37 protein-coding genes, 1 tRNA gene and 1 pseudogene are annotated in these 48,771 nt (G+C 69.8%); 21 read left to right on the top strand and 18 right to left on the bottom strand.

Going from position 1 to position 48,771, the window contains the following annotated elements; translation table 11 throughout:
- Nucleotides 1-110 precede the first annotated feature (110 nt).
- Together H1D24_RS37675 and H1D24_RS37670 are read left to right on the top strand one after the other, a co-directional pair.
- Entirely contained in the window at nt 111-776 is a 666-nt protein-coding gene (locus H1D24_RS37675; RefSeq protein ID WP_181662249.1) for a DegT/DnrJ/EryC1/StrS family aminotransferase, read from the top strand.
- A gap of 84 nt (nt 777-860) precedes the next feature.
- A tRNA-Thr gene (locus tag H1D24_RS37670) sits at nt 861-936 on the top strand.
- A 55-nt stretch (nt 937-991) separates the two neighbouring features.
- Here the strand turns inward: H1D24_RS37670 and H1D24_RS37665 are convergent.
- The gene (locus tag H1D24_RS37665) at nt 992-3,661 is read right to left on the bottom strand and encodes a SpoIIE family protein phosphatase (protein ID WP_220137687.1); all 2,670 of its coding nucleotides are present in this window, start codon (nt 3,659-3,661) and stop codon (nt 992-994) included.
- 260 nt (nt 3,662-3,921) lie between these two features.
- Here H1D24_RS37665 and H1D24_RS37660 point away from each other — a divergent pair, with 260 nt between their 5' ends.
- The 10 genes from H1D24_RS37660 to H1D24_RS37615 all read left to right on the top strand — a co-directional run bounded on the left by H1D24_RS37660 (nt 3,922) and on the right by H1D24_RS37615 (nt 18,805).
- Nucleotides 3,922-9,423, top strand: a complete 5,502-nt coding sequence (locus H1D24_RS37660; protein ID WP_181662245.1) for a HAMP domain-containing protein — start codon at nt 3,922-3,924, stop codon at nt 9,421-9,423.
- 244 nt (nt 9,424-9,667) lie between these two features.
- Nucleotides 9,668-10,351 carry a response regulator gene (locus H1D24_RS37655; protein WP_181662244.1) on the top strand — a complete coding sequence of 228 codons (684 nt, stop codon included), beginning with the start codon at nt 9,668-9,670 and terminating at the stop codon, nt 10,349-10,351.
- A gap of 104 nt (nt 10,352-10,455) precedes the next feature.
- Nucleotides 10,456-13,239, top strand: coding sequence for a DNA translocase FtsK (locus H1D24_RS37650; protein WP_220137686.1), 2,784 nt, complete (start codon nt 10,456-10,458; stop codon nt 13,237-13,239).
- Nucleotides 13,240-13,451: 212 nt separating this feature from the next.
- A complete protein-coding gene (locus H1D24_RS37645) occupies nt 13,452-14,294 on the top strand; it encodes a helix-turn-helix domain-containing protein (protein ID WP_181662242.1) in 843 nt (280 codons plus the stop codon).
- Nucleotides 14,295-14,382: 88 nt separating this feature from the next.
- Entirely contained in the window at nt 14,383-15,873 is a 1,491-nt protein-coding gene (gene rimO, locus H1D24_RS37640; RefSeq protein WP_181662241.1) for a 30S ribosomal protein S12 methylthiotransferase RimO, read from the top strand.
- On the top strand, nt 15,870-16,709 hold the full coding sequence (pgsA, locus tag H1D24_RS37635; protein ID WP_181662240.1) for a CDP-diacylglycerol--glycerol-3-phosphate 3-phosphatidyltransferase: 840 nt from the start codon (nt 15,870-15,872) through the stop codon (nt 16,707-16,709). Before rimO ends, pgsA begins: the two co-directional genes overlap by 4 nt.
- A complete protein-coding gene (locus H1D24_RS37630; protein ID WP_181662239.1) occupies nt 16,706-17,230 on the top strand; it encodes a CinA family protein in 525 nt (174 codons plus the stop codon). The genes pgsA and H1D24_RS37630 overlap by 4 nt, the downstream gene beginning before the upstream one ends.
- A gap of 109 nt (nt 17,231-17,339) precedes the next feature.
- A complete protein-coding gene (locus H1D24_RS37625) occupies nt 17,340-17,714 on the top strand; it encodes a helix-turn-helix domain-containing protein (protein ID WP_181662238.1) in 375 nt (124 codons plus the stop codon).
- A gap of 236 nt (nt 17,715-17,950) precedes the next feature.
- Entirely contained in the window at nt 17,951-18,439 is a 489-nt protein-coding gene (locus H1D24_RS37620; RefSeq protein WP_181662237.1) for a Dps family protein, read from the top strand.
- A gap of 102 nt (nt 18,440-18,541) precedes the next feature.
- Nucleotides 18,542-18,805 carry a hypothetical protein gene (locus tag H1D24_RS37615; protein WP_258564642.1) on the top strand — a complete coding sequence of 88 codons (264 nt, stop codon included), beginning with the start codon at nt 18,542-18,544 and terminating at the stop codon, nt 18,803-18,805.
- 205 nt (nt 18,806-19,010) lie between these two features.
- Here H1D24_RS37615 and H1D24_RS37610 read toward each other — a convergent pair whose 3' ends face one another.
- From H1D24_RS37610 to H1D24_RS37600, 3 genes are all read right to left on the bottom strand, one after another.
- Entirely contained in the window at nt 19,011-19,775 is a 765-nt protein-coding gene (locus H1D24_RS37610) for an SDR family NAD(P)-dependent oxidoreductase (protein WP_181662236.1), read from the bottom strand.
- A gap of 96 nt (nt 19,776-19,871) precedes the next feature.
- Nucleotides 19,872-20,669, bottom strand: coding sequence for a DNA-formamidopyrimidine glycosylase family protein (locus tag H1D24_RS37605; RefSeq protein WP_181662235.1), 798 nt, complete (start codon nt 20,667-20,669; stop codon nt 19,872-19,874).
- A 285-nt stretch (nt 20,670-20,954) separates the two neighbouring features.
- Entirely contained in the window at nt 20,955-25,694 is a 4,740-nt protein-coding gene (locus H1D24_RS37600; RefSeq protein ID WP_181662234.1) for an ATP-dependent helicase, read from the bottom strand.
- Between the two features lie 145 nt (nt 25,695-25,839).
- Between H1D24_RS37600 and H1D24_RS37595 the strand changes: the two genes are divergently transcribed.
- From H1D24_RS37595 to H1D24_RS37585, 3 genes are all read left to right on the top strand, one after another.
- Nucleotides 25,840-26,739: an AraC family transcriptional regulator gene (locus tag H1D24_RS37595; protein WP_181662233.1), complete on the top strand. Its 900-nt coding sequence runs from the start codon at nt 25,840-25,842 to the stop codon at nt 26,737-26,739.
- A gap of 80 nt (nt 26,740-26,819) precedes the next feature.
- Nucleotides 26,820-27,599 carry an AzlC family ABC transporter permease gene (locus tag H1D24_RS37590; RefSeq protein ID WP_181662247.1) on the top strand — a complete coding sequence of 260 codons (780 nt, stop codon included), beginning with the start codon at nt 26,820-26,822 and terminating at the stop codon, nt 27,597-27,599.
- Complete coding sequence (locus H1D24_RS37585) at nt 27,596-27,904, top strand: AzlD domain-containing protein (RefSeq protein WP_181662232.1); 309 nt, start codon at nt 27,596-27,598, stop codon at nt 27,902-27,904. The genes H1D24_RS37590 and H1D24_RS37585 overlap by 4 nt, the downstream gene beginning before the upstream one ends.
- 200 nt (nt 27,905-28,104) lie before the next feature.
- Here H1D24_RS37585 and H1D24_RS37580 read toward each other — a convergent pair whose 3' ends face one another.
- Nucleotides 28,105-29,067 carry a hypothetical protein gene (locus H1D24_RS37580; RefSeq protein ID WP_181662231.1) on the bottom strand — a complete coding sequence of 321 codons (963 nt, stop codon included), beginning with the start codon at nt 29,065-29,067 and terminating at the stop codon, nt 28,105-28,107.
- A gap of 78 nt (nt 29,068-29,145) precedes the next feature.
- Between H1D24_RS37580 and H1D24_RS37575 the strand changes: the two genes are divergently transcribed.
- The 4 genes from H1D24_RS37575 (at nt 29,146) to recX (ending at nt 33,140) form a co-directional block, all read left to right on the top strand.
- Nucleotides 29,146-29,340 carry a DUF3046 domain-containing protein gene (locus H1D24_RS37575; RefSeq protein ID WP_181662230.1) on the top strand — a complete coding sequence of 65 codons (195 nt, stop codon included), beginning with the start codon at nt 29,146-29,148 and terminating at the stop codon, nt 29,338-29,340.
- A 101-nt stretch (nt 29,341-29,441) separates the two neighbouring features.
- Nucleotides 29,442-30,761, top strand: a complete 1,320-nt coding sequence (locus H1D24_RS37570; RefSeq protein ID WP_309484592.1) for an AI-2E family transporter — start codon at nt 29,442-29,444, stop codon at nt 30,759-30,761.
- A 519-nt stretch (nt 30,762-31,280) separates the two neighbouring features.
- The gene (recA, locus tag H1D24_RS37565; RefSeq protein WP_181662228.1) at nt 31,281-32,405 is read left to right on the top strand and encodes a recombinase RecA; all 1,125 of its coding nucleotides are present in this window, start codon (nt 31,281-31,283) and stop codon (nt 32,403-32,405) included.
- A gap of 3 nt (nt 32,406-32,408) precedes the next feature.
- Nucleotides 32,409-33,140 carry a recombination regulator RecX gene (recX, locus tag H1D24_RS37560; RefSeq protein WP_181662227.1) on the top strand — a complete coding sequence of 244 codons (732 nt, stop codon included), beginning with the start codon at nt 32,409-32,411 and terminating at the stop codon, nt 33,138-33,140.
- 274 nt (nt 33,141-33,414) lie between these two features.
- On the opposite strand, the gene H1D24_RS37555 is transcribed toward recX, so the two are convergent.
- The 8 genes from H1D24_RS37555 to H1D24_RS37525 form a co-directional block, all read right to left on the bottom strand.
- The gene (locus H1D24_RS37555; protein WP_181662226.1) at nt 33,415-33,816 is read right to left on the bottom strand and encodes a rhodanese-like domain-containing protein; all 402 of its coding nucleotides are present in this window, start codon (nt 33,814-33,816) and stop codon (nt 33,415-33,417) included.
- Complete coding sequence (locus tag H1D24_RS37550; RefSeq protein ID WP_220137685.1) at nt 33,813-34,355, bottom strand: cupin domain-containing protein; 543 nt, start codon at nt 34,353-34,355, stop codon at nt 33,813-33,815. Before H1D24_RS37550 ends, H1D24_RS37555 begins: the two co-directional genes overlap by 4 nt.
- 142 nt (nt 34,356-34,497) lie before the next feature.
- Nucleotides 34,498-34,848, bottom strand: coding sequence for a putative leader peptide (locus H1D24_RS43840; RefSeq protein ID WP_309484593.1), 351 nt, complete (start codon nt 34,846-34,848; stop codon nt 34,498-34,500).
- A gap of 425 nt (nt 34,849-35,273) precedes the next feature.
- The gene (locus tag H1D24_RS37545) at nt 35,274-36,869 is read right to left on the bottom strand and encodes an FAD-dependent monooxygenase (RefSeq protein ID WP_181662224.1); all 1,596 of its coding nucleotides are present in this window, start codon (nt 36,867-36,869) and stop codon (nt 35,274-35,276) included.
- Nucleotides 36,870-37,103: 234 nt separating this feature from the next.
- A complete protein-coding gene (locus H1D24_RS37540) occupies nt 37,104-38,174 on the bottom strand; it encodes an amino acid ABC transporter permease (RefSeq protein ID WP_181662223.1) in 1,071 nt (356 codons plus the stop codon).
- Nucleotides 38,171-38,818: an amino acid ABC transporter permease gene (locus tag H1D24_RS37535; protein WP_181662222.1), complete on the bottom strand. Its 648-nt coding sequence runs from the start codon at nt 38,816-38,818 to the stop codon at nt 38,171-38,173. Before H1D24_RS37535 ends, H1D24_RS37540 begins: the two co-directional genes overlap by 4 nt.
- Nucleotides 38,819-39,031: 213 nt before the next feature.
- Nucleotides 39,032-39,949 (bottom strand): glutamate ABC transporter substrate-binding protein, encoded by a 918-nt coding sequence (locus tag H1D24_RS37530; RefSeq protein WP_181662221.1) that lies wholly within the window; start codon nt 39,947-39,949, stop codon nt 39,032-39,034.
- Between the two features lie 55 nt (nt 39,950-40,004).
- Entirely contained in the window at nt 40,005-40,781 is a 777-nt protein-coding gene (locus H1D24_RS37525; protein WP_181662220.1) for an amino acid ABC transporter ATP-binding protein, read from the bottom strand.
- Nucleotides 40,782-41,055: 274 nt separating this feature from the next.
- Here H1D24_RS37525 and H1D24_RS37520 point away from each other — a divergent pair, with 274 nt between their 5' ends.
- Together H1D24_RS37520 and H1D24_RS37515 are read left to right on the top strand one after the other, a co-directional pair.
- Nucleotides 41,056-41,745, top strand: a complete 690-nt coding sequence (locus tag H1D24_RS37520; RefSeq protein WP_181662219.1) for a response regulator transcription factor — start codon at nt 41,056-41,058, stop codon at nt 41,743-41,745.
- Nucleotides 41,746-41,754: 9 nt separating this feature from the next.
- Nucleotides 41,755-43,164 carry a sensor histidine kinase gene (locus H1D24_RS37515; RefSeq protein ID WP_181662218.1) on the top strand — a complete coding sequence of 470 codons (1,410 nt, stop codon included), beginning with the start codon at nt 41,755-41,757 and terminating at the stop codon, nt 43,162-43,164.
- 582 nt (nt 43,165-43,746) lie between these two features.
- On the opposite strand, the gene H1D24_RS37510 is transcribed toward H1D24_RS37515, so the two are convergent.
- The 5 genes and pseudogenes from H1D24_RS37510 to lipB all read right to left on the bottom strand — a co-directional run bounded on the left by H1D24_RS37510 (nt 43,747) and on the right by lipB (nt 48,399).
- The gene (locus tag H1D24_RS37510) at nt 43,747-44,742 is read right to left on the bottom strand and encodes a TAXI family TRAP transporter solute-binding subunit (protein ID WP_181662217.1); all 996 of its coding nucleotides are present in this window, start codon (nt 44,740-44,742) and stop codon (nt 43,747-43,749) included.
- Between the two features lie 177 nt (nt 44,743-44,919).
- Nucleotides 44,920-45,057, bottom strand: a complete 138-nt coding sequence (locus tag H1D24_RS37505) for a hypothetical protein (protein ID WP_181662216.1) — start codon at nt 45,055-45,057, stop codon at nt 44,920-44,922.
- Nucleotides 45,058-45,326: 269 nt separating this feature from the next.
- Nucleotides 45,327-46,289: pseudogene (locus H1D24_RS37500) on the bottom strand (PDR/VanB family oxidoreductase).
- A gap of 54 nt (nt 46,290-46,343) precedes the next feature.
- Complete coding sequence (locus H1D24_RS37495; RefSeq protein WP_181662215.1) at nt 46,344-47,693, bottom strand: SCP2 sterol-binding domain-containing protein; 1,350 nt, start codon at nt 47,691-47,693, stop codon at nt 46,344-46,346.
- 19 nt (nt 47,694-47,712) lie between these two features.
- The gene (gene lipB / locus H1D24_RS37490; RefSeq protein ID WP_309484591.1) at nt 47,713-48,399 is read right to left on the bottom strand and encodes a lipoyl(octanoyl) transferase LipB; all 687 of its coding nucleotides are present in this window, start codon (nt 48,397-48,399) and stop codon (nt 47,713-47,715) included.
- Nucleotides 48,400-48,771: the final 372 nt, after the last annotated feature.

Below are 48,771 nucleotides of genomic sequence, written 5' to 3'. Positions count from 1 at the left end.
CTTTGATTGAGCTGGTCCCCCGACTTCGGTTGGGGGACCAGCTCTTTTTCGTTCTGCGTCATCTTGCGTTCACGTTGCGCGGTCAGCATCCCCCCATGGGGACAGTTGGAATCCTGAAGGCCGCTGGCATCGGCGCCGGCGACGAGGTCGTGGTGCCGGCGTTCGGGAACGTCGAAGTCGCAGAGGCTGTGGTCCTGGCTGGAGCAGTACCTGTCTTCGCCGACATAGACCCGGTGACGTACTGCCTTGATCCCGCGGCCGTTGCGGGTGCGATAACCCCGCGTACGGCGGCAGTCGTCGTCGTACACCGCTTCGGACGGCCGGCTGATGTCGATGCTCTGCGGAGCATTGGGCAGCGCCACGGCCTTCTCGTGCTGGAACACAGCGAGTTGGACGCGCCGCCGATCGACGGGGTGGCGCAGCGGCGAGCGCATGCCGCCTACCTCGACCAGCGGCTCGGCGGAGTGATAACGCCCATCGGTAGCGTGCGGCACACCTATCAGCAGTACGTCGTACGGGTTCCCGGAAACGGGAGGCCGGACCGGGACGCCTTTGTACGGGCCATACGTGCCAGGGGAGTTGACGGACGTGTGCCGGTCAAAACACCCCTGCACCGCATTCCCGGCTTCCGGCGCGACATCTGTCTGCCGGAGACAGAGCGGGCCGCCGACGAGACTCTGGCGCTGCCCGTCGATGCCTCACTTTCGCGGCGCGAGATACACCGGATCGTCTCGGCCTGCAACGCGCTCGGCGGGCTGCTGCAGCCTGCGTTCTGAGCCCGTGGCCGGCTGTTCGGAACACACGCGAGTTCGGGGTATGATTTATTCCGTTGCCGCGCGGGAAACCGCGTAAGGCGGCCGGCCCCTATAGCTCAGTCGGCAGAGCGTCTCCATGGTAAGGAGAAGGTCAACGGTTCGATTCCGTTTGGGGGCTCCACAGCACAAGGCCTCCGCCCATCGGGCGGAGGCCTTTTTGGTCTCCGGCCGAGGTCTCAGTCCTTCTGAAGACCGGGTACCCGCATCGCCAGAATCGCCATGTCGTCCGAGGGCGCGTCTGACGCGAAACGCTCCACAGCGCGCATGATGCGGGCGGCAACTGCGCCGGCCGTGAGGCCCGTGCAGGTGGTCAGAACATCCGTGAGGCCGTCGTCGCCGAGCATGCGCGTGCCCTCGCGGCGCTCCGTGACGCCGTCGGTGACGCAGAGCAGGACGTCGCCCGGGTCAAGGACGACCGTCTGCTCGTACAGCTCCAGATCGTCCATGACGCCAAGGAGCGGCTGCGGTTCAGCAGCCGGTTCCACCGTGCCGTCCTGGCGCAGGCGAAGCGGCAGGGGGTGGCCGGCGCAGACCACCTTCAGGACGGCCGAGCCGTCCTCCTGGGGCCACAACTCGCCGTAGAGCAGGGTCAGAAAGCGGCTGCGGGCTCCCTCGTCGAGGATCGCGGCGTTGAGGCGCTCCAGGACAGCGGGGCCGCCGAAGCCCTCGCGTGCCAGCAGCCGCAGGGCGTGCCGGGCCAGACCTGTGACGGCCGCCGCCTCCGGTCCCGTACCGCAGACGTCGCCGATCGCGAAGCCGTAGGCGCCGTCGCGGATGGGGAAGAGGTCGTAGAAGTCACCGCCGACCTCGTTGCCCTCGCCCGCCGCGCGATAGATGACCTCCACCTCGACGCCCGGCACATCGGGGAGTTCCGGAGGGAGCAGGCTGCGCTGGAGAGACTGGCTGATCGCCGTGCGCTCCGAGTACAGGCGGGCGTTGTCGAGGGCGAGGGCGGCCCTGCGGGAGAGGTCCTCGGCGAGTTCGAGGTCCTCCTGGCGGAAGTGTTCGTCGGAGGGCTTGCCGAGGGTGAGCATCCCGATGACGCGGTTGCGGGCCACCAGGGGGAGGACGACGGTCTCTCCGCCGACCGCCGATGAGGTCGCCAGAGTCGTACCGATGCCGGAGCTCACGCTGGCCGGCTCGCCGAGGCCCAGGCTGCGCATGGAGGTGCGCAGCGCCGCCTCGTGGGCGGCCTCGGAGGGGGTGTTCCACACGCGGGCGCCCGGCGTCGGGACCGGGTCGGGCGGGGCGATGCGCGCCAGCAGGGCCTTGAGACCGTCGATGCGCTCCTCGTCCTCGTGCAGCACGTACGAGAGGTAGGGCTCGGACGACTGGTCGGCGATCGTATAGACCGCGCACCACGTGGCCAGGGTCGGGACCGTCATCTGGGCCATGAGGGCCAGAGTCTGGTCGCGGTCCAGGGTGCCCGCGAGGAGGTCGGATGCCTCGACGAGGAAGGACAGCGAGCCCCGGCGGTGTCTCTCCAGCTCGCCGAGTCGGGCGGACTCCACGGCGAGGGCGATGCGGTCGGCGGCGAACTGGAGGCGCAGGGCCTCCTCGTTGGAGTACCGGTCGGGCGCCTCCGCCGCCACGCCGAGGGAGCCCGTGAGGCGCCCCTCGACCTTCAAGGGGACCGTGACGACGGAGCGCAGTCCCGTGCCGTTGAGCAGCGGCACGGCGCCGGGGACCTCAGAGAGATCTTCATGGACGGACGGCATGCGCGCCGAACCGTAACGGCCAGGCCCCGCTTCGACGGGGACGCGGGCGAAGCGCTGGCGGGCCGACGGCAGTCCGGTGGAGGCGCGGACCTCCAGCTCCGTCTCGTCGTCGGTTGCCAGCAGGAGGAACGCTGCGTCGCCGTCGAGCATGTCCCGGGCGCGCTCCACGGTGCGCTGCAGGAGCCCGTCCAGATCGTCCGGTGCCGGGGAGCCGATGAACACCTCGAAAGGGTCCGCGGCATGACCTTCGGTCAGGTTTGCGGGGTCCGGGTGGACCGGGCCGCGCAGCGGGGTCTGCAGGACGGCGCGCTCGTGGTCGCGTACGAGAAGGCAGACAGTGGACGGGTCCCCGTCGGCGTCGCGGACCCGTAGATGCGAGGCGTAGACGGGTGTGACGCGGCCGTCGGCGCCCCGGATGCCGTAACTGCCCTCCCAGCGCGAGAGTTGGAGGGCCTCGGCGATGCCGGTGCTGGTGCCGGGGGTGTGCGGCCAGGCCGCGAAGTCCGTGAGGGGCTTGCCGGTGACCTGGTCCGCCGCGTACCCGAAGAGCTCCTCGGCGTCCTCGTTCCAGGCCGTGACGGCGCCGGTCCGGTCGATCTGGATGACTGCGACCCGTACGCGGCCGTCGGCCAGCGGCAGCAGGTCGGTGGGGAGCGAGGGACCGGCTGTGCGGATCCCCACCGGCCGTTCCGGGAGGTCGAGTTGGAACCACACCTGTTTGTGCGTGGGGGTGTAGTCGACGCCCCAGCGGGAGGCCAGCGCGGCGCAGAGCTGCAGCCCCCTGCCGCCCTCGCGGTCGGGGCTGCCCATGGTCGCGAGGGACTGCTGGAGGGGGATCTCGCGCTCCGGGTAGCGGTCGGCGACCTCGATCCGTGCGCCGTCGCCTGTGCGAAGACAGAGGACTTCGGCGGCGGTGCCGGCGTGCACCACCGCGTTGGTGACGAGCTCGCTGGTGAGGACCACCGCGTCGTCGACGATGTCGGTGAATCCCCACCCCTGGAGGGTGTCGCGGACGAAGGAGCGGGCAGTAGCGACAGAACGCCCGACGGGGTCGAAGGTGGCAGCCGCGCGCGCGGTGATCACAGAACTCCTCGTACGAGTGTCGACGCCCAGGTCTCCCGTGGTCATACTGAGGCCGCCCCTCCGTTTGCCCGTTCGTTACGGCCACCAGCCCTGGCCGGGCGGACCGGGGCGGTTGGACAGCCGCATGCAAGGTTACTTACCTTCACCGTCCATGCGGATGCGGGTTCCCAGTGTTTCCGCCCGGAGGGTGTGCGGACGGTGTGCGAAGCTGCCGAACTGTTATGGCCTGGTTCCGCCATGGTGAAACACTGGGCAGGCTTGAAGAGACAGCCCGGCAAGAGGTCGACCCCTGCGGGAGGGACACAGTGGAGTCTGGCGCGGCGACGCGGAGCTCGAAGACGCGCGCGAAAGGCGGACAGTCCCTGAACAAGCAGCGCACATCACGCACCGGGACAACCGCGGTGGACACCGCGGCTCTCAACCGGCTGCTCGCGGCCCTGGTGTCGATGCGGGACGGTAACTTCCGCAAACGGCTCACGGTCTCGGGCGACGGCGTGATGTCCGAGATTGCGGCGGTATTCAATGAAGTCGCCGACCGGAATCTCCACCTGACGGGAGAGCTCTCCCGGGTGCGGCGCGTCGTCGGCCGTGAGGGAAAGCTCACGGAGCGGCTCGAGGTGGGAGCCTGCGAGGGTTCCTGGGCTGCGGCGATCGATGCGTCGAACGCGCTCGTGGACGACCTGGTACGCCCCGTCTCCGAGGTCGGCCGGGTGCTGTCCGCGGTGGCGGAGGGCGACCTCCAGCAGCGCATGGAGCTGCGCTCACAGGGGCCGGAGGGCGGCGGGCATCCGCTGCGCGGCGAGTTCCTGAAGGTCGGGCGCACCGTCAACAACCTCGTGGACCAGCTGTCCACGTTCACCGACGAGGTCACACGCGTGGCCAGCGAGGTCGGTACGGAAGGCAAGCTCGGGGGTCAGGCCCGGGTGCGCGGTATGTCCGGTTCGTGGAAGGATCTCACGGATTCGGTCAACACCATGGCGTACCGACTGACGGCGCAGGTGCGTGACATTGCTCTCGTGACGACTGCGGTCGCAAAGGGCGACCTGTCGCGGAAGGTGACCGTCCATGTCGCCGGCGAGATGCTCGAACTGAAGAACACCGTCAACACGATGGTCGACCAGCTCTCGTCCTTCTCCTCCGAGGTGACCCGTGTGGCGCGCGAGGTGGGTACCGAGGGCGAGCTCGGCGGTCAGGCGCAGGTGCCCGGTGTGGCGGGTGTGTGGAAGGACCTCACCGATTCGGTGAACCTCATGGCCGGCAATCTCACCGCGCAGGTGCGGGGGATCGCTCAGGTCACCACGGCTGTCGCCAGCGGCGACCTGTCGCAGAAGGTCACGGTCAGCGCACGCGGCGAGGTCGCACAACTGGCCGAGACCATCAACCAGATGACCGAGACCCTGCGCACGTTCGCCGACGAGGTCACGCGCGTGGCGAACGAGGTCGGTGCGGAGGGGCGGCTCGGCGGCCAGGCGAACGTGCCGGGCGCGGCGGGAACGTGGAAGGACCTCACCGATTCGGTGAACACGGTCTTCCGCAACCTCACCACTCAGGTGCGGGACATCGCCACGGTGACCACGGCGGTGGCCAACGGTGATCTCTCGCAGAAGGTCACCGTCGACGTCGCGGGCGAGATGCTCGAGATGAAGAACACCGTCAACACGATGGTCGACCAGCTCTCCAGGTTCGGTTCCGAGGTCACGCGCGTGGCGCGCGAGATCGGCGTCGAGGGCGAGCTCGGCGGGCAGGCGACTGTGCAGGGCGCGGCCGGTACGTGGAAGGACCTGACGGACTCCGTCAACACGGCGTTCGGCAACCTCACCGGGCAGGTCCGCAACATCGCCCAGGTGACGACGGCCGTGGCGAACGGCGACCTGTCGCAGAAGGTCACCGTCGACGTCTCCGGCGAGATGCTCCAGCTGAAGAACACCGTGAACACGATGGTGGACCAGCTGTCGAGCTTCGCGGACCAGGTCACGCGTATGGCCCGCGAGGTGGGCACCGAGGGCCGGCTGGGCGGTCAGGCGCAGGTGCCCGGTGTGGCGGGTGTGTGGAAGGACCTCACCGATTCGGTGAACCTCATGGCCGGCAATCTCACCTCCCAGGTGCGGGGGATCGCGCAGGTGACCACGGCGGTGGCCCGTGGTGATCTGTCGCAGAAGATCGACGTGGACGCGCGCGGCGAGATCCTGGAGCTGAAGAACACCATCAACACGATGGTCGACCAGCTGTCCGCGTTCGCCGACCAGGTGACCCGGGTGGCGCGCGAGGTGGGTACGGAGGGCCGGCTTGGCGGTCAGGCACAGGTGCCGGGCGTCGCAGGCGTGTGGCGCGATCTGACCGACTCCGTGAACGGCATGGCGGGCAACCTCACCGCGCAGGTCCGCAACATCGCGCAGGTCGCGACCGCGGTGGCCCGCGGTGATCTGTCGCAGAAGATCGACGTGGACGCGCGCGGCGAGATCCTGGAGCTGAAGAACACCCTCAACACCATGGTGGACCAGCTGTCGAACTTCGCCGAGCAGGTCACGCGCGTGGCGCGCGAGGTGGGTACGGAGGGCATCCTCGGCGGCCAGGCAGAGGTGAAGGGTGTCTCCGGCACCTGGAAGGACCTCACGCAGTCCGTGAACGGCATGGCGAACAACCTGACCATGCAGGTGCGGAACATCGCCGAGGTCACGACCGCGGTGGCGCGCGGCGACCTGTCGAAGAAGATCACCGTCGATGCCAAGGGCGAGATCCTCGAACTCGTCACCACCGTCAACACGATGGTCGACCAGCTGTCCAACTTCGCCGAGCAGGTGACCCGGGTGGCCCGCGAGGTGGGCACCGAGGGCCAACTCGGCGGTCAGGCCCGGGTCCCCGGCGTCACGGGCATCTGGAAGGACCTGAGCGACAACGTCAACCTGATGGCCAACAACCTGACCACCCAGGTGCGCCAGATCTCCCAGGTCACCACGGCGGTGGCGAACGGCGACCTCACCAAGAAGGTCACGGTCGAGGCGAGCGGCGAGGTTGCGCAGCTCGCGGACACCGTCAACACGATGGTGAAGACGCTGGGTTCGTTCGCCGACGAGGTCACGCGCGTGGCCCGCGAGGTGGGCACGGACGGCATCCTGGGCGGCCAGGCGCGCGTGCCGGGCGTGTCCGGTACGTGGAAGGACCTCACCGAGTCCGTGAACTCGATGGCGTCCAACCTGACCGGCCAGGTGCGCAACATCGCGATGGTGACCACCGCCATCGCCAAGGGTGATCTGACCAAGAAGATCGACATCGACGCCCGTGGCGAGATCCTCGAGCTGAAGACCACCATCAACACGATGGTCGACCAGCTCTCGAGCTTCGCCGAACAGGTCACCCTGGTCGCCCGCGAGGTGGGTACGGAGGGCCAGCTGGGCGGCCAGGCACGCGTGCGTGACGTGGACGGAACCTGGCGCGACCTCACGGAGTCCGTGAACGAGATGGCCGGAAACCTGACCCGCCAGGTGCGCGCCATCGCGGCCGTGGCCACCGCGGTGACCCGCGGCGACCTCAACCTCAAGATCGACGTCGACGCGGCCGGCGAGATCCAGGTCCTGCAGGACAACATCAACACGATGATCGCGAACCTGCGCGACACCACCCTCGCCAACAAGGAACAGGACTGGCTGAAGGGCAACCTGGCCCGTATCTCGGGTCTGATGCAGGGACGCCGCGACCTCGAGGACGTCGCCTCGCTCATCATGAGCGAGCTGACGCCGGTGGTCTCCGCGCAGCACGGCGCGTTCTTCGTGGCGATGCCCACGGACGACGGCAAGGACCGGGGCGCCGCGACCCAGGAAGATGCGTACGAGCTGCGCATGCTGGGCAGTTACGGTTACTCGATGGGCTCCATGCCGACGTCCTTCCGGCCCGGTGAGACCCTGATCGGCACCGCGGCCATGGAGAAGCGGACGATTCTCGTGGAGAACGTCCCGCCCGGTTATCTGAAGATCGCCTCCGGACTCGGGGACGCGCCGCCCGCGCATGTCATCGTGCTGCCGGTGCTCTTCGAGGGCACGGTCCTCGGGGTGATCGAGCTGGCGTCCTTCCAGCCGTTCACACAGATCCAGAAGGACTTCCTCAACCAGATCGCCGAGATGATCGCGACGAGCGTCAACACCATCAGCGTCAACACGAAGACCGAGGTGCTGCTCAAGCAGTCGCAGGAGCTCACCGAACAGCTGCGGCTGCGTTCGGAGGAACTGGAGCAGCGGCAGAAGGCCCTTCAGGCGTCCAACGCCGAACTGGAGGAGAAGGCCGAGCTGCTGGCCCGTCAGAACCGCGACATCGAGGTCAAGAACACCGAGATCGAGGAGGCGCGCCAGGTCCTCGAGGAACGCGCCGAGCAGCTCGCGGTCTCGATGCGGTACAAGAGCGAGTTCCTGGCGAACATGTCGCACGAGCTGCGGACGCCGCTCAACTCGCTGCTGATCCTGGCCAAGTTGCTCGCGGACAACGCCGAGGGCAATCTCTCCCCGAAGCAGGTCGAGTTCGCGGAGACCATCCACGGCGCCGGTTCGGATCTGCTGCAGCTGATCAACGACATCCTCGACCTGTCGAAGGTCGAGGCAGGAAAGATGGACGTCTCCCCGACGCGCATCGCGCTCGTCCAGCTCGTGGACTACGTGGAGGCCACGTTCCGGCCGCTCACCGCGGAGAAGGGACTCGACTTCTCCGTACGCGTCTCGCCGGAGCTGCCCGCGACGCTGCACACGGACGAGCAGCGGCTGCTGCAGGTCCTGCGCAACCTCCTGTCCAACGCGGTGAAGTTCACCGACTCGGGAGCCGTCGAGCTGATGATCAGGCCGGCCGGCAACGACGTGCCCATCGCCATCCGGGAGCAGCTGCTCGAGGCAGGGTCGCTGCGCGATGCGGACGCCGATCTGATCGCGTTCTCCGTCGCCGACACCGGCATCGGTATCGCGGCGAGCAAGATGCGCGTGATCTTCGAGGCGTTCAAGCAGGCCGACGGCACGACGAGCCGCAAGTACGGCGGAACGGGCCTCGGGTTGTCCATCAGCCGGGAGATCGCGCGGCTGCTGGGCGGCGAGATCCACGCCCAGAGCGAGCCGGGGCGCGGCTCCACGTTCACGCTCTATCTGCCGCTGTACCCGAGTGAACTGCCGCCGCAGGGCTACCCGCAGCTCGCTCCGGTGATCGAGCCGGGTGACACGGCGGCGTCCATGCGCGAGCTGACCGCGCCCGCGGCCGAGACGCCCGCAGAGGTGAAGTCGTACCGTGACACGCAGAACGGGCCGGCAGCGCTGTTCAGGCGGCGGCGGAGGGCGGTGGCGGCCGCCGATCAGCGGCCCGCCCTGCCGGGCCAGCCGGCGGGGCAGGAACGGGCCCAGGACAGCTGGGCGGGCGGGGCTGGACAGGAGTCGGCGCCCCTGGCGCGCCGCGCCCTGCAGTTCGACGGCGAGAAGGTGCTGATCGTCGACGACGACATCCGTAACGTCTTCGCCCTGACCAGCGTCCTGGAGCAGAACGGGCTGTCCGTGCTGTACGCGGAGAACGGCCGTGAGGGCATCGAAGTCCTGGAACAGCACGACGATGTGACGGTCGTACTGATGGACATCATGATGCCCGAGATGGACGGATATGCGACGACGACGGCGATCCGCAGGATGCCCCAGTTCGCCGGGCTGCCGATCATCGCCCTCACCGCGAAGGCCATGAAGGGCGACCGGGAGAAGGCCATCGAGTCCGGGGCTTCCGACTATGTGACGAAGCCGGTCGATCCCGATCATCTGCTCTCCGTGATGGAGCAGTGGATGCGTGAGGAGTGACCGGGTGGCGGACGGGCGCTGTCCACTTGCTGACTGACTGTGCCCGAAGCCGTGTAGAAGTACGGGAATCGGGGAACCTTCTGGTCCCCCACCGCGTTTCTGCTACGTGCACAGTGACATCGCGGTGACAGGGTGTGGCGACGGGCAGGGTGCGGCTACCATGACCGGCACAAGGGCGGGCGGCGAAAGGGAGTCGTCCCCTGGGGCGGCGCCCGGTGCACTGCCGGGACGAGGAGGGCGGGCCATGGTGCAGAAGGCCAAGATCCTCCTGGTCGATGACCGGCCGGAGAATCTGTTGGCGCTGGAGGCCATCCTCTCTGCGCTCGATCAGACGCTGGTGCGGGCATCGTCCGGGGAGGAAGCGCTCAAAGCACTACTCACGGACGATTTCGCGGTCATTCTGCTCGACGTCCAGATGCCGGGAATGGACGGTTTCGAAACCGCTGCGCACATCAAGCGGCGGGAACGGACCCGGGACATCCCGATCATCTTCCTCACCGCCATCAACCACGGCCCGCACCACACCTTCCGGGGATATGCGGCGGGTGCGGTGGACTACATCTCCAAGCCGTTCGACCCCTGGGTGCTCCGCGCCAAGGTCTCGGTGTTCGTCGAGCTCTACATGAAGAACTGCCAACTGCGGGAGCAGGCGGCCCTGCTCCGGCTCCAACTCGAGGGCGGCGGCAAGTCCGCGGTCGGCGACGCCAAGGAGCCCGCCAGTCTGCTGGCCGAGCTCTCCGCACGGCTGGCAGCCGTCGAGGAGCAGGCAGAGGCGCTGTCGAAGCAGCTCGACGACGACTCCGCGGACGCGGCTGCGGTGGCCACCGCGGCCCATCTCGAACGCAAACTCACGGGCCTGCGCAGGGCCCTGGACGCCCTGGAGCCGGGCACGGGGACGGGTGCGCCATCGCTGCCCTCGCAGAACTGAGCCCTTGAGGCACCGTCAGTTCAACGCCGCACCGGGAGCGACACGAACGGGTGAAGCCGTGGGCACACGTGTCCCCTGTGGTCTCCGACGGTAACCTCACACCCATGGCCTCACGTCAGCCCGCAGCCAAGAAGTCGCCCGCGAAGAAGGCGGCCGCTCCGACGAAGGCTGCGGCGAAGAAGGCCCCCGCGAAGAGGGCGCCTGCCAAGAAAGCGGCGGCGAAGAGGGCGCCTGCCAAGAAGGCGGCACAGAAGCCCGCGCCGAAGCCGGCTCCCAGTCCGACCGGGGGCGTGTACCGGCTCGTGCGCGCCCTGTGGCTGGGCCTCGCGCACGCCGTGGGAGCGATGTTCCGGGGCATAGGGCGGGGCGCGAAGGGGCTTGACCCGGCGCACCGCAAGGACGGCCTCGCGCTCCTTCTGCTCGGCATCGCGCTGATCGTCGCCGCAGGCACCTGGTCGAATCTGCGCGGCCCGGTCGGCGACCTCGTCGAACTGCTGGTGACCGGCGCCTTCGGCCGCCTCGACCTGGTCGTGCCGATACTGCTCGCCGTCATCGCCGTACGCCTCATCCGGCACCCCGAGAAGCCCGAGGCGAACGGGCGTATCGTGATCGGCCTGTCCGCGCTGGTCGTCGGCGTGCTCGGACAGGTCCACATGGCCTGCGGCGCGCCGGGGCGCGGCGAGGGAAGCGCCGCCATCAGGGATGCGGGCGGGCTCATCGGCTGGGCCGCCTCCACCCCGTTGATCTACACGATGGGCGAGCTCCTGGCCCTCCCGCTGCTCATCCTGCTGACGGTCTTCGGACTGCTCGTCGTCACGGCCACACCCGTCAACGCCATCCCGCAGCGACTGCGGCTGCTCGGCACGAAGCTCGGCATCATCCAGCCGGCGGCCGAAGAGGACGAGTACGCGACCGAGGACGACGAACGGTACGACGACCAGTGGCGCCGGGCCCTGCCCGCCCGCTCCCGGCCGCGGAGGCCGTCTTCCGCGGAGGCGTACGACCGGGACCATGCGGAGGAGGAGGCCCTGTCGTCCAGGCGGCGCAGGCCGCGGCGGGCCCCCGTACAACCCGCGCTGGACCGGCCTCTGGACGCCGTCGATGTGGCAGCCGCCGCGGCGGCCGCGCTCGACGGTGCCGTGCTGCACGGCATGCCGCCCTCGCCGCTTGTCGCCGACCTGACGCAGGGCGTCGTGCTGGACCGGGCCGAGCGGGAGCAGTCCGTGCCGGTACCGAACGCACGTACAAAGGACGCTCAGCGGGGCACGACCAAGGAGACGGCGAAGGAGACGGCGAAGAACGGCGAATCGCAGGGCGTCGAACGCACGTCCACGGTGCCCGACCTGACCAAGGCCGCTCCCGATGCGCCGCGGGATCTGCCGCCCCGCGCCGAACAGCTCCAGCTCTCCGGCGACATCACGTACGCGCTGCCCTCACTCGACCTGCTCGAGCGCGGCGGCCCCGGCAAGGCGCGCAGCGCCGCCAACGACGCGATCGTCGCCTCCCTCACCAACGTGTTCTCCGAGTTCAAGGTCGACGCCGCCGTCACCGGCTTCACCCGCGGCCCGACGGTCACCCGCTACGAGATCGAGCTCGGACCCGCCGTGAAGGTCGAGCGGATCACTGCGCTGACCAAGAACATCGCGTACGCCGTGGCCAGCCCGGACGTGCGGATCATCTCGCCGATCCCCGGCAAGTCCGCCGTCGGCATCGAGATTCCCAACACCGACCGCGAGATGGTGAACCTCGGTGACGTGCTCCGCCTCGCGGACGCCGCCGAGGACGACCACCCGATGCTGGTCGCGCTCGGCAAGGACGTCGAGGGCGGCTACGTGATGGCGAACCTCGCGAAGATGCCGCACGTCCTGGTGGCCGGTGCGACGGGTTCCGGCAAGTCGTCCTGCATCAACTGCCTCATCACCTCGGTCATGGTGCGGGCGACGCCCGAGGACGTCCGGATGGTCCTGGTCGACCCCAAGCGCGTCGAGCTCACCGCGTACGAGGGCATCCCGCACCTGATCACGCCGATCATCACCAACCCCAAGCGGGCCGCCGAGGCGCTCCAGTGGGTCGTACGCGAGATGGACCTGCGCTACGACGATCTCGCGGCCTACGGGTTCCGGCACATCGACGACTTCAACCAGGCCGTGCGCAACGGCAAGGTGAAGCCGCCCGAGGGCAGCGAGCGCGAGCTCCAGCCGTACCCGTATCTGCTGGTGATCGTCGACGAGCTCGCGGACCTGATGATGGTCGCGCCGCGGGACGTCGAGGACGCGATCGTGCGCATCACGCAGCTGGCGCGCGCGGCCGGCATCCATCTGGTGCTCGCGACTCAGCGGCCCTCGGTCGACGTCGTGACCGGCCTCATCAAGGCGAACGTGCCCTCCCGGCTCGCGTTCGCCACCTCCTCGCTCGCCGACAGCCGCGTCATCCTCGACCAGCCGGGTGCCGAGAAGCTCATCGGCAAGGGCGACGGGCTGTTCCTTCCGATGGGCGCGAACAAGCCGACCCGTATGCAGGGCGCCTTCGTGACCGAGGACGAGGTCGCCGCCGTCGTCCAGCACTGCAAGGACCAGATGGCGCCGGTCTTCCGCGACGACGTCACCGTGGGCGGCAAGCAGAAGAAGGAGATCGACGAGGACATCGGCGACGACCTGGACCTGCTGTGCCAGGCCGCCGAACTGGTGGTGTCCACGCAGTTCGGGTCCACCTCGATGCTCCAGCGCAAGCTGCGCGTCGGCTTTGCAAAGGCAGGCCGGCTGATGGATCTGATGGAGTCGCGGAACATCGTCGGGCCCAGCGAGGGGTCCAAGGCACGTGACGTTCTTGTGAAGCCGGATGAGCTGGATGGAGTGCTCGCGGTGATCCGTGGGGAAGCTCAACCGTAGGACGACCGGAAAGCTCATTCGCAGGACGACGGAAAGCAACCGTTTCCCTTCCGCATACGTCAAGTTGAGGGAGGGAAGGCACCGTGTCCCACCATCAGCATGTCGGTCCATGCTGTTGGCGTACAAAGTGCGACCGCCCGGTTGCCCGACCCTTTCGTACCCCCCCTAGACTGAACCTCCAGCAGGTGGCTACACGCTCGAAAGGCGCCCCCGTGTCCATCGGCAACTCCCCCCAAGACGACCGCCCGTCGGAAGACGACGACCTGTTCGCAGACGCCCGTCCCTCCATCGGCCGGGTCCTGCAGCAGGCGCGCATCGACGCCGGACAGACCGTAGAAGAAGTCAGTACCGTCACGCGGGTGCGCATCCCGATCGTGCATGCGATCGAACAGGACGACTTCACCCGCTGTGGCGGCGATGTGTACGCGCGCGGCCACATCCGCACAATTGCGCGAGCGGTCGGCATCGATCCCGCCCCGCTTCTCGAGCAGTTCGCGGCCGAGTACGGGGGGCGGCCCGCGCCGACCCCTGCCGCGCCTATGTTCGAGGCCGAGCGTATCCGGCCCGAACCGCGACGCCCCAACTGGACGGCGGCCATGGTGGCCGCGATCGTCGCCGTGATCGGCTTCGTCGGTTTCACGCTGTTCAGCGGTGAGAACGGCGCGGACGGGTCGACACAGGTGGCTGAGGGGTCGACGTCGGGCAGCAGCAAGCCGACGCCCAAGCCCAGCCCCACCAAGACCGAGGAGACCAAGCCCGACCCGTCGGACAGTGCGATCGCGGCGGCGCCCGCGGACAAGGTCACCGTCATCGTGAGTGCTGCGGACGGCCGCAGCTGGATCTCCGCCAAGGACGTCAACGGACGGCTGCTGTTCGACGGCATTCTGGAGCAAGGGCAGTCGAAGACTTTCGAGGACAACCAGCAGATCGACCTCGTGCTGGGCAACGCGGGAGCGATCCAGCTGGCCGTGAACGGCAAGCCCATCGAAGACAGGTTCGAGACCGGTCAGGTCGAGCGCCTCACGTATACGAAGGGCGACCCCGAGGCCGGGTGAGCGCGGGGCGGCCGGGGGGCGACCACCGGGTGATCTTGAGGTAGCCCTCCCGGCGGGGGCTGTCAGCGGGACAAAGTAGTCTGGGGCCATGCCCGAACGCCGTACCGTCGCACTGGTCACTCTTGGCTGCGCCCGTAACGAGGTGGACTCGGAGGAGCTCGCAGGCCGCTTGGAGGCGGACGGCTGGGAGCTCGTCGAGGACGCCGAAGACGCGGACGTAGCCGTCGTCAACACCTGTGGTTTCGTGGAGGCCGCCAAGAAGGACTCGGTGGACGCTCTCCTCGAGGCCAACGACCTCAAGGGGCACGGCCGCACTCAGGCGGTGGTGGCGGTCGGCTGCATGGCCGAGCGATACGGCAAGGAGCTCGCCGAAGCGCTGCCCGAGGCGGACGGCGTGCTCGGCTTCGACGATTACACGGACATCTCCGACCGTCTTCAGACCATCCTGAGCGGCGGCGTCCACGCCTCGCACACCCCGCGCGACCGGCGCAAGCTGCTGCCGATCAGCCCGGCGGAGCGGCAGTCCGCCTCCGGTGTGGCGCTTCCCGGGCACGGTGACTCCGCGGACGTCCCGGAGGTCCCGGACCTTCCGGAAGGTGTGGCTCCGGCCTCCGGGCCGCGGGCGCCCCTGCGGCGGCGGCTCGGCGGTGCGACCCCCGTCGCCTCGGTGAAGCTCGCCTCCGGCTGCGACCGGCGCTGCTCGTTCTGCGCCATCCCGTCGTTCCGCGGTTCGTTCATCTCGCGGCGACCCTCCGACGTCCTGGGCGAGACACGCTGGCTCGCCGAGCAGGGTGTCAAGGAGATCATGCTGGTCTCCGAGAACAACACCTCGTACGGCAAGGATCTCGGCGACATCCGTCTCCTGGAGACCCTGCTGCCCGAGCTCGCCGCCGTGGACGGGATCGAGCGTGTCCGCGTCAGCTATCTGCAGCCCGCCGAGATGCGGCCGGGGCTGATCGACGTCCTGACGTCCACGGAGAAGATCGCGCCTTACTTCGATCTTTCCTTCCAGCACTCCGCGCCCGGCGTGCTGCGCGCCATGCGGCGCTTCGGTGACACCGACCGGTTCCTGGATCTGCTCGACCAGATCCGGTCCAAGGCCCCGGCGGCCGGTGTGCGGTCCAACTTCATCGTGGGCTTCCCCGGCGAGACCGAGGCCGACCTGGCGGAGCTGGAGCGGTTCCTCACGGGCGCGCGGCTGGATGCGATCGGTGTCTTCGGGTACTCCGACGAGGAGGGCACGGAAGCGGCGACGTACGAGAACAAGCTCGACGAGGAAGTCGTCGCCGAGCGGCTCGCGCACATCTCGCGGCTCGCGGAGGAGCTGACCTCGCAGCGGGCCGAGGAGCGGATGGGCGAGACCCTCGAGGTGCTCGTCGAGTCCGTCGACGGTGAGGAGGGCGTGGTCGGCCGGGCGGCGCACCAGGCGCCCGAGACCGACGGCCAGGTGGTGTTCACGAGCGGCGAAGGCCTGCGCGTCGGACTTATGGTCGAGGCGAAGGTGGTCGGCACCGAGGGCGTCGATCTGGTTGCCGAGCCGCTCCAGGGCAGCGCGTGTACCGAGGAGGCGGGCAGATGACCGGAGTGCCGGCGTCCGCGGCAGGCGGCTCCGGCGCACCGGGCGCTCAGGGGACGAAGCCGGTGCGCGGTGGAAAGCTGGGCGTCGCGGCCGTCAACGAGGCCAGCCTCTGGAACATCGCCAACCTCCTCACCATGGTCCGGCTGCTGCTGGTGCCGGCCTTCGTGATGCTCATGCTCGCCGAGGGCGGGTACGACCCCGCGTGGCGGTCCCTTGCCTGGGCGAGCTTCGCGATCGCCATGATCACCGACTTGTTCGACGGTCATCTGGCGCGGACGTACAACCTCGTCACCGACTTCGGGAAGATCGCCGACCCCATCGCCGACAAGGCGATCATGGGGGCGGCACTGATCTGCCTCTCGGCCCTCGGCGACCTGCCCTGGTGGGTCACCGGTGTGATCCTCGGGCGTGAGCTGGGGATCACACTGCTGCGGTTCTGGGTCATCCGGTACGGGGTGATTCCGGCGAGTCGCGGCGGCAAGCTCAAGACCCTGACGCAGGGTGTCGCCGTCGGGATGTACATCCTGGCGCTGACCGGGCCGCTCGCCACGCTGCGCTTCTGGGTGATGGCCGTGGCGGTCGCGCTCACCGTGGGGACCGGGCTGGACTATGTGAAGCAGGCCGTGGTGCTGCGGCGGCGGGGAAGGGCGTCTGAGAAGGCGGCGGCGACCGAGAAGCCCTCGGACGAGGGCTCCGGCGGGGAGAGCTCCCCGCACGCAGGCTCCCAGGATGCGGGCTCGAACGGGCGCTCCCCTGATGAGCTGGCTCTGGAGGAGGGCGCGGCGGCCAGGCGTGCGGCGGACGGCCGAACGGCGGGCGAGGAGCCCGAGCGGTGACGACCGCGGCTGCCGAGGTAGTGCGACTACTGAGGGTGAGAGGCGAGACGCTCGCCATCGCCGAGTCGCTCACCGGCGGCCTGGTGGCCGCGGAGGTCACGGGAACACCCGGGGCCTCCAAGGCGTTCAGAGGTTCGGTGACCGCGTACGCAACGGATCTGAAGCAGAAGCTGCTGGGCGTCGACGGCCCCCGATTGGCCGAGTGCGGCGCCGTGGATCCCGAGGTGGCGCTGCAGATGGCCGCCGGGGTGCGCGAGGTGCTCGGCGCCGACTGGGGCATCGCGACGACCGGCGTCGCCGGGCCCGAGCCGCAGGACGGTAAGTCCGTCGGTACGGTTTATGTGGCGGTCCGTGGACCGGCCGGTGGCGGCAAAGTGGCCGCGCTGCGATTGAACGGCGACCGGGCGGAAATCCGTATGGAGAGTGTACGCAGCGTATTGGCGCTGTTGCTCGAGGAGCTCGCCGGCGAGCAATCCGGGAATGCGTGGGCGCAGGATACGGAAGAGAACGGGGGGACTTGATGTTTGCAGCCCTGAGTGAACACGACATCGCTCCCCGCACGGCCGCGGCGCAAGGCGGTACGGTGGGGCGTGAAGGATGCGGCTACACGGTCCGAGGAGGGAGCCACCGATGATTCTGCTCCGTCGCCTGCTGGGTGACGTGCTGCGTCGGCAGCGCCAGCGCCAGGGCCGTACTCTGCGCGAAGTCTCCTCGTCCGCCCGAGTCTCACTCGGCTATCTCTCCGAGGTGGAGCGGGGGCAGAAGGAGGCTTCCTCCGAGCTGCTCTCCGCCATCTGCGACGCGCTTGACGTACGGATGTCCGAGCTCATGCGCGAGGTGAGCGACGAGCTCGCCCTCGCCGAGCTGGCCGAGTCGGCAGCAGCCAGCGAGCCGGTGCGCACACCGGTACGCCCCATGCTCAACTCCGTCTCGGTGACCGGTGTGCCACCGGAACGGGTGACGATCAAGGCGCCAACGGAGGCGGTGGACGTCGTCGCCGCGTGACGCTCACGCTTGTGTGAGAGCCCCGGCCGGGGCCGTTCGGGAGTCATCCCGGACGCTCCTCGGCCGGGGCTTTCGCTGTGTCGGGGGCTTGCTCTGATGTGACCCGATTCATCCGCTTGTGCCATGGTTGTGGCAGTCGGTCCTGGTGGAGCGGCGGCAACTCGGGGATTCCGAGATTCCGGCATGTGTCAGACACGGGAGATCTGTGAGATGTGCGAGATGCGGAGGACTGTCGGATGTACGTCGTGAAGAGTCCGTTGTCCGAGGCGGATCTGAAGACTGTGTCCGAGGCGTTGCAGGGCGCCCTCGTCGACTTGGTGGATCTCTCGCTCGTCGCCAAACAGATCCACTGGAACGTGGTCGGTCCGCGTTTTCGCTCCGTGCATCTGCAACTCGACGAGGTCGTGGACACGGCGCGCCTGCACTCCGACACCGTGGCGGAACGGGCCTCGACGCTGGGCGTCCCACCCGACGGGCGCGCGGCGACCGTGGCCGGCAGTAGCGGAATCGGTTCTGCTCCGGAAGGCTGGATCAAGGACACCGAGGCGGTCGCGACGCTCGTGAGCGCGCTGGGCGCCGTGATCGCGCGCATGCGGGAGCGGATCGCGGCCACCGGTGACGCGGATCCCGTGAGCCAGGACGTCTTCATCGGCATCACGGCGGATCTCGAAAAGCATCACTGGATGTTCCAGGCGGAGAACGGCGGAGAGCGGCTGGGTGGCTGACGGGGCCCTGGATAGCTGACGGATCCCTTTGAGGTATGGCATCGGGCATGGAGCCGTCGGCGACGTTCTAGGGACGGTTGGCGTCGGCTGGAGGTGGCGGCCATGGCAGGGCGGATCGTGCGCTGGGCGCCGGCCCTGACAGTGGGCGCCCTGTGGTGGTGGGCCGTGCTCCGGCTCGCGCTCGCTCCGGACGCCGGTGCGCTGGAAGCCACCGTGGCCGTGGGCGGCTGGGGACTCAGCCTGCTGCCGGTGCACTGTGTGCCAAAGACACGGGCCACGGGGGTCGTGGGGGCGGTTCACCTGCTCGCGGGACTGAAGCGGCGGCGGGCACGCATAGGGCGTCGGCGGCCGCGGCCTGCTGGGTAGGGCGGTGCCGGTTCGCCGGTAGGGCGATCGCGGTTGTCGTCCTGCCGATGGTGTCGTCCTGCTGGCGGTGACCCTGGGTGTCGTCCTGCCGACAAGGGATAGTGGTGTCGTCCTGCCGACAGTGGTGCGAAAAGGGCGCGTTTGCCGGTCCGGGCGTGGCGCGTCTGCCGGCGGGGGTGGCGCCTCTGCCGGCCGTGGGTCCGGACTACCAGGGCATGGCGACGCCGCCGTTCGGGCGGAGGATCTGACCCGTGGTGAAGGACGAGGCGTCGGAAGCCAGGTACAGGACGGCGTGGGCGATGTCCTCCGGCTCACCGACGCGGCTCAGCGGAGACATCCGGGCCATGAGTCCCTCGACGCCGGCCTGGGCCACGGCGTCTTCGCGGTCGGTCATGGGCGTGCGGATCCAGCCCGGAGCCACGGCGTTGACGCGAATGCCATGCGCGCCCACCTCCGTGGCGAGAGTCTTGGTGAGCTGGACGACCGCGGCCTTCGCTGCACCGTAGCTGAGCAGGCCGGGGCCGCCGGTGTCGACGGCCCCCGAGGCCATGGTGACGATGCTGCCCCGTGTGCCCGTCGCGATCATGGACCGGGCCGCCTCCTGGCATGCGTACAGCACGCCCTTGAAGTTGACGCTCAGGACGCGGTCCAGGTCCTCGTCGCGCGTCTCCAGGACCGGGCTGCGGTGCATGATCCCGGCTATGGCGGCCATGACGTCGAGTCGGCCGGCCGCAGCGACGGCCTGGGCGAACTGTGGTCTGTCGGTCACATCGAGCGGGAGCGTATGGGCGGTGCCACCTCTGTCCTTGATCAGGGCGGCCGTCTCGTCGAGGCCCGGGATGTCGCGGTCTGCGCAGTGGACGGCGGCTCCGGCCTCCGCGAGGAGCACAGCAGTGGCACGCCCTATGCCGCTTGCGGCGCCGGTGACGAAAGCGGTGCGTCCGGTGAGGTCGTACGCGTCGACGGGCATGAGGCGACGGTACGAGTTATTCTGACGGTCCGTCAATTAGGTGGGGGCAGGCGGCCGTAGGGGGTCGGGAAGCCGGCATGTTGGCCTTCGCTGGTTCTACGGAGGTGTAGGCCCCCGTTGGCAGGTCGGGCACCAGTAGGTGGGGCGTTCCCGGCTTCCATCGCCTTGGTCGGCGGAGCGGATGGAGGTACGACAGCGCAGACAGGGGCGCGGCGCACGGCCGTAGACGTACAGGCGCTGGTCGCGGTGGCCCGTGGTGGAACGGGACAGGCGGTCACGGTTGGCTTCGAGGAGCTTCCTGGCGAGCGCGGGCAGTTGCGCGGTGGCGTCGTCGGTGAGCTCGCCGACGGGGAGCCAGGGCGTGACACGGAGGAGGAAACAGAGCTCGCTCTTGTAGACGTTGCCGATGCCCGCGAGATTGCGCTGGTCGAGCAGTGCCTCGCCGAGAGCGCGGGCCGGGTCCCGGAGCAGGTTGCGCAGCGCGAGGTCGGGATCCCAGTCCGGGCCGAGCAGGTCGGGGCCGAGATGGCCGACGGCCCTGTGCTCGTGGGTGGTGCGGAGCAGTTCCAGTACGGGGAGGCGGTAGCCGACGGCCGTGCTGTCAGTGGTGCCGAGGATCGCCCGGATTTGGTGGCCGGGACCGCCGCGCCAGCGCTCGCCGGGGGCGTACACCCGCCACGAGCCCTCCATACCGAGGTGTGAGTGCAGGGTCAGCCCGCCCTCGATACGGGTCAGCAGGTGCTTCCCGCGCGGGATGACCTCCAGGACCGTACGACCCGTCAGGTCGGCCGTGGCGTACTTGGGCACGCGCAGGTCGGACCGGATCAGCACATGGTCCGCGAGGGCAGCGTGCAGCTGCTGCGCGGTGTGCCAGACGGTGTCTCCTTCGGGCATGGGTCAAGGGTGGCACGGGCCGGTGGCAGGGCTGGCGCGGCGGGGTGGCACGGGCGGGTGGCAGGGCTGGCGCGGCGGGGTTGCATGGGCGGGTGGCAGGGCTGGCGCGGTGGGGTTGCATGGGCGGGTGGCAGGGCTGGCGCGCGGCAAGGTTGGGCGGGCGGCTGCCAGGGCTGGCGCGCGGCGAGGTCGCACGGGCAGGTGGCTGGCTGGTGCGGCGGATGGCTCGGGCGGTCGCATGGCTGGTGCGGCCGCCGAGAGTGCGGGAGACGGCGGGGACCGCCGTCAGGCCCGTATGCGCAGGCCGCGCGGCGTCGCGTGGAAGCCTGCTCCTTCCAGTAGGGCGGCGAACGGGGATGTCAGAGCGGAGGCGCCATTGATCCGCTCCACCGTGATCGTGCCGAGTGAGCCGGCCCGGGCTGCGGCCGCCAGGGACTCGGCGGCCACGTGCAGACGCGGGTCGTCGGCGGGGTCGTCCGGGGCGGTAGGCCAGGCCAGCAGGGTCTTGCCGCCGCGCTCCATGTACAGGGCCAGCTCGCCGTCGACGAGGACGACCAGGGAGCCGGCCTTGCGTCCCGGCTTGTGCCCGGCGCCGTCCGGGGGCTCGGGCCAGGACAGGGCCGCGCCGTAGGCGTTCGCGGGGTCCGCGGCCGCGAGCACCACGGTCCGAGGACCACCCGGCCGCGAGCGAGTGGGCGCCCATCCGGGGCCGACAGGCCTGCCGTGGTAGCCGTCCGGGAAGGCGCCCGCGTCGCCCGGGAACACCCCCGACTCCTGACCAGCTATCGCCTCGCCGCGCTCCTGCGCGGTGGCCGCAGCGCGCAGCCGGTCCACCGCGCCGTCCATCGCGAACTGCGCGGCGCCGAGCCCCTCGACGACATAGCCGCGGCGCGCCTGACCGCTCTCCTCGAAGGCCGACAGAATCCGGTACGTCGCCGAGAAGCCGCCCTCCACGCCCTCCGCGGCCACCGCACCCCGGGTCACCACACCGTGCCGGTCCAAAAGGACGCGGGCCAGGGCGTGAGCGCGCAGCGTCGGGTCCGGCTCGCGCGCCGGGAGCAGCGACCAGCGCCCGGCCACCGTGGGCGGGCCGGAGCGAGAAGCGGGGCGGGCGGCTGCTGGCAGCGTGCCGTAGCGGCCGCGCGGGATGGTGCGCTTGGCCCGGTGCGCCGTGGAGCCCGCGGTGCGACCCGAGCCGAGGAGTGAGCGCATCGGGGCGAGCGTGTCGTTGGTGAGCCGGCCGGACCAGGCCAGATCCCAGAGGCCATCGGCCAGTTGGGGGTCCGTGGCGTCCGGGTGGGTGGTGGCCCGGACCTGGTCGGCGATCTGGCGGAAGAAGAGTCCGTAGCCGCCGGAAAGGGCTTGAAGGAGGGACTCGTGGAGAGCCGTCAGCTCCAGGGGATGGGGCGGTGGAAGCAGCAAGGGAGCGGAGTCGGCCAGGTACAGGGAGACCCAGCCGTCCTTGCCCGGGAGGGCTCCGGCGCCTGCCCACACCACTTCGCCGGCGGCCGTCAACTCGTCGAGCAGCGACGGCGTGTAGTCCGAGACGCGGGAGGGCAGGACAAGCTTCTCCAGGGCCGACGCAGGCACCGACGCACCCTGCAGCTGCTCGATGGCTCGCACCAGGCCGTCCACTCCACGCAGCCCATGCCCGCTCAGGTGCTGCCACTGGGGCAGGAACTGGGCGAGTGCGGCGGGCGGCACCGGCTCCAGTTCGTGGCGCAGCGCCGCGAGGGAACGGCGGCGCAGCCGACGCAGCACCGCCGCGTCGCACCACTCCTGACCGATGCCCGCGGGGTGGAACTCCCCTTGTACGAGACGGCCGCCCGCGGCGAGGCGGTGCAGGGCCCCCTCGGTGACGGCGGTTCCGAGGCCGAAGCGGGCTGCGGCGGCCGCCGAGGTGAACGGGCCGTGCGTGCGCGCATAGCGGGCGAGCAGATCGCCGAGTGGATCCTTCACCGGCTCGGTGAACGCCTCGGGGACGCCCACGGGGAGTGCGGTGCCCAGCGCGTCCCGCAGCCGGCCCGCATCCTCGACCGCCGCCCAGTGGTCCGCCCCCGCGATACGGACGCGAATCGCGCGGCGGGCGCCGGCCAGCTCCTGTGCCCACTGAGGCTCGGCGCCCCGCTCGGCCAGCTCGGCGTCCGTGAGGGGCCCGAGGAGACGGAGCAGGTCGGCGACGCTCTCGACGTCCTTGGCGCGGCGGTCCTCGGTGAGCCACTGCAGTTCCTGTTCCAGCTCGGTCAGGACTTCGGCGTCCAGGAGCTCGCGAAGCTCGGCCTGGCCCAGCAGTTCCGCGAGGAGACGCGAGTCCAGCGACAGCGCCGCGGCGCGTCGCTCGGCCAGCGGGGAGTCGCCCTCGTACAGGAACTGTGCGACGTATCCGAACAGCAGCGAGCGGGCGAACGGGGACGGCTCGGGCGTCGTGACCTCGACGAGGCGGACCTTGCGGGACTCGATGTCGCCCATCAGCTCCGTGAGGCCCGGGACGTCGAAGACGTCCTGAAGGCACTCGCGCACTGCCTCTAGGACGATCGGGAAAGACCCGAATTCGCTGGCTACCTGCAGCAGTTGTGCCGCCCGCTGGCGCTGCTGCCACAGCGGGGTGCGTTTGCCAGGGTTGCGGCGCGGCAGCAGCAGGGCGCGGGCCGCGCACTCCCGGAACCGCGAGGCGAACAGGGCCGAGCTGCCGACCTGGTCGGTGACGATCTGGTCGACCTCGGCCTTGTCGAAGGTGACATCCGCCGCGCCCACGGGCGCCTGCTCCGTGTCGTATTCGGTGCCGACGCTCATGGGCTCCTGGTCGAGCAGGTCCAGGCCCATGAGATCGGCGTCCGGAAGGCGCAGCACGATGCCGTCGTCGGCGTGCATGACCTGCGCGTCCATGCCGTACCGCTCGCCGAGGCGGGCACCCAGCGCCAGCGCCCACGGGGCGTGGACCTGGGCGCCGAAGGGGGAGTGGACGACGACCCGCCAGTCGCCCAGCTCGTCGCGGAACCGTTCGACGACGATCGTGCGGTCGTCCGGGACATGGCCGCATGCCTGGCGCTGCTCGTCCAGATACGCCAGGACGTTGTCCGCGGCCCATGCGTCCAGGCCCGCGGCCACCAGCCGCAGGCGGGCGTCGTCCTTGGGCTGTGAACCGACCTCGCGCAGGAATGCGCCCACCGCACGGCCCAGTTCGAGGGGGCGTCCCAGCTGGTCGCCCTTCCAGAACGGCAGCCTGCCCGGGACGCCGGGCGCGGGGGACACCAGCACGCGGTCACGGGTGATGTCCTCGATGCGCCAGGACGTGGTGCCCAGCGTGAAGACATCGCCCACCCGCGACTCGTACACCATCTCCTCGTCGAGCTCGCCGACCCGGCCGCCGCCCTTCTTCGGGTCCGCGCCGGCGAGGAAAACGCCGAAGAGTCCACGGTCGGGAATCGTGCCGCCCGAGGTGACGGCCAGCCGCTGTGCGCCGGGGCGGCCCGTGACCGTACCGGCGACGCGGTCCCACACCACGCGCGGGCGCAGTTCCGCGAAGGCGTCCGACGGATAGCGGCCCGCGAGCATGTCGAGCACCGCGGTGAAGGCCGACTCCGGCAGCGATGCGAAGGGCGCCGCGCGGCGGACCATGGCCAGCAGGTCGTCGACCTGCCAGGTGTCCATCGCCGTCATGGCGACGAGCTGCTGTGCCAGCACGTCCAGGGGGTTGGCCGGGACCCGCAGCGACTCGATGGCGCCGGTGCGCATGCGCTCGGTGACCACGGCGGCCTGCACCAGGTCGCCCCGGTACTTGGGGAAGACCACGCCCGTGGAGACCGCGCCCACCTGATGTCCCGCGCGGCCCACGCGCTGGAGGCCGGAGGCCACCGACGGCGGCGACTCGACCTGGACGACGAGGTCAACGGCACCCATGTCGATGCCCAGCTCCAGACTGGACGTGGCGACGACTGCGGGGAGCCGGCCCGCTTTCAGGTCCTCCTCGACGAGCGCGCGCTGCTCCTTGGACACCGAGCCGTGGTGCGCGCGGGCGATGACCGGGGGTGCGCCCAGTGCGGCGCCCGAGCCGCCCATCAGCTCGGCCGGGCCGTGCGCCTCCTCCAAGGGCTCGCCCATCGCCCGTTCGTACGCGATCTCGTTGAGCCTGTTGCACAACCGCTCCGCGAGACGGCGCGAGTTGGCGAACACGATCGTGGAGCGATGGGCCTGGACGAGATCGGTGATCCGCTCCTCGACATGCGGCCAGATCGACGGCCGCTCGGCGGCCTGCCCGGAGTCGGCGACAGGGGATCCCCCGAGCTCCCCGAGATCCTCGACCGGGACGACCACCGATAGGTCGAACTCCTTGCCCGACTCCGGCTGGACGATCTCGACCTTGCGTCGCGGTGAGAGATAGCGGGCGACCTCGTCCACCGGGCGCACCGTCGCGGACAGGCCGATGCGCCGCGCCGGCCGCGGCAGCAGCTCGTCGAGCCGCTCCAGGGAAAGCGCCAGATGCGCACCGCGCTTGGTGCCGGCGACCGCATGCACCTCGTCAAGGATCACCGTCTCGATGCCCGTCAGCGCATCGCGCGTGGCGGACGTGAGCATCAGGAAGAGCGATTCCGGCGTCGTGATCAGAATGTCCGGCGGTCGCGTGGCCAGCGCCCTGCGCTCGGCGGGCGGGGTGTCGCCGGAGCGGATGCCGACCTTCACCTCGGGCTCGGTCAGCCCCAGACGCACCGCCTCCTGACGGATACCGGTCAGGGGGCTGCGCAGATTCCGCTCCACATCGACCGCGAGGGCCTTCAGCGGGGAGACGTAGAGCACGCGGCAGCGCTTCTTCGGATCGGCCGGCGGCGGAGTCGATGCCAGCTGGTCCAGGGCGGCGAGGAACGCGGCCAGCGTCTTGCCGGACCCGGTGGGGGCGACCACCAGCACGTCCGAACCCTGCGCGATGGCCCCCCACGCCCCGGCCTGGGCGGCCGTGGGCGCGGAGAAGGCACCCGTGAACCAGCCGCGGGTGGCGGGGGAGAAGGCGTCGAGCGCAGACCTGACCATGCCCCCCATCGTGCACCCCGCCACTGACAATGGCTCCGACCTGCGCAATACGGTGACTCGGGCCTGCGCGAGCACGCTGGTGACAGGGGTGCGGGGCCCTCGGTGGCCGCTCCGGGCCCACGACGGCTGGCGCAGAATGGAGCCCATGGCGGGTACAGGGGAGCGGGCACGGCACTGGCAGTACGAGGAGCTGCCCGGCGTCGATCTGCTGCGCGCCCGCTACATCAGCAAGACCTTCGTACGGCACACGCATGAGAACTTCGTGATCGCCGCCATCTCCGACGGAGTCGAGGTCTTCCACCACGGCGGAGCCGATCAGTACGCGGGTCCGGGGGCGCTCGCCCTCGTCAATCCGGACACCCCGCACACCGGCCGCGCCGGCGTCCCGGAAGGCTGGCGGTACGGCGCGGTCTATCCGGCGCCGGACCTCGTGGCCGCCATCGCCGCCGAGACGACCACGATCCGCGGCACCCCCGGCTTCGTCGAGCCGGTCCTCGACGACCCGTACGCGGTGCGCCTGGTCCACGAGGTGCTGCGTGCCGCCGAGGAAGGCAACGCGCTGGCCGCCGACACCCTGCTGAGGGTGGCGGTGACGCGGCTGCTGCGGCTCAACGGCGGCCCGCTCCGGCAGCGGCTCGTGCGCAGCGCCGGGGCCCGTCTCGCGGCACGCGCACGTGCGCAGCTGGAGGAGCGGCTGACCGATCCCCCGTCGCTGGAGCAGCTCGCCGAAGGTCTCGGCACCAGCCCCTTCGCTCTCCTTCGTGCCTTCCGGGACACCTACGGCATGCCGCCGCACGCATGGCTCACCGACGCGCGCGTACGTGCCGCCCGACGGCTACTCGACGCTGGAACGTCACCCGCCGACGCGGCCGTCACCGTCGGCTTTACCGACCAGCCGCACCTCAACCGGCACTTCGCACGCATCGTCGGGGTGCCGCCCGGGGCGTACCAGCGGGAGCGCAAGAACGTACAAGACTCCGGCAGGGCACTCCTCGTACCGTCCGAGGCGTGTCAGAACAGACAGCATCCCCACCCTCAGGCATAACCGGCACAGGCTCAGGCATAACCGGCACAGGCTCAGGCATAACCGGCACAGGCTCAGGCATAACCGGCACAGGCTCAGGCATAACCGGCACAGGCGACCGCGGAGCGTCCGCAGCGGAGGTCCCGGCCAAGTCCGACGCAGCCGTAGTCCGCGACGCGCTCGGTGTCGGCGTAGCCGTCGGGCTCTCCGGCTTCGCCTTCGGAGTGACCTCGGCGGGCAGCGGCCTCTCAGTGCTGCAAACATGCGCACTCAGCCTGCTCGTGTTCACCGGAGCGTCGCAGTTCGCGCTGGTCGGGGCGCTCGCGGCCGGGGGCAACCCGCTCACCGCTGCCGCGGGCGCCTTCTTCCTCGGCGTACGCAACGCCTTCTACGGACTGCGCCTGTCACAGCTGCTCGCGCTGCCGCGCGCGGTGCGCCCGTTCGCCGCCCAGTGGGTGATCGACGAAACCACGGCCGTCTCGCTCGCACAGCCCACGCGACGTGCCGCTCGCGTCGGTTTCGCGGTGACCGGGCTCAGCCTTTACGTGCTGTGGAACCTGACCACGCTGCTCGGGGCGCTGGGTGCCGAAGCCATCGGCGACACCGACGCCTGGGGTCTCGACGCGGCCGGGCCCGCGGTCTTTCTCGCGCTGCTGGCACCGATGCTGCGGACGACGACAGAGCGTGCCGTCGCGGGCATCGCGGTAGTCCTGGGCCTCGGTCTGCTGCCGGTACTGCCCGCGGGTGTGCCGGTCCTGGTGGCAGCACTGGCAGCGCCTGCCGTCCTCTGGCTGCAGGGCTACAGGTCCGGCCGCACGCGGGACGGCGCTGGGCGCAACGGACAGAGGAGCAATGCAGAGGCAGGGAAGGAAGACCGTTGAACATCTGGATCGCCATCGGCGTGACCGCAGTGGGCTGCTACGCCGTCAAACTCATCGGTCTGCTCGTGCCTGCGGGCGCGCTCGAACGTCCCGGCGTGAAACGGCTGGCTGCTCTGCTGCCGGTCGCGCTCCTCGCCGCGCTCACGGCGCAGCAGACGTTCGCCGACGGGCAGGCTCTTGTACTGGACGCCAAGGCCGCCGGACTCGCCGCCGCGGCCGTGGCGCTGCTGCTGCGTGCGCCGTTCCTGCTGGTCGTGGGGGTGGCCGTGGTGGTCACGGCGGCGGTGCGGGCGATGACGGGCTGACGCTGCCCGGTTGAGGCCCTCGTTGTCTGGTTGGGGCCCTCGGGTGGCGCTGAAGAAGAGCGGGCACCGGGGCCGACGGACGCGCGCGTGGCGACTGTGGGACTGTGCCGGCGCGCGCGTGGTCTGCCTCATGTCGGTGCATGCTCGGCAGCGCACCTACGGAGGCCGGAGGCTCCATGTCAGACGACGGCGGAGCCGTGTCAGACGATGGCGCGCCCGTATGCCCGCAGAGTGCGCAGCGCCTCAATGGTCACGATCGGCCGGGACTCGAGGGCCGTCCCCGGTGCCCACTGCCGCCAGCGGATGGGCCAGCCGCCGTCCTCCTGCTGCTCGCGTTCGAGGAAGTCCAGCGAGCGCTCCATCTCCTCGTCGGTGAACCACGCGCGCGCGAGGGACTCCGGAACGCGCGCGTAGTCGTACGGGAAATGGTGTTCGCCCGCTGCGTAGCCGGGGGCGACGGGGTATGCGTCGAGCTGGTCGGGGTCCAGCACGGCGAGCCGCTGCTCGCGCACCATCCGGCCGAGCCGGTCGGCGGCCGCCTCCGCGCGCGGGCGGTCCGGTGCGCTGTCGAGGAAGACGACGGCCGCCTGGACCTCGTACGGATGGGATTTCTCCAGGGACTCCACCGCCTCCCAGCAGAAGTCGGTGGCCCGGAACAGCCAGGCGTGCCACACCTCGTTGCGGTGCAGCAGGCCCACCACGGGACCGGTGGCGAGAAGGCTGCTGGGAGGGTCGTCCGCGACGGGCACGAAGGGCGCAGCCGGATAGCCGCGCTGGCTGGGATGGATGGCCGGAAGTGCACCTTCCGGTGTCGAGACCGACGACAGATAGCGGCATACGCGCTCCACGCGTTGCCCACTGCAACGCCCGATCGAGTCCAGCACGCGCAGCGCGTGCCCGGTATGCAGCGGTTGGCTCACCGGGCCGCGCAGATCGGGTTCGAGCGCGTGACCGTACCCGTCGTCCGCATTGAGGTAGGCGGTCAGGGCGGTCTCGACCGGGTCGGCGCTGCCGTTCAGGAAGTGGTACGCGAACCGCCGCTGCTCGAGCACGCGTGCGGTGAGCCAGACGAACTGCTCGGCACGGGGGAGTGCGCTGTGCGGGGAGCGGGGAGAGAGCGGTGACGCGGACGGGGGGAGTGGGGATGCTCCGGATTCGGCCATGTTCCGACCGTAGGGCGGAAAGCGGTACCAGCAAGCCTCCCGGACACGGCTGCACTCTCAGGGCGGGATACTGGAGCCATGCGGTTGACGGTCTTCTGGCAGCAGATGGTGGAGCACTTCGGCGAGGCGTACGCAGACTCCTTCGCACGCGACCATGTGATGTCGGAGCTCGGCGGGCGCACGGTGCACCAGGCTCTGGACGCCGGCTGGGAGGCCAAGGACGTGTGGCGCGCGGTGTGCAGCGCGATGGACGTGCCGGCCGACAGGCGCTGACCGGCCGAGAAGCGCTGACGAGACCCCGGGGAGGGGCGCTGACAAGTCCGATGAGGAAGGGCCCGGAGCCGATTGTCGGTGGTGTGGGCGACACTGGCTCGGTGGCATCGACAGACGAGACCGCGCAGGTGGATCAGGACACGGCTGCGCTCGGCACGCCCCCGCAGGCGACCGCGGGGCGTGCGGCCGAGCGCGGCGCCAGCATGCCGCGCTGGCTGCCGCGGGCCATGGTGCTCGCCCTGGCTCTGGTCGCCTGCTTCCAGCTGGGCACCTGGGCGTTCCACCAGCTGACGGGGCTGCTGATCAACATCCTGATCGCGTTCTTCCTGGCACTCGCCGTGGAGCCCGCGGTGAGCTGGATGGCCGCGCACGGCATGCGCCGTGGAACGGCGACCGGGCTGGTCTTCGTCGCTGTGCTGATCGCGGGCGCGGGATTCGTCACGCTGCTCGGCTCGATGCTCGCCGGCCAGATCGTGAGCATGGTCGAGGAGTTCCCGAAGTATCTCGACTCGGTGATCAACTGGATCAATTCGAGCTTCCACACCGAGCTGAGCCGGGTCGAGATCCAGAACAACCTGATCCACTCGGACTGGCTCCAGAAGTACGTGCAGAACGGCGCGAGCGGCGTCCTGGACGTATCCGCGCAGGTGCTGGGCGGCCTCTTCCAGCTGCTGACCGTCCTGCTGTTCTCGTTCTACTTCGCCGCCGACGGGCCACGGCTGCGGCGCGCACTGTGTTCCGTACTGCCGCCCGCCAGGCAGGCCGAGGTGCTGCGCGCGTGGGAGATAGCCGTCGACAAGACCGGGGGCTATCTGTATTCGCGCGGCCTGATGGCGCTGATCTCCTGCGGCGCGCACTACATCCTGCTCGTGGTGCTGGAAGTGCCCTACGCGCCGGCGCTCGCCGTGTGGGTGGGCCTGGTGTCGCAGTTCATACCAACCATCGGTACGTATCTCGCGGGTGCCGTGCCGATGCTGATCGCCTTCACCGTCGATCCCTGGTACGCGCTGTGGGTCCTGGTCTTCGTCGTGATCTACCAGCAGTTCGAGAACTATCTGCTGCAGCCCAAGCTGACCGCGAAGAGCGTGGACATCCACCCGGCCGTGGCCTTCGGCTCGGTCATCGCCGGCACGGCGCTGCTCGGCGCGGTCGGCGCACTGATCGCCATCCCGGCGGCGGCCACGCTGCAGGCCTTCCTGGCGGCGTACGTGAAGCGGTACGTCGTCACGGACGACCCGCGCGTGCACGGCCACCGGCGCCGGGGCGCGGGGCCTGTCCCCGCGCGCGTGTGGCGGTTTCTGCAGGGGCCGAGGGACCCTCGGGTCCCGAGGGTCCCGTGGGCACGCACTGAAGCTGCGACCGGAACTGCGGAGCAGGAGCAGCGCACTGCGTCGGCCAGCGGACGGGAAACGGAGCAATGACGCGGCCCGCGCGGGAGCGGTCTGAGGGCTGGGGTGCGGCCGCAGTGCAGGGGATACGGGCACTGCGGCGCACGCACCCGTACTGACCGGCAGGTCCGAGCCCTCGGTCGTCGCCGACGCGCTGTACGCGGTCGATCCGGACTCGCTGTGCCCGGCCGCCCGGACACAGCCGTAGCAGGCGGTGCGGCGGCGCAACGCTCGCGGTGACCGGCCGTTCTGAGCGGCCGGCCCGCCGCTCCGAGTCCCCCGGGCGCGGTGCGCCGGGTCCGCCAAGGGTGCGGTGGCTCGAAAACTTCACGCGTCGCACTGGCGGCGAGCCGAGCGATCCGCTTGACACCAAAATCGAACATCCATTCTTATGGAGTGCCCGGCGGTGCTCGCTGGGGCGAAATCCCGGCGGATTCCCGCGGATTCAACCGAGTTATCCACAGGCCGGGCAGGCGTCGGAGCGCATTGTCAGTGGCAGGCGTTAGCGTCTTTGACGTGAAGCGATCGACTCAAGCAAACCGGGTGGAACCCATGGCAGGAACCGACCGCGAGAAGGCGCTCGACGCCGCGCTCGCACAGATTGAACGGCAATTCGGCAAGGGCGCCGTGATGCGGATGGGCGAACGGCCGAACGAGCCCATCGAGGTCATCCCCACCGGGTCGACCGCGCTCGACGTGGCCCTCGGCGTAGGCGGCCTGCCGCGCGGCCGAGTGGTAGAGGTGTACGGCCCGGAGTCGTCCGGTAAGACGACCCTGACGCTGCACGCGGTGGCGAATGCCCAGAAGGCCGGCGGCCAGGTCGCCTTCGTGGACGCGGAGCACGCCCTCGACCCCGAGTACGCGCGCAAGCTCGGCGTCGACATCGACAACCTGATCCTCTCCCAGCCGGACAACGGGGAGCAGGCCCTGGAGATCGTGGACATGCTGGTCCGCTCCGGCGCCCTTGACCTGATCGTCATCGACTCCGTCGCGGCCCTGGTGCCCCGCGCGGAGATCGAGGGCGAGATGGGCGACTCGCACGTGGGTCTGCAGGCCCGACTGATGAGCCAGGCGCTCCGGAAGATCACCAGCGCGCTCAACCAGTCGAAGACCACCGCGATCTTCATCAACCAGCTCCGCGAGAAGATCGGCGTGATGTTCGGCTCCCCCGAGACGACGACGGGTGGCCGGGCACTGAAGTTCTACGCCTCGGTGCGCATCGACATCCGCCGCATCGAGACCCTGAAGGACGGCACGGAGGCGGTCGGTAACCGCACCCGCTGCAAGGTCGTCAAGAACAAGGTCGCGCCGCCCTTCAAGCAGGCCGAGTTCGACATCCTCTACGGCCAGGGCATCAGCCGCGAGGGCGGCCTGATCGACATGGGCGTGGAGCACGGCTTCGTCCGTAAGGCGGGCGCCTGGTACACGTACGAGGGCGACCAGCTCGGCCAGGGCAAGGAGAACGCGCGCAACTTCCTGAAGGACAACCCCGACCTCGCCAACGAGATCGAGAAGAAGATCAAGGAGAAGCTCGGCGTCGGTGTGAGGCCGGAGGAGCCGACGGCGGAGCCGGGCGCGGACGCCGCGGTCACGGCAGCCACGGATGAGGCCCCGAAGTCGGTGCCCGCCCCGGCGGCCAAGGCTGCCAAGTCCAAGGCCGCGACCGCCAAGAGCTGATCCATGACCCGGAGGACCGACTGGCCGGAGTACGCCGATTCCGCAGGGCCGGACGACCCGGAGGGCCGGGGCCGCGGGGGCGCCGGCCCGGGTGGCGGCCCGAGCGGCGGCTTCGGTGAAGGCAGCCGCCGCGATGGGCGGCCCGAGGGCGGTGGCCGTCGGGGGCGCGGCGGATCAGATCACCAGGACAGCGGCTTCCCCGCCTCGTCGAGGGCCGAGAACGGGGGGCTGCCTGGGGACCCGGCTGAGCAGGCGCGGGCTATCTGCCTGCGCCTGCTCACCTGGACTCCGCGTACGCGTAAGCAGCTCGCCGACGCCCTGCGCAAGCGGGAGATCCCGGACGACGTGGCGGAGGAAGTGCTGTCGCGGTTCGAGGAGGTCGGCCTGATCAACGACAGCGCGTTCGCGGACGCCTGGGTGGAGTCCCGGCACCACGGCCGGGGACTGGCCCGGCGGGCGCTCGCCCAGGAGCTGCGGACCAAGGGCGTGGACTCGAAGCTGATCGACGAGGCCGTCGCCCAGCTCGATTACGAGCAGGAGGAGGCGACCGCCCGCGAGCTCGTCGCCCGCAAGCTGCGCAGCACGCGCGGTCTCGACCGCGACAAACGGCTGCGACGCCTCGCGGGCATGCTCGCCCGCAAGGGCTACCCCGAGGGCATGGCCGTGCGAGTGGTCCGGCAGGCGCTGGAGGAGGAGGGCGAGGAAACGGAGTTCCTCGAGGACGAGGGGTTCTGAACCGAGCGGACACCCTGGAGGCGAGGCTCAGCGGAGCCCCGATGACCGGGAGGGCTCGCGTCGGTATGGCATCAGCACTGTCCGCCAGCGCGCTGGCCCTCGTCGCCACCTCGCTGCGGGGGGCTGCGCTCAGAGTCCGCGCCGTGACGGTGGCGACCGCCAAGGAGTAAGGGGCCGTACGCAATTGGGTGCGCCCCTTACAGAGAGGCGCACCCACCCTGAGGCTCACCCCCACGCAAGCAATGGGCCTGGCGGCCCACGCAAGCCTGGGTGCCTACGACGTCACCGGCAGTCCTGCGGCCTTCCATGCCTGGAATCCGCCGACCAGGTCGGTGGCCCGGTGCAGGCCCAACTGGTGCAGGGAGGCAGCCGCCAGGCTCGAGGCGTAGCCCTCGTTGCAGATCACCACGATCCGCAGGTCGTGGCTCGTGGCCTCGGGGGCGCGGTGGCTGCCCTGTGGGTCCAGGCGCCACTCCAGTTCGTTCCGCTCGACGACGAGGGCGCCGGGGATCAGCCCGTCGCGCTCGCGCAGGGCCGCGTACCGGGTGTCGACCAGCAGCGCCTCGCCCGTCTGGGCGGCGTCGTACGCATCCTGGGCCTCGATCCGCTCGTAGCCCTCGCGGACCCGCTCCAGCAACTCGTCGATTCCGACCTGCTTTTGGATGTGTGCGCTCACTGCCAGTCCTCCGGGCGCTCGACGTGCTCCAGACGCAGAACCTGTCCCGTACGGCTGTAGCGGCGGATCTGCGGAAGGGGCGGGTAGTAGGCGTGGACGGAGATCGCGTGCCGGTCGGTGGACTCGTTGAGCACTTCGTGCACGTGGTGGCGGCCGAAGGCACGGCCCTGGCCGGCCGGTAGCTGCCGCTCCCGGTCCACCCCGTCGGTGAGTTCGAGGGACTTCCATCCGTCGGCGGGCAGCCGGGTGGCGAGCGAGTACTCCTTGAGCTCGCCCGACGCGGTCACGAAGGCGCCGACCGAGTCGGCGTGGTCGTGCCAGCCGGTGCCGGTGCCCGGCGGCCAGCCGATCAGCCAGGCCTCGCTGCCGCCGGGGCCCTCGAGATGCACCCAGGTGCGCCCCTCGGGGTCGAGGGGGAGTGAGGCGATCAGTTCGGCGTCGGCGGCCACGCGCCGTACGAAGTCGAGGAGGTCCGCCTGCGTGGGGACCCGGGCGGGAGCTTCGGCATGCGGAGAGACTGCTGCGGCAGCAGAGTCCAAAGCGAGCGTGGAGACAGCAGGTACAGCAGGTACAGCAGGTACCGCAGAGACAGAGGGGAGAACAGACACAGGCACCGTCCTGGTGGCGTTCGCGGGGGTGCGCGGCAACGCATCAGCGGCGCGCGCGGGAGAGGGGGCGAATTCAGCAGGACGGACGACACATGCAGCCCGCATAGCGGACGAGGTCCATATGGACCCTCCGCCACAGGCGCACATCGGTGTCGGTCACGTTCCGGAGTAGACCATGACGGAGGGGAGCGGTCAATTCAACGTCACTATGTGGACGCGCGGTGACGGCGAGCTGAGCGCCGACCGACGGCAGCCTCGCCGGCGCGGGCCCGCAACGGCCTCGGCGACGCAGGCCAGCCACGGCCTCGCGGGCGTGGGACGACCGCCGCCTGGCCACCGCGGACCGGCCATCGCTTCGCCAGCGCCGACCGGCAGCGGCTTCCGGGCGCGGCCGGCCATCGCTTCGCCGACGTGCGCCGGCCATCGCGTCGCCGGCGTCGGCCAGCGGCAGCCTCGCCAGTACGGGCGGCCACCGCCTCATCGGCGCGAGCCGGCCACCGCCTTGCCAGCACTGGGCGACCAGGCCTCGCTGGTGCGGGCCCGGGCCGGTGACGGCCTCGTCAGTGCGCGCCCGGGCCGGTGACGTCAGTGCGCGCCGGGCCCACCCCCCGCCAGCTGGGCCCACCACCGTCTCGCCGGCGTCGGCCAGCGGCAGCCTAGCCACCGCCGACCGGTCCCCCACCGCGCCAGCCCGTGCCCCCCACTCCCTCGCCAGCGGGCGCCGCCCCGCCAATCAGCGCACACCGGCCCCGCCGATCAGCGCACACCCGCCCCGCCAATCTGCGCACACCCGCCCCGCCAATCTGCGCACACCCGCCCCGCCAATCTGCGCACACCCGCCCCGCCCCATCAGCGCGGGCCAGCCGCCGCCCCGTTGGTCTCAGGCGTCGCGGACCCGCCCAAGGCCGCCTCGGCTGCCGCATATAGCTCCGCAGGCCGCACTCCGCCCAGTGCCGTGACCAGGTGGCCGTCGGGGCGGATCAGCAGGACGGTGTGGGGGGACGCGCCCGGGTAGTTTTCGGCGACCAGGAGTTCCGCCGAGTGGGGCAGTGCCGTGACCGCGGCGGCGAGGCGCGGCATGATTCCGGCCGTCATCCAGTGCCGCCGCTCCCACACGCCCGTGCCGGGTGCGACAAGCAGGACGAGGAGCCGGTTGCGGCCGAGCCGCTCTCGCAGCCGTACGAAGGAGCCGTCCTCCCCCGTGGCGCGCACATCGGTCACGGGCGTGCCGGGAGCCGTGTCCACCGTCACCTCCGCCTCGGAGGGCGCGGGCGCCAGTGGCGAGGCCGCATACGATCCGGGCGCGCCCAGCGGGCCCCGGCCCAGGTGACCGTCCGTGAGCAGTATGTCGTGGCCGCGCGCCGTCCCCGGCAGATGGGCGCGCAGGCCTCCGCCGCCGCGCAGTATCGGCAGCGACTGGTCGGCGGCGCGCAGCCGGGCGGCGACGACGGCGCGCCGCTCGGTCTGGTAGCTGTTCAGGAGCGCCTCGTGCGGCCCGTGGTGCCAGGCCAGCGCCAGCTTCCAGGCCAGGTTGTCCGCGTCCCGCAGCCCCTCGTCCACGCCCTGCGTGCCGAGCGCACCGAGCAGATGTGCGGCGTCCCCGGCGAGGAAGACGCGGCCGTTCCGCCACCGCCGCGCGAGGCGGTGGTGCACGGTGTGGACGCCGGTGTCGAGCAGTTCGTATGCCGGAGTGGTGCCGTTGTGCCAGCCCGCGAGGGTCTCCCGGATGCGTGCCACGAGGGACTCGGGCGTGACCAGCTCGTTGCCCTGGGGGAGCAGCCAGTCCAGGCGCCAGGCGCCGTCGGCGAGGGGCCGGGCGGTCACCTCGCTGCCCGCGAGCCGCCACGGCGGCATCCGGTGCAGCAACGCCTCACCAGGCCACGGGAGTTCCGTACGCAGCGCCGCGACCGCATGCCGCTCGACGGCCGTGCGTCCGGCGAAGCGGATGTCGACGAGCTTGCGCACCGTCGACCGCGGCCCGTCGCAGCCGACCAGATAACTCCCGCGCCACCAGGTGCCTTTGGGCCCCCTGGTGTGCGCCGTCACGCCCGCCGTCTCCTGCTCGAGGGAGTCGAGCCGGTTCTCCACCGCCACCTTGACGAGCGGCTCCCGGGCGATGGCGGCACGCAGGGCCGAGGTCAGCACATGCTGTGCCAGATGCAGCGGGGCGGGATCCTCGGCACCGAAGGTGATCTGCCGCATCACCTGCTTGCGCCGCAGTGACCGCCATCCGGACCAGCGGGCGCCTGTGTCCGCGAACGAGACCCCGGCAAGCCGCTCCACGAGATCGGCGATGTCCTCACGCAGAACGACCGTCCGCGCGGCCCTCGGCTCGTCCTTGCCGGGCCCTTCGTCCAGTACGACGCTGGGGACCTCGTGACGCGCGAGGGCCAGGGCGAGCGTCAGCCCGACGGGTCCCGCCCCGACGACGATCACCGGGTCCACGGCGCGGCGCCCCCTGCCCCGGGAGCCTGGCGGGAAGCCCTGGGCATCGTAAGAAAACTGGCAGTTGGAGCGGGGTGCGCGGTCACAGAACGTATGCAACCCATTGCCGGTGCTTGCGTCAAGTGACGGAGGCAGTGGCGATCACGCCACTGCCTCCGTTTGCTCACGACTCGTCAGGTCCTGTGCCGAGCCGCTCGGTTTTGATGTGTTCGATGTGTTCCGATGCCGAGCGGATCACTTCTTGCCGAGGTCCGGCCCACCGGGCCCACCTGGAGCATCCGGCCCGTCGGACTCATCGCCGTCTCGCGGGTCCGCCTGACCGCCGGCAGCGGAACCAGCGACCTCGTCGGCCGGCGCAACCGGCACACCGGGGGCCTCCGGAGCGGCGGCCACCGGGCCCAACGGGCCTTCCGAGGCGTCCAGCACGCCGGGCGCCTCCGCCGGCTCGGCGGCCGCGGCCACCGCGATACCGGTCTTGGCCCGGCGCCCGCGCTTCTCGATCCAGGTGGCGAGCGAGGACAGGGCGAGGCACAGCGCGATGTAGATGGCGCCGACGACGATGACGACCGCGGTGATCGGGTTCTCGCCGTTGACGATGATGTTGTTCGCCATCGTCCGGGCCGCGTAGAGCAGTTCCGCGTACGTGATGATGTAGCCGAGGGAGGTGTCCTTCAGGGTCACCACGAGCTGGCTGATCATCGTCGGGAGCATCGACCGGACGGCCTGGGGCACCAGGAGCATCGTCATCACCTGGGTCTTGCGCAGACCCAGGGCGTACGCGGCCTCGACCTGTCCGCGGGGGACGGCGTTGATGCCGGCCCTCAGGACCTCCGCCTGCACACAGCCGTTGTAGACCGTCAGACCGATGACGAGGGCCCAGAAGGCGGTGTTCTCGCCGACGACGCCCAGGTCGTCCTTGTAGCTGAGGAAGACCACCCACAGGGCGTAGATCGTGATCAGCAGCGGGACGGCACGGAAGAGCTCGATGAAGCCGGTCGCCAGCAAGCTGACGGGCTTGTGGTCCGAGAGCCGGGCGACGGCCAGCAGCAGGCCGAGCACGAGTGACAGCACTCCGGCGAGCGCGAAGACCTTCAGGGTGCTCAGCACACCGTCGCGGATGTTCGCCCGCACGCCGGCGTTGTTGAAGATGTTCCACACCTCGGGCTCGAGCACGCCCTTGACGTTCAGCCGGTAGATCGCGAAGACGATCAGGCCGAGAACGGCCGCCGAACCGACGACGGTGAAGACGATGTTGCGGACGCGGGCCTTGGGGCCCGGGGCGTCGTACAGGACGCTCGAACTCATCGTGCGACCCCCATGCGCCGCTCGAGCAGCCGGAAGAGACCGCTGATGGTGAAGGTGATGACCAGGTAGCCGATGGCCACCCAGAGGAAGATCCAGGCGATGGCGAAGCCCTTGTCGCTGAGCAGCTTCTGCACCCCGAACAGCTCGGTGACGCTGAACGCGCCCGCGATCGCAGAGTTCTTGGTCAGTGCGATGAAGATCGAGCTGAGCGGTGGGATCACGGTGCGGGTGGCCTGCGGCAGGACGATCAGCCGCAGCGTCTGGAAGAAGGTCATGCCGATGGACCTGGCGGCCTCGGCCTGGCCGAGCGGCACCGTGTTGATGCCGGAGCGGACGGCCTCACAGACGAAGGCCGAGGTGTAGAAGCCGAGCGCCAGCAGCGCCTTGGTCCACGGGTTGAGGCCCGGGGCGAAGATCACCGGGACGACGAACCAGGCGACCAGGAAGAGCAGGGTCAGCGGGGTGTTGCGGAACAGCGTGACCCAGGCGGTGCCGAAGAACCGGAGCGGGGCGATGGGCGAGACCCGGAAACCGGCTATGACGACACCCAGCACCATCGCGAGGAGTCCGCTGGCCAGGGTCAGCAGGACGGTGCCTATGAACCCCTCGCGGAACTCCGGGAGATGGTCGAGCAGTACGTTCACGGGATAGTCCTCGTGGGCGGCAGCGGACGGGCAGAGGGGACCGCGCCCCGTACACACCGGCGGTGGTGCGTACGGGACGGGCGGTTCACTGCCGAAGGATCAGACAGTGCGCGAGGTGGGGCACCTCCCAGGGCCTCAGGGCACTGGGGAGGCCGCGGGATGATCGGCCCGCGGCCCACTCCGTGGCGCTTCAGGGCCTCTCAGGCCCGCGGATCAGTAGCGCTCGATGGCCGGCGGCTCGGTGTACTCGGAGCCGGACAGGCCGAGCGTCGCGTCGTACGCCTTCTTGTAGTCGCCGTTCTCCTGGTGCGCCTCGAGCGCGTCGTTGACCGCGTCGCGCAGGGCCTTGTCGTCCTTCGCCATGCCGACGCCGTACGGCTCCTCGGTGAACGGCTTGCCCACGACCTTCAGCTTCTCGGGGCGCTGAGCGGCGTAGCCCTTGAGGATCGCGTCGTCCGTGGTGACCGCGTCGACCTCGTTGTTCAGCAGCTGCTGGACGCACTCGGAGTACTTGGCGAGCTCGACGGTCTCGGCGCCGTACTTCGGCTTCTTGATCTCCTGCAGCGGAGTCGAGCCGACGATCGAGCAGACCTTCTTGCCCTTGAGGCTGTCCGGGCCCGTGATCGCCGTGTCGTCCTTGCGGACGAGCAGGTCGGCGCCGGCCAGGAAGTACGGGCCCGCGAAGCCGACCTGCTTCTTGCGCTCGTCGTTGATGGTGTACGTGCCGACGTAGAGGTCGACGTCGCCCTTGGAGATGGTGGTCTCGCGGACACCGGAGTCGACCGTCTTGAACTCGATCTGGTCGGCCGAGAAGCCGAGGTCGGCCGCGACCATCTTGGCGATCTCGATGTCGAAGCCCGAGCGCGTGCCGTCGGTGTCCTCGAAGCCGAGGAACGGCTGGTCGTTCTTGGCACCGAAGACGATCTTGCCCGCCTTCTGGGCGCGCTCGAGGGTCGGCGAGTCGATCTTCACGTCCTTGGCCACGGTGTACGTGGGGAGCTTCGGCGCGTCCGAGCCGGTGGCCGGGTTACTCGGCTTGTCACCCGCCGTACCGGACTCGCCGCCGCAGGCGGTGGCGGTGAGCGCGAGGACGGCGATGGCCGCGGCGGCGGCGGACTTGCGGAGCTTCATGGTGAACATCCTTTGAGTCGGCAGATGAAAAGGGACGCGGGGGGTCGGCCGTGCGTCAGTGGTGCAGGATCTTCGACAGGAAGTCCTTGGCCCGGTCACTGCGCGGGTTGCTGAAGAACTGGTCCGGGGTGGCCTGTTCGACGATCTTTCCGTCGGCCATGAAGACCACGCGGTTGGCCGCGGACCGGGCGAAGCCCATCTCGTGGGTGACGACGACCATCGTCATCCCGTCCCGGGCGAGCTGCTGCATGACCTCGAGCACCTCGTTGATCATCTCCGGGTCGAGCGCCGAGGTCGGCTCGTCGAAGAGCATGACCTTCGGGTCCATCGCCAGCGCCCGCGCGATCGCGACGCGCTGCTGCTGGCCACCGGAGAGCTGCGCGGGGTACTTGTCGGCCTGGGTGCCCACGCCGACGCGGTCGAGCAGGGCGCGCGCCTTCTCCTCGGCGGCCTTCTTGTCGGCCTTGCGTACCTTGACCTGGCCCAGCATCACGTTCTCGAGGACCGTCTTGTGCGCGAAGAGATTGAAGGACTGGAAGACCATGCCGACGTCGGCCCGCAGCCTCGCGAGCTCCCTGCCCTCCTGGGGCAGCGGCCGTCCGTCGATCGCTATGTCACCCGAGTCGATCGTCTCCAGGCGGTTGATGGTGCGGCACAGGGTCGACTTTCCGGATCCGGAGGGCCCGATCACGACGACGACCTCGCCACGGGCGACGGTCAGGTCGATGTCCTGGAGCACATGCAGCGCGCCGAAGTGCTTGTTCACGTTCTTCAGCACGACCAGTCCGTCGGCCGCCGGTGCGGCGTCCTTGGCCACCGATACTTCGGTCATCGGCTTCTTGCTCCGTCCTCCTCGGTTGGGAGGACAGTAATAACCGCGTAAAGCCAGCGCATTACATCTGAGGGGAAATTGAGGATAACGATCCGGTAGCGAGCCGATACTGTGCGTGCAAACGCTCCACGCGCGCGTACCGGCTGGATAACAGAACCCGCCGGTGGCCCGATCCAGCTTGACGGGATCCTGAGCGATCCGAATGGATGCATAGGTGCGCACCCGCGCGTGTAGAGGCCGTGACCGAACAACTGGTGAACCGGAGGGGGCCGGTATGAGACTGCTGCTTGTCGAGGACGACAACCATGTCGCCGCGGCCCTGTCGGCGGTCCTGACCAGGCACGGCTTCCAGGTGGTGCATGCGCGCAGCGGCGAGGAAGCCCTCCGCGCCCTGCTGCCGGCGGCCACCGAGCCCTTCGGTGTCGTCCTCCTCGACCTCGGCCTCCCCGACCAGGACGGCTACGAGGTGTGCGGCAGGATCCGCAAGCTGACCAGCACCCCGGTGATCATGGTCACGGCGCGCGCGGACGTGCGGTCGCGCATACACGGCCTCAATCTCGGCGCCGACGACTACGTGGTGAAGCCGTACGACACCGGGGAACTGCTCGCCCGTATCCACGCGGTCAGCCGGCGCACCCTGCCCGGCGACGGCACGGCACCGGCAGAGACCGAACTGAGGCTCGGGCCCGTGCACATCGAGCTGCCCACCCGCCGGGTCAGCGTGGGCGGTGCAGTCGTGCAGCTGACCCGCAAGGAGTTCGACCTGCTGGCGCTGCTGGCGCAGCGGCCGGGAGTCGTCTTCCGACGGGAGCAGATCATCAGCGAGGTGTGGCGCACCAGTTGGGAAGGGACAGGCCGCACGCTGGAGGTGCATGTGGCCTCGCTCCGCTCCAAGCTGCAGATGCCGGCCCTCATCGAGACCGTGCGCGGCGTGGGCTACCGGCTCGTCGCCCCGGCGTCGTAGCGGGTCCGGGTGCGAACTCGTCTTCTCCCGCTGCTCATCGTCCTCATGGCGGGCGTACTGCTGGCTCTCGGGTTTCCGCTCGCGGTGAGTGTGGCGGCCGCGCAGCAGCAGAAAGTGGTGGTCGACCGGATCGACGACACGGCGCGCTTCGCCGCACTCGCCACGTTCGTCACGGACAGCCCCAGCGGCTCGCGGTGGATGGTCAGGGACGAACGGCAGGACACCCTCCAGAAGGAACTGGAGCGCTACTGGGAGGTGTACGGGATCAAGGCGGGGGTGTTCTACCGCGACCGTACCCCCATGGCGAACGCCCCGGACGGCTGGTCCGTGCCCGAGGCGGGCGATGTGCGCGAGGCGTTCGACGAGGCGCTGCGGTCCCGGCCCGACCACGACCCGAAGCAGGTGTGGCCCTGGCAGGACGGCCGTCTCGTCGTCGCCTCGCCGGTCATCCGCGACGGTGACGTCGTCGCCGTCGTCGTCACCGACTCGCCCACCGACAAGATGCGTTCGGAGACCCTGCGCGGCTGGCTGCCGATCGCCCTGGGCGAAGCCGCCGCGATGCTTCTGGCCGTGGGCGCGGCGCTGCGGCTCACCGGCTGGGTGCTGCACCCGGTACGCATCCTGGACGCCACCACGCACGACATCGCGACCGGCAGTCTCAAGTCCCGCGTTGCCGTGGCCGGCGGGCCGCCGGAACTGAGGCGGCTGGCCCGGTCGTTCAACGAGATGGCCGACAACGTCGAGGAGGTGCTCGAGCAACAGCGCGCCTTCGTCGCCGACGCGTCCCACCAGCTGCGCAACCCCCTGTCCGCGCTGCTGTTGCGCATCGAGCTGCTCGCCCTCGAACTGCCCGAGGACAACGAGGAGATCGCCTCGGTCCGCACCGAGGGCAAGCGCCTCGCCCAGGTCCTCGACGACCTGCTCGACCTGGCGCTGGCCGAGCACGCCCCGGCCGATCTGCAGATCACCGACATCGGCGCGCTGACCGCGGAGCGCGTCGAGGCCTGGCGGCCCGTCGCCGACGAGAAGGGCGTACGGCTGCGCGAGGAGTGCCCGGCCGTCACGGCATGGGCCGATCCGGTCGCGCTGTCCAGCGCCCTCGACGCGGTGATCGACAACGCCCTCAAGTTCACGCCCGAGGGCGAGCAGGTCACCGTCACGGTCTCCTCGAACGGGCAGAAGTCGACCATCGTGATAGCGGACCGCGGGCCTGGCCTCACCGAGGAGGAACTGACCCGCATCGGCGACCGCTTCTGGCGCAGCGGCCGCCACCAGAACGTCAAGGGCTCGGGCCTCGGCCTCTCCATCTCCCGCGCCCTCCTCGCCGCGGGCGGCGGCACCATCGCCTACGCCCAGCACGAACCGCACGGGTTGCGGGTGACGGTCACGGTGCCGCGGTCGGCGCCGCGTGAGGCCTGAGAGGCCTCGGGGTCAGACCGCAGCCTCCGGCGTCAGGCCTCGGGCTGGACCGCAGCCTCAGGCGTCAGGCGTCAGGCGTCAGGCCTCAGGCCTCGGGCTCAGGCCGCGGCGTCGATCCTGGGCCGGTGGCACGCGCGCGCCGGCCGGTGTCCGGGAGGCGTGGAGGCCTCCGCCTTGGACCTGGGGCCTGCGGCCTGGGGCCTGGGGCCTGGGGCCTGCGGCCTGTGGCGCGGCCGCCGGGGTTCTGCGGTGCGAGTCCGGCACCGGTGCTGATCGGGGCGAGATCGGCGTTGGGACCTTCGGCTCGCGCCTCTCATTGCTGGCCCCGGCGGGCCTGTGGCAGCTGGGGACCTGCGTGCTGGCGGCGGCCGGGACTTCGCGCCTTGCTGGGGGAGCCGTTCTGGCCGCCTGTAGGGCAACCCTGGCCCTGCTGGCTCGCCCGTGGCGGTCCTGTGTGCGAAGCGTTTGGGTTTTCGCGTCCTGCCGGCGAGCCCGGTGCTACCGGCACCGGTGGTGCAAGTCGTCCTGCGGGCCGAGCCCGGTGCTGCGGCCTCCCGCAGGGCGTGAAGGCCCAGCCGTGGGCTACGGCTTCACCGACCGGTAGTAACGCCTGGCGCCCTCGTGGAGTTCGAGTGGGTCTGTGTACAAGGCCGTTCGCAGGTCCACCAGCTGGGCCGCGTGTACCTCGCGGCCGATGCGGTCGCGGCTGTCTATCACCGTGCGAGTCAGGCCCTCGGTCAGCTGGGGGTCCGTGCGGTCCGTCGTGACCAGTAGGTTGGCCACGGCCAGGGTCGACACGGCGGTGCCGTGCTGTGCCTCGGGATAGGCGTCGGCGGGCATCACGGAGGCCCGGTAGTAGCGGGAGACACCACCCAGCCGGTGCAGCTCGTCGACGAGGTCTCCGAGCTCCACGAAGCGGATCTCGAAGCGCTCGGACAGTTCTTTCACGGCCGTCGTCGGCAGGCCCCCGGACCAGAAGAAGGCGTCGATCTTGCCGCTTTCGAGTGCCTTGGGCATCGTGTTGATGCCGATACTGCGCGGCTCGACGTCCTTGTCGGCGTCGAGGCCCGCGGCCTCGAGGACCCGGTTTGCGATCAGTCGTACGCCCGAGCCGGTCTGGCCTATGGCCACCCGCTTGTTCCGCAGGTCCTTGACGGAGTGCACGTCCGATGACCGCGGGACCACGAGCTGGACGTAGTCGTCGTAGAGCCGGGCACAGCCGCGAAGTCGCGCGGCGCCCGGCTTGCCCGCCTGCTGGTACGCCTTGACCGCGTCGGCGGCCGCGACGGTGAAGTCCGCTTCGCCCGTCGCCACCCGCTGCAGGTTCTCCTGCGAACCCTCACTGCTGCGCAGCGTCACGCTGAGCTTCGGGAGGTCACGGGCGAGAGCCTGCTCGAGGAGCTCTCCGTACCGCTCGTAGACCCCGGACTTCACGCCCGTACTGAAGGTCACACGGCCGCCCGGTGAATCCTCGTCCAGCGGCAGCAGCCACCACAGCAGGAGTCCGAAGGACACGAAGGCCGCGGCTGCGCCCAGCAGCGCGCGGCGCCTGCCGAAGTTCGGGAGTGGCTGGAACATGCGAGCGATCCTGCCAGGTCACGCGCGGTGATGGCCAGAACGGGGGCGTGATGGCCATAACGGGGGCGTGACGGCCAGAACGGGGGCATGACGGCTTCCCCGCCGTTTTCGGTGACGGCCTTCCACGCGCGCGTATGTAGCGTGGCGAGCGTCGGCGCCCGCTGTCCGTTACTCCGGCTACTCCGGCTCGCCGTCCTCCACCTCGTAGACCTTGGTCCAGGTGGCCCCGCAGCGGCAGCGGGAGTGCTCGACGAGCAGCCCGTCCTCCGACACACCCATGCCTTGCGAGAGGCGCACGTGAACATGCTCGCTCATGAGGAGCCGCTTTCTGTCGACGAATAAATTGCCCCTCATCGTTCTCATATGTCGCCGGTGTCCGCAATGATCCAGGCCACAGCCGGGATCACGCGGTGGGTCCGCATGGCCGTCATGGCGGCCTCAGCCCCTTCCGCCATCCATGATCTTCCAGATCAGGGGGCCACGTGGCACGTGCAGGTGCCGAATGACGGCGCGAGAGACCACCTGCTCCGCCCCTGTCCCGGACAGGGCAGCTGACGCAGCATCCGCAATGGTTCTTCAGTGGATCAGAGGTCGAGGACCAGGCGGTCGCCATTGGCTCGGGAGACGCAGATCATCATTGTGCTGCCTGCGGCGCGCTCCTGGTCGTTCAGGACCGAGTCGCGGTGGTCGATCTCCCCGGACAACACGGTCGTCTCGCAGGTTCCGCAGATTCCTTCCTCGCAGGACGTCATCACCGACACGCCGGCGTTCCCGACGGCCTCAAGAATGGACATGTCCTCAGAGACCTTCAGCGTCTTGCCGGACTGGGCGAGTTCGACCTCGAAGGTCGTCTGCAGCCGGGTGGTGACGTCCTTCTTCGGGGCGAAGCGCTCCACGTGCAGGGCTCCGCTCGGCCACTTCTCGCAGGCGGATTCGACCGCCGCGAGCAGCGGTTCCGGGCCGCAGCACTAAACGGCTGTCCGCCGTTGCGGTTTGCGGAGCAGCGAAGGCAGGTCCAGCAGCCCGTATTCATCCTGCGGCCGCAGGCTCACCCGCTCTCCGTAGGAACGCTGCAGATCCTCACGGAACGCCATGGACGCTCGGGTGCGGCCCCCGTAGACGAGGCTCCAGTCGGCGCCGCGCGCATCGACGGCAGCAATCATGGGCAGCATCGGCGTGATCCCGATCCCGCCTGCGATGAACAGGTAGCGCTTGGCCTTCTCAAGCGGAAAGTTGTTGCGGGGCCCGCGAATGCGCACAGACTCACCTTCGGCGAGCACGTCGTGCACGTAACTCGACCCGCCCCGGCTTTCCGGTTCACGCAGCACCGCGACCTCAAGACGGGAGCGATCCCCCGGGTTCCCGCACAGCGAATACTGCCTGACCAGGTCTGGTTTCAGCATCAGATCGATGTGTGCTCCCGGCTCCCATTCCGGTAGCGGCCGGCCTTCAGGGTCGTGCAACGTCAGCAGCACAACACCTTCGGCCACCGTTTCCTTGCGTTCCAGCACGAGGTCGCGTTCGACCTCGGTGCGGGGAGTACTCATGATCGGCCTTCCCTTTCGTGGTGATATTTCGACGCTCCGCTGCTTCCCGACCGATCAGGATGGGAAGAAACGGCCGAAGGCGAGCAGCAGCCGCGGCGAGCCGTGCATCTTGATGCGGCCGCGCAGCAGCGCCCACGGCAACACTGACCGTTTGGTGAGGAAACGGATCCAGGTGTCCGCGTCGGCGGTGATCCTGAGATCCGGCTCACCGTGAAGCCCTTCGGCGATATCGAGTTCGCGGTCGCGGATGGTCACGGTGATCTGACGAGACTCGGCGCCGGTGAAGGTGAACTGGTAGGTCGCGGACATGTCTGCGGCCTGCTCGCGCTGAAAGATCAGCGGCATGCCTTCCACCAGGCCCTCGATGCTGTTCGCTCGCAGGCTCTGCCCTACTCGCTTCGTGCGCTTGTGTGGGAATTTGCTGGCCACGTGCTTCTCGGCGTCGGAATCCGAGAGGACGTAGACGGTCTCTTCCTTGTTCACCAGCGGGCGGACGACCGTGTCCAGGTGTGACTTGCGATTGTCCAACCAGGGGCCGATGACGTCCTCGCCTGCCGGGCAGACCGACATGCAGTAGGCCGCCTTGTAGTTGGCGCCGAAGGAGAGGCTTTGCCACATGGACGCGCTCTCGGCGTCGCTCACCCGTGAGCGGTAGTCGTCGGAGTTGCTGCTTTCAGCGACCTGTTCGGCCCAGTCGCCGAAGCCACCCATGAACTCGCGGTAGTTGTGCGTGTAGCAGGCCGAGAAGTTGAAGTGACCGTCGGAGGCGATCGCCCCGGTCGGGCAGGCGGTCACGCACAGCTTGCATTCCAGGCACGGATTGAACTCGATGGGCTGGGAGGGGTCGCTGATCTCGGCGTCGATCAGAATGGTGCCCAGCAGGATGAAGTTGCCGAATTTGGGGTGGATGACGTTGCGGTGGATTCCCATCTTGCCGAGCCCGGCCGCCACGGCGACCGGCTTGTGCCCCACGACCCACGTTTTCCTGGGGAACTTGTCCATTTCCATCGGAAAACCCATGGCGGGGTTGATGGCGCGCACACCCATCGCTTCCAGCTCGGCCACCACTTGCCGGCCTACCTCGTTGGTGTGGTCGCCCCTGTGATGGAATTCCAGGTTGGCCACCGAGCGTGCCGGAGTGCGGATGCTCTCCCGGTTCATTCGGACCACGAAGCTGATCAACATTCGGACACCCGGCAGCGCGGCGTTCAGGTCCGCTCGCTGGTCGGCGATTTCCGGCCGGTCGATCTCGACGAAACCAACATCGTCCGCACCCGCGTCGAGACATAGCTTCCGCAGCCATGCCGCATCCAGCGGCTCGGCGGGCCGGGTGGAGCCGCGGTCGCGCCGCTGGCGGATCTGGACGACGGTGGGATGGTCGTCGAGCTTGTTCTTTCGGGCCATCGGGCATCCTTTCCTGTTTCTAACCTGGTGTCAGATGTGCAGTGACTGCTCGTGCGACCGTGTCGCGCACCTCGGTATGGGTTGGGGTCGGCAGGCCGCGTTCGGCGGCGAGTTCGGCCAGGGAGGTCATCCGGACGCCGGGCAGGGCACAGGCGGTGAAGGTGGTGTAGACGCTCAGGTCGGGGTCGATGTTGAGGGCGAAGCCGTGGCTGGAAATGCTCCCGCTGATGCGCATGCCGATCGAGGCGAGTTTGCGGTGATCGGAGGTCCACACGCCCACCAGGCTCTCCGACCCCGGCGGCGTCTCGCGGCGGACTGCTGGGAAGCCGAGGCTGTCCAGTGCGTCAATCAGCGCTTGCTCTACACGGCGGATCAGTCCACGGGGACCGAGCTCGCGCACGTTGAGCACGAGGTAGCCGATGAGCTGGCCGGGACCGTGGTAGGTGGCATGTCCGCCGCGGTCTGTCTGCACCAGGGCGATGGGCGAGGCCGCGTCGGGCAGTTGTTCCTTAGGCGTCCGGGCGGTGTGGGTGATCACCGCAGGGTGCGTGAGCAGGAAGAGCCGGTTGGCGGCGAGGCCCTGTTTGCGCTCCTCAACCCAGCGGGCCATGTCCGCCTGCGCGGCAGCGTAGGGTACTTCTCCCAAGTCGACGCGCTCCAACCGCCAGTGTGAAGGCTGTTCCTCCACAGATCCCGGCACCGTCACCGCTCATCTCCTCGCTCATGGCCGCAGTTCATTACGTCCGTGCGGCAACGTGTGCCAGCCGTGGGACCAGCATGTGCTCAGTCGGCCACAGCCACTTGCACCAGCACCTTGCTCACGGCGTTGCTTTGCACCGCGCACTGGGCGCTCGCCGTTTCCTCCAGCGGGTAGCGGTGGAGTGGAAGACCGGCTTTCTCCCTGGACCGCTCGGCGGCTCAGGCAGCCGCCAGCTTCTGGATGCGTGGATGGTTCTCCAGCGCCCACCGCACGGTCTTCGGCGGGCGTCCGAGCAGGGTTTCCAGCTGGTCGGTGACGCCGCGGTATCCTCCGCCGCCCATCAGCCGGGTCAGGGTCTTCAGGTGTTCCGCAGTGTGT

Origin of the sequence: Streptomyces himalayensis subsp. himalayensis (assembly GCF_013778455.1) — a bacterium.
GTDB lineage: Bacteria > Actinomycetota > Actinomycetes > Streptomycetales > Streptomycetaceae > Streptomyces > Streptomyces himalayensis.
Note: the sequence above shows the minus strand (reverse complement) of the source record. Positions and strands in the feature narration are given on the sequence as shown.

Excerpts from the sequence above, each read along its gene's own strand:
- pgsA (WP_181662240.1), top strand. The coding sequence starts at position 15,870 with ATGACCGGAGTGCCGGCGTCCGCGGCAGGCGGCTCCGGCGCACCGGGC.
- H1D24_RS37495 (WP_181662215.1), bottom strand. The coding sequence starts at position 47,693 with ATGGCCCGAAAGAACAAGCTCGACGACCATCCCACCGTCGTCCAGATC.
- H1D24_RS37620 (WP_181662237.1), top strand. The coding sequence starts at position 17,951 with ATGTACGTCGTGAAGAGTCCGTTGTCCGAGGCGGATCTGAAGACTGTG.
- H1D24_RS37530 (WP_181662221.1), bottom strand. The coding sequence starts at position 39,949 with ATGAAGCTCCGCAAGTCCGCCGCCGCCGCGGCCATCGCCGTCCTCGCG.
- H1D24_RS37625 (WP_181662238.1), top strand. The coding sequence starts at position 17,340 with ATGATTCTGCTCCGTCGCCTGCTGGGTGACGTGCTGCGTCGGCAGCGC.
- H1D24_RS37510 (WP_181662217.1), bottom strand. The coding sequence starts at position 44,742 with ATGTTCCAGCCACTCCCGAACTTCGGCAGGCGCCGCGCGCTGCTGGGC.
- recX (WP_181662227.1), top strand. The coding sequence starts at position 32,409 with ATGACCCGGAGGACCGACTGGCCGGAGTACGCCGATTCCGCAGGGCCG.
- H1D24_RS37520 (WP_181662219.1), top strand. The coding sequence starts at position 41,056 with ATGAGACTGCTGCTTGTCGAGGACGACAACCATGTCGCCGCGGCCCTG.
- H1D24_RS37615 (WP_258564642.1), top strand. The coding sequence starts at position 18,542 with ATGGCAGGGCGGATCGTGCGCTGGGCGCCGGCCCTGACAGTGGGCGCC.
- H1D24_RS37595 (WP_181662233.1), top strand. The coding sequence starts at position 25,840 with ATGGCGGGTACAGGGGAGCGGGCACGGCACTGGCAGTACGAGGAGCTG.
- H1D24_RS37580 (WP_181662231.1), bottom strand. The coding sequence starts at position 29,067 with ATGGCCGAATCCGGAGCATCCCCACTCCCCCCGTCCGCGTCACCGCTC.
- H1D24_RS37575 (WP_181662230.1), top strand. The coding sequence starts at position 29,146 with ATGCGGTTGACGGTCTTCTGGCAGCAGATGGTGGAGCACTTCGGCGAG.
- rimO (WP_181662241.1), top strand. The coding sequence starts at position 14,383 with ATGCCCGAACGCCGTACCGTCGCACTGGTCACTCTTGGCTGCGCCCGT.
- H1D24_RS37655 (WP_181662244.1), top strand. The coding sequence starts at position 9,668 with ATGGTGCAGAAGGCCAAGATCCTCCTGGTCGATGACCGGCCGGAGAAT.
- recA (WP_181662228.1), top strand. The coding sequence starts at position 31,281 with ATGGCAGGAACCGACCGCGAGAAGGCGCTCGACGCCGCGCTCGCACAG.
- H1D24_RS37525 (WP_181662220.1), bottom strand. The coding sequence starts at position 40,781 with ATGACCGAAGTATCGGTGGCCAAGGACGCCGCACCGGCGGCCGACGGA.
- H1D24_RS37540 (WP_181662223.1), bottom strand. The coding sequence starts at position 38,174 with ATGAGTTCGAGCGTCCTGTACGACGCCCCGGGCCCCAAGGCCCGCGTC.
- H1D24_RS43840 (WP_309484593.1), bottom strand. The coding sequence starts at position 34,848 with ATGGCCGGCGCACGTCGGCGAAGCGATGGCCGGCCGCGCCCGGAAGCC.
- H1D24_RS37665 (WP_220137687.1), bottom strand. The coding sequence starts at position 3,661 with ATGACCACGGGAGACCTGGGCGTCGACACTCGTACGAGGAGTTCTGTG.
- H1D24_RS37650 (WP_220137686.1), top strand. The coding sequence starts at position 10,456 with ATGGCCTCACGTCAGCCCGCAGCCAAGAAGTCGCCCGCGAAGAAGGCG.
- H1D24_RS37605 (WP_181662235.1), bottom strand. The coding sequence starts at position 20,669 with ATGCCCGAAGGAGACACCGTCTGGCACACCGCGCAGCAGCTGCACGCT.
- H1D24_RS37600 (WP_181662234.1), bottom strand. The coding sequence starts at position 25,694 with ATGGTCAGGTCTGCGCTCGACGCCTTCTCCCCCGCCACCCGCGGCTGG.
- H1D24_RS37505 (WP_181662216.1), bottom strand. The coding sequence starts at position 45,057 with ATGAGCGAGCATGTTCACGTGCGCCTCTCGCAAGGCATGGGTGTGTCG.
- H1D24_RS37610 (WP_181662236.1), bottom strand. The coding sequence starts at position 19,775 with ATGCCCGTCGACGCGTACGACCTCACCGGACGCACCGCTTTCGTCACC.